General features: G+C 48.0%; 53 protein-coding genes (2 of these 53 cut by a window edge). 13 read left to right on the forward strand and 40 right to left on the reverse strand.

The features are described 5' to 3' along the window. The 5 genes in view from GUA87_RS00275 to atzF are tightly spaced (at most 33 nt apart) and all read right to left on the reverse strand, a layout consistent with a single transcriptional unit that may run on beyond the window. Positions 1 to 267, reverse strand: the beginning of a protein-coding gene (locus GUA87_RS00275) for a dipeptide ABC transporter ATP-binding protein (RefSeq protein WP_193714534.1). It extends 1,392 nt beyond the left edge of the window; 267 of the gene's 1,659 nt are visible here — the first part of the coding sequence; it begins with the start codon at positions 265 to 267; its stop codon lies beyond the left edge, outside the window. Between the two features lie 3 nt (positions 268 to 270). Then, positions 271 to 1,116, reverse strand: coding sequence for an ABC transporter permease (locus GUA87_RS00280; protein WP_193714535.1), 846 nt, complete (start codon positions 1,114 to 1,116; stop codon positions 271 to 273). Positions 1,117 to 1,118: 2 nt separating this feature from the next. Next, positions 1,119 to 2,141, reverse strand: coding sequence for an ABC transporter permease (locus tag GUA87_RS00285; protein WP_193714536.1), 1,023 nt, complete (start codon positions 2,139 to 2,141; stop codon positions 1,119 to 1,121). Positions 2,142 to 2,153: 12 nt separating this feature from the next. Continuing rightward, a complete protein-coding gene (locus tag GUA87_RS00290) occupies positions 2,154 to 3,770 on the reverse strand; it encodes an ABC transporter substrate-binding protein (protein ID WP_193714537.1) in 1,617 nt (538 codons plus the stop codon). A gap of 33 nt (positions 3,771 to 3,803) precedes the next feature. Further along, a complete protein-coding gene (atzF, locus tag GUA87_RS00295) occupies positions 3,804 to 5,594 on the reverse strand; it encodes an allophanate hydrolase (protein WP_193714538.1) in 1,791 nt (596 codons plus the stop codon). A 110-nt stretch (positions 5,595 to 5,704) separates the two neighbouring features. Between atzF and GUA87_RS00300 the strand changes: the two genes are divergently transcribed. Then, entirely contained in the window at positions 5,705 to 6,613 is a 909-nt protein-coding gene (locus GUA87_RS00300) for a LysR family transcriptional regulator (protein ID WP_193714539.1), read from the forward strand. Here the strand turns inward: GUA87_RS00300 and GUA87_RS00305 are convergent. The 18 genes from GUA87_RS00305 to GUA87_RS00390 all read right to left on the reverse strand — a co-directional run bounded on the left by GUA87_RS00305 (position 6,610) and on the right by GUA87_RS00390 (position 27,962). Beyond that, on the reverse strand, positions 6,610 to 6,960 hold the full coding sequence (locus tag GUA87_RS00305; RefSeq protein ID WP_193714540.1) for a cupin domain-containing protein: 351 nt from the start codon (positions 6,958 to 6,960) through the stop codon (positions 6,610 to 6,612). The genes GUA87_RS00300 and GUA87_RS00305 overlap by 4 nt on opposite strands. Further along, positions 6,953 to 7,630, reverse strand: coding sequence for a cysteine hydrolase family protein (locus GUA87_RS00310; RefSeq protein ID WP_193714541.1), 678 nt, complete (start codon positions 7,628 to 7,630; stop codon positions 6,953 to 6,955). The genes GUA87_RS00305 and GUA87_RS00310 overlap by 8 nt, the downstream gene beginning before the upstream one ends. A gap of 11 nt (positions 7,631 to 7,641) precedes the next feature. After that, positions 7,642 to 9,186: an ABC transporter ATP-binding protein gene (locus GUA87_RS00315; protein ID WP_193714542.1), complete on the reverse strand. Its 1,545-nt coding sequence runs from the start codon at positions 9,184 to 9,186 to the stop codon at positions 7,642 to 7,644. Next, positions 9,183 to 9,863 carry a cysteine hydrolase family protein gene (locus GUA87_RS00320; RefSeq protein ID WP_193714543.1) on the reverse strand — a complete coding sequence of 227 codons (681 nt, stop codon included), beginning with the start codon at positions 9,861 to 9,863 and terminating at the stop codon, positions 9,183 to 9,185. Before GUA87_RS00320 ends, GUA87_RS00315 begins: the two co-directional genes overlap by 4 nt. Then, entirely contained in the window at positions 9,856 to 10,860 is a 1,005-nt protein-coding gene (locus GUA87_RS00325) for a formamidase (protein WP_193714544.1), read from the reverse strand. The genes GUA87_RS00320 and GUA87_RS00325 overlap by 8 nt, the downstream gene beginning before the upstream one ends. Positions 10,861 to 10,882: 22 nt before the next feature. Then, positions 10,883 to 11,809, reverse strand: coding sequence for an ABC transporter permease (locus tag GUA87_RS00330; RefSeq protein WP_193714545.1), 927 nt, complete (start codon positions 11,807 to 11,809; stop codon positions 10,883 to 10,885). Continuing rightward, on the reverse strand, positions 11,796 to 12,872 hold the full coding sequence (locus GUA87_RS00335; protein ID WP_193714546.1) for an ABC transporter permease: 1,077 nt from the start codon (positions 12,870 to 12,872) through the stop codon (positions 11,796 to 11,798). The genes GUA87_RS00330 and GUA87_RS00335 overlap by 14 nt, the downstream gene beginning before the upstream one ends. Positions 12,873 to 12,875: 3 nt before the next feature. Beyond that, positions 12,876 to 13,997: a BMP family ABC transporter substrate-binding protein gene (locus tag GUA87_RS00340; RefSeq protein ID WP_193714547.1), complete on the reverse strand. Its 1,122-nt coding sequence runs from the start codon at positions 13,995 to 13,997 to the stop codon at positions 12,876 to 12,878. Between the two features lie 889 nt (positions 13,998 to 14,886). Beyond that, positions 14,887 to 15,702 (reverse strand): alpha/beta hydrolase, encoded by an 816-nt coding sequence (locus GUA87_RS00345; RefSeq protein WP_193714548.1) that lies wholly within the window; start codon positions 15,700 to 15,702, stop codon positions 14,887 to 14,889. A 129-nt stretch (positions 15,703 to 15,831) separates the two neighbouring features. Continuing rightward, the gene (locus tag GUA87_RS00350; RefSeq protein ID WP_193714549.1) at positions 15,832 to 16,614 is read right to left on the reverse strand and encodes an enoyl-CoA hydratase-related protein; all 783 of its coding nucleotides are present in this window, start codon (positions 16,612 to 16,614) and stop codon (positions 15,832 to 15,834) included. Positions 16,615 to 16,945: 331 nt separating this feature from the next. Continuing rightward, the gene (locus GUA87_RS00355) at positions 16,946 to 18,667 is read right to left on the reverse strand and encodes an AMP-binding protein (RefSeq protein WP_415774782.1); all 1,722 of its coding nucleotides are present in this window, start codon (positions 18,665 to 18,667) and stop codon (positions 16,946 to 16,948) included. 35 nt (positions 18,668 to 18,702) lie between these two features. Further along, positions 18,703 to 21,090: an amidase gene (locus GUA87_RS00360; protein ID WP_193714551.1), complete on the reverse strand. Its 2,388-nt coding sequence runs from the start codon at positions 21,088 to 21,090 to the stop codon at positions 18,703 to 18,705. After that, a complete protein-coding gene (locus GUA87_RS00365) occupies positions 21,087 to 21,806 on the reverse strand; it encodes an ABC transporter ATP-binding protein (RefSeq protein ID WP_193714552.1) in 720 nt (239 codons plus the stop codon). Before GUA87_RS00365 ends, GUA87_RS00360 begins: the two co-directional genes overlap by 4 nt. Further along, on the reverse strand, positions 21,799 to 22,836 hold the full coding sequence (locus GUA87_RS00370) for a branched-chain amino acid ABC transporter permease (protein ID WP_193714553.1): 1,038 nt from the start codon (positions 22,834 to 22,836) through the stop codon (positions 21,799 to 21,801). The genes GUA87_RS00365 and GUA87_RS00370 overlap by 8 nt, the downstream gene beginning before the upstream one ends. Further along, positions 22,836 to 23,702, reverse strand: coding sequence for an ABC transporter permease subunit (locus GUA87_RS00375; protein WP_193714554.1), 867 nt, complete (start codon positions 23,700 to 23,702; stop codon positions 22,836 to 22,838). The genes GUA87_RS00370 and GUA87_RS00375 overlap by 1 nt, the downstream gene beginning before the upstream one ends. A 101-nt stretch (positions 23,703 to 23,803) precedes the next feature. Beyond that, complete coding sequence (locus GUA87_RS00380) at positions 23,804 to 25,027, reverse strand: ABC transporter substrate-binding protein (RefSeq protein ID WP_193714555.1); 1,224 nt, start codon at positions 25,025 to 25,027, stop codon at positions 23,804 to 23,806. Between the two features lie 45 nt (positions 25,028 to 25,072). Beyond that, on the reverse strand, positions 25,073 to 26,668 hold the full coding sequence (locus GUA87_RS00385; protein WP_193714556.1) for a flotillin family protein: 1,596 nt from the start codon (positions 26,666 to 26,668) through the stop codon (positions 25,073 to 25,075). 139 nt (positions 26,669 to 26,807) lie between these two features. Continuing rightward, complete coding sequence (locus GUA87_RS00390) at positions 26,808 to 27,962, reverse strand: substrate-binding domain-containing protein (protein WP_227711632.1); 1,155 nt, start codon at positions 27,960 to 27,962, stop codon at positions 26,808 to 26,810. Between the two features lie 75 nt (positions 27,963 to 28,037). Here GUA87_RS00390 and GUA87_RS00395 point away from each other — a divergent pair, with 75 nt between their 5' ends. The 4 genes from GUA87_RS00395 (at position 28,038) to GUA87_RS00410 (ending at position 33,621) form a co-directional block, all read left to right on the forward strand. After that, positions 28,038 to 28,472 carry a MarR family winged helix-turn-helix transcriptional regulator gene (locus GUA87_RS00395; protein WP_193714557.1) on the forward strand — a complete coding sequence of 145 codons (435 nt, stop codon included), beginning with the start codon at positions 28,038 to 28,040 and terminating at the stop codon, positions 28,470 to 28,472. A gap of 142 nt (positions 28,473 to 28,614) precedes the next feature. Next, complete coding sequence (locus GUA87_RS00400; RefSeq protein ID WP_193714558.1) at positions 28,615 to 29,841, forward strand: MFS transporter; 1,227 nt, start codon at positions 28,615 to 28,617, stop codon at positions 29,839 to 29,841. A gap of 26 nt (positions 29,842 to 29,867) precedes the next feature. Then, positions 29,868 to 30,527, forward strand: coding sequence for an NAD(P)H-binding protein (locus GUA87_RS00405; RefSeq protein ID WP_193714559.1), 660 nt, complete (start codon positions 29,868 to 29,870; stop codon positions 30,525 to 30,527). A 91-nt stretch (positions 30,528 to 30,618) separates the two neighbouring features. Further along, entirely contained in the window at positions 30,619 to 33,621 is a 3,003-nt protein-coding gene (locus GUA87_RS00410) for an aminotransferase class III-fold pyridoxal phosphate-dependent enzyme (protein ID WP_193715765.1), read from the forward strand. A 73-nt stretch (positions 33,622 to 33,694) separates the two neighbouring features. On the opposite strand, the gene GUA87_RS00415 is transcribed toward GUA87_RS00410, so the two are convergent. From GUA87_RS00415 to GUA87_RS00435, 5 genes are all read right to left on the reverse strand, one after another. After that, positions 33,695 to 34,777: a DUF2855 family protein gene (locus GUA87_RS00415; RefSeq protein WP_193714560.1), complete on the reverse strand. Its 1,083-nt coding sequence runs from the start codon at positions 34,775 to 34,777 to the stop codon at positions 33,695 to 33,697. Between the two features lie 41 nt (positions 34,778 to 34,818). Continuing rightward, entirely contained in the window at positions 34,819 to 35,787 is a 969-nt protein-coding gene (locus tag GUA87_RS00420; RefSeq protein WP_193714561.1) for a fumarylacetoacetate hydrolase family protein, read from the reverse strand. 12 nt (positions 35,788 to 35,799) lie between these two features. Further along, positions 35,800 to 37,035 carry a CaiB/BaiF CoA transferase family protein gene (locus tag GUA87_RS00425; protein WP_193714562.1) on the reverse strand — a complete coding sequence of 412 codons (1,236 nt, stop codon included), beginning with the start codon at positions 37,033 to 37,035 and terminating at the stop codon, positions 35,800 to 35,802. A gap of 1 nt (position 37,036) precedes the next feature. After that, on the reverse strand, positions 37,037 to 37,825 hold the full coding sequence (locus GUA87_RS00430; RefSeq protein ID WP_193714563.1) for an enoyl-CoA hydratase/isomerase family protein: 789 nt from the start codon (positions 37,823 to 37,825) through the stop codon (positions 37,037 to 37,039). A 195-nt stretch (positions 37,826 to 38,020) separates the two neighbouring features. Continuing rightward, a complete protein-coding gene (locus GUA87_RS00435) occupies positions 38,021 to 38,695 on the reverse strand; it encodes a nitroreductase (protein WP_193714564.1) in 675 nt (224 codons plus the stop codon). A gap of 198 nt (positions 38,696 to 38,893) precedes the next feature. On the opposite strand from GUA87_RS00435, the gene GUA87_RS00440 reads away from it, so the two are divergent. Further along, on the forward strand, positions 38,894 to 41,782 hold the full coding sequence (locus tag GUA87_RS00440; RefSeq protein WP_193714565.1) for an ATP-binding protein: 2,889 nt from the start codon (positions 38,894 to 38,896) through the stop codon (positions 41,780 to 41,782). Positions 41,783 to 41,800: 18 nt separating this feature from the next. On the opposite strand, the gene GUA87_RS00445 is transcribed toward GUA87_RS00440, so the two are convergent. Beyond that, entirely contained in the window at positions 41,801 to 42,214 is a 414-nt protein-coding gene (locus GUA87_RS00445; protein WP_193714566.1) for a DUF4345 family protein, read from the reverse strand. Between the two features lie 134 nt (positions 42,215 to 42,348). Here GUA87_RS00445 and GUA87_RS00450 point away from each other — a divergent pair, with 134 nt between their 5' ends. Continuing rightward, a complete protein-coding gene (locus tag GUA87_RS00450; RefSeq protein WP_193714567.1) occupies positions 42,349 to 42,939 on the forward strand; it encodes a TetR/AcrR family transcriptional regulator in 591 nt (196 codons plus the stop codon). 92 nt (positions 42,940 to 43,031) lie between these two features. Beyond that, a complete protein-coding gene (locus GUA87_RS00455; protein WP_193714568.1) occupies positions 43,032 to 43,904 on the forward strand; it encodes a DUF2189 domain-containing protein in 873 nt (290 codons plus the stop codon). Positions 43,905 to 43,945: 41 nt separating this feature from the next. Here the strand turns inward: GUA87_RS00455 and GUA87_RS00460 are convergent, their stop codons facing one another. After that, on the reverse strand, positions 43,946 to 44,806 hold the full coding sequence (locus GUA87_RS00460; RefSeq protein WP_193714569.1) for an alpha/beta fold hydrolase: 861 nt from the start codon (positions 44,804 to 44,806) through the stop codon (positions 43,946 to 43,948). 90 nt (positions 44,807 to 44,896) lie between these two features. Between GUA87_RS00460 and GUA87_RS00465 the strand changes: the two genes are divergently transcribed. Together GUA87_RS00465 and GUA87_RS00470 are read left to right on the forward strand one after the other, a co-directional pair. Further along, a complete protein-coding gene (locus GUA87_RS00465) occupies positions 44,897 to 45,520 on the forward strand; it encodes a hypothetical protein (RefSeq protein ID WP_193714570.1) in 624 nt (207 codons plus the stop codon). 8 nt (positions 45,521 to 45,528) lie between these two features. Beyond that, positions 45,529 to 46,059, forward strand: coding sequence for a DUF4269 domain-containing protein (locus tag GUA87_RS00470; RefSeq protein ID WP_193714571.1), 531 nt, complete (start codon positions 45,529 to 45,531; stop codon positions 46,057 to 46,059). 5 nt (positions 46,060 to 46,064) lie between these two features. Here the strand turns inward: GUA87_RS00470 and GUA87_RS00475 are convergent, their stop codons facing one another. Continuing rightward, on the reverse strand, positions 46,065 to 46,577 hold the full coding sequence (locus GUA87_RS00475) for a hypothetical protein (protein ID WP_193714572.1): 513 nt from the start codon (positions 46,575 to 46,577) through the stop codon (positions 46,065 to 46,067). A gap of 94 nt (positions 46,578 to 46,671) precedes the next feature. Further along, on the reverse strand, positions 46,672 to 47,262 hold the full coding sequence (locus GUA87_RS00480; RefSeq protein WP_193714573.1) for a hypothetical protein: 591 nt from the start codon (positions 47,260 to 47,262) through the stop codon (positions 46,672 to 46,674). 188 nt (positions 47,263 to 47,450) lie between these two features. On the opposite strand from GUA87_RS00480, the gene GUA87_RS00485 reads away from it, so the two are divergent. Further along, complete coding sequence (locus tag GUA87_RS00485) at positions 47,451 to 47,843, forward strand: GFA family protein (protein ID WP_193714574.1); 393 nt, start codon at positions 47,451 to 47,453, stop codon at positions 47,841 to 47,843. A gap of 1 nt (position 47,844) precedes the next feature. Here the strand turns inward: GUA87_RS00485 and GUA87_RS00490 are convergent, their stop codons facing one another. Further along, positions 47,845 to 48,717: an acyl-CoA thioesterase gene (locus GUA87_RS00490; protein WP_193714575.1), complete on the reverse strand. Its 873-nt coding sequence runs from the start codon at positions 48,715 to 48,717 to the stop codon at positions 47,845 to 47,847. 84 nt (positions 48,718 to 48,801) lie between these two features. Then, on the reverse strand, positions 48,802 to 49,611 hold the full coding sequence (locus tag GUA87_RS00495) for a helix-turn-helix domain-containing protein (protein ID WP_193714576.1): 810 nt from the start codon (positions 49,609 to 49,611) through the stop codon (positions 48,802 to 48,804). A 121-nt stretch (positions 49,612 to 49,732) separates the two neighbouring features. Between GUA87_RS00495 and GUA87_RS00500 the strand changes: the two genes are divergently transcribed. Next, positions 49,733 to 50,062: a hypothetical protein gene (locus GUA87_RS00500; protein WP_193714577.1), complete on the forward strand. Its 330-nt coding sequence runs from the start codon at positions 49,733 to 49,735 to the stop codon at positions 50,060 to 50,062. 36 nt (positions 50,063 to 50,098) lie between these two features. On the opposite strand, the gene GUA87_RS00505 is transcribed toward GUA87_RS00500, so the two are convergent. The 5 genes from GUA87_RS00505 to GUA87_RS00525 form a co-directional block, all read right to left on the reverse strand. Next, complete coding sequence (locus GUA87_RS00505) at positions 50,099 to 52,138, reverse strand: TRAP transporter permease (protein ID WP_193714578.1); 2,040 nt, start codon at positions 52,136 to 52,138, stop codon at positions 50,099 to 50,101. 83 nt (positions 52,139 to 52,221) lie between these two features. Further along, positions 52,222 to 53,232, reverse strand: coding sequence for a TAXI family TRAP transporter solute-binding subunit (locus GUA87_RS00510; RefSeq protein ID WP_193714579.1), 1,011 nt, complete (start codon positions 53,230 to 53,232; stop codon positions 52,222 to 52,224). Positions 53,233 to 53,444: 212 nt separating this feature from the next. Continuing rightward, entirely contained in the window at positions 53,445 to 54,335 is an 891-nt protein-coding gene (locus tag GUA87_RS00515) for a hypothetical protein (protein WP_193714580.1), read from the reverse strand. Positions 54,336 to 54,344: 9 nt separating this feature from the next. Continuing rightward, positions 54,345 to 54,845, reverse strand: a complete 501-nt coding sequence (gene def / locus GUA87_RS00520) for a peptide deformylase (RefSeq protein ID WP_193714581.1) — start codon at positions 54,843 to 54,845, stop codon at positions 54,345 to 54,347. Between the two features lie 66 nt (positions 54,846 to 54,911). Next, positions 54,912 to 55,616, reverse strand: a complete 705-nt coding sequence (locus GUA87_RS00525; RefSeq protein ID WP_193714582.1) for an SDR family oxidoreductase — start codon at positions 55,614 to 55,616, stop codon at positions 54,912 to 54,914. 104 nt (positions 55,617 to 55,720) lie between these two features. Here GUA87_RS00525 and GUA87_RS00530 point away from each other — a divergent pair, with 104 nt between their 5' ends. Then, a complete protein-coding gene (locus tag GUA87_RS00530; protein WP_193714583.1) occupies positions 55,721 to 56,581 on the forward strand; it encodes a LysR substrate-binding domain-containing protein in 861 nt (286 codons plus the stop codon). 8 nt (positions 56,582 to 56,589) lie between these two features. Here the strand turns inward: GUA87_RS00530 and GUA87_RS00535 are convergent, their stop codons facing one another. Further along, positions 56,590 to 57,671, reverse strand: partial view of an acyl-CoA dehydrogenase family protein gene (locus GUA87_RS00535; protein WP_193714584.1) — the 3' portion only. The gene runs 85 nt beyond the window's last position; 1,082 of the gene's 1,167 nt are visible here — the last part of the coding sequence; its start codon lies off the right edge, out of view; it ends in the stop codon at positions 56,590 to 56,592.

The raw sequence follows: 57,671 nt of genomic DNA on the forward strand, positions 1-57,671 counted from the left end.
CCGTCCCCGTAAGTCGCGTAAATCTCGTTCTTTCGCATCAATCAAAGGCATGCCATCGAATACAGCTGCCCCTTGCGTAACCTCACCGGCAGAGTCAAGAAGCCCCATAACCGTATAGGCTGTAACCGATTTACCGGATCCACTTTCTCCAACAATACCTAGAACCTCTCCCTTTTGTAAGTCGAGAGAGATATTATTGAGCGCATCAACCACACCATTTCGGGTTTTAAACGCCACTGAGAGATTTTGAACAGACAGGAAAGACATGGCTCAGGTCCTTTTTTGTGGGTCAACAAGGTCTCTCAACCCATCCCCCATCAAGTTGAAACAAAAGACCGCCAGCATAAGTGCTGCACCTGGAAACAAAGCCAGCCACCATTCACCGGAAACAATATATGTGGCCCCTTCGGCTACCATAATGCCCCATTCAGCGTCTGGAGGCCGTACTCCCAGGCCAATAAAGGAAAGTCCAGCGGCATTCAGAATGGCCCACCCCATGTTCAACGACACTTGAACCATCATAGGAGGAAGGATATTTGGAAATAATTGCGTTGTAAGAATGCTCAAATCTGAGCTGCCGCACAGTCTGGCGGCTGCTACATAGCCGGCGTTTCGGCGCACGCTGATTTCGGCGCGGGCAACACGTGCGTAAAACGGCAGGTTAATGATTGCCGTAGCATAGATAATATTCTCAACTGAATTCCCCATGGCTGCTACGATACCCATGGCCAACACGAATAATGGAAAAGCCATAATTGTATCTGTCAGACGCCCAATAATTCGATCTGTCCATCCCCCCCAGAAACCCGCAGCACACCCCATAGCACTGCCGGCAAAGAAAGACAGGAATACCGCTGAAAGGGCGATCCCCAAATCCAATCGCGTTGCCACGATCACACGGCTCAGAACATCACGGCCCAAATGATCGGTACCAAACGGATGGGCCCAACTGGGTGGCTGAAGCGTGTTCGATGCATTTGTTGCCAAAGCGTCATAAGGCGCAATCAGACTGCCGAAAATTGCCATTAAAACCATCAACAAAAACAGGGAAAAGGATACAACCGTTACCGGGTTTTCCCCCATCACATACCGGAAATGGCCAAAGAAACGTTGCATGGTCATTCTCCTGTTCCAACACGTGGGTCAATGAGCGTGAGAAAAAGATCTATGATCAAATTGACCGCCACAAATAGCAGGGCCATAGACAAGACAAACCCCTGAACAGCGGCATAATCTGACGCCACTAACGCCTCTACAGCGAAAGATCCGATACCCGGCCAGGAGAACACTTTTTCCACCAGGACATTTGCGCCCAGCAAAAAGGAAAACACCATGCCAAGGGTCGTCAGAACGGGAAGAGACGCATTCTTAAAAGCATAGGCAAACAACACTGTTGAACGACGCAACCCATTGGCACGGGCCGTGCGGACATAATCGCTGGCCAAAGCCCCCAGCATGGCAGCTCGGGTCATTCGGGCGATGGGAGCGAGCGCAAAAAGGCAAAGTGTAAAGGCGGGTAAGATCAATTGTTTTATGGACGCAATAAAAACTTCCATATCACCATCAATCAACGCATCGACTGTATAAAAACCGGTGATATGTGGTGGCGATAGATAAAGAATATCAAGACGGCCGAGCGGAGAGGGTGACCAGCCGAGTAAGTAATAAAAAATATAAATCAAAAACAAGCCAGTAAAGAAAGTCGGCAAAGACACCCCAGCCGTTACCAAAACCCGGCATAAATGATCAATCCAGCTTCCTAGCCGCGTTGCAGCAAGAACGCCAAGTGGAACAGCAATCGCAATAGCAAGTCCCAAACCTATCAAGGTAAGTTCTAAAGAGGCCGGCAGTCTTTTCATCAACTCTTCAGCAACTGGAACACCAGTGCTAAGTGACATGCCCATCTCACCTTGCAAAAGGTTACCAACATAAATGAAGAATTGTTCTATCCAACTGCGATCCAGGCCCAAGGCAACACGCACCTGCTCAATGGATTCCTCATCCGCCATGGCGCCGGCGAAATACACTGCCGGATCACCCGGCAAGGCGCGTGTTAAAACAAAAGAAATGACAATCACTCCAAAAACGGATGGCAGGGCTTGTAAGACCCGCCATCCGACCATTTTTACTTTACTATTCATCAAAGCTCACAATCAGGATTTCTTGATCGCACGGACATCAAGCTGACGATGGAACCAGGACGCATATCCATCCACATTCTTCTGCATGGCTGAATCCAGGTACGGCTGATACAGTGGAATACGCGGCACATCCTCAAACGCAATACCGATGAGTTTTTTAACATTAACGGCATATTGCGGATCATTGGTTTCCATGTGCATTGTTGCATCCACAAGGCTTTCAACTTCAGGGTTTTTATAGTTGGAAGAATTAAACAGATGCCCATATTTGTAGGCCCAGAAGAAATAGTAATCCGGGTAGTTCAACCAACCGCCGAAATTCTCTAGATGCATTGGCAACTTCTTATCAACCAATGCGGCAGTCCGCCAGTTAGCACCGGGGATCTTGTCCAGCTTGACCTTGATGCCGATCTTGCCAAGAGATTCCTGAATCAACAGAGCCGTTGGTTCCTGCCAATGAGCAAGCCCCAGATTGAAGGACAAAGTCGTTTCGAAACCATCCGGCATGCCTGCTTCAGCAAGCAGTGCCTTGGCTTTTTCCAGGTTCGTGTCATATGGGAAAGGCTGTGGCCAGGTCGTATCGGCGGGTGTTTTGTTTTCGCCACCAAACATTGGCTTACCGCGCCCATAGGCAGCGGCTGAAACGATGTCCTTATATGGCAATGCATACGCAATGGCCTGACGAACCTTCACATTGTCAAAAGGCTTGTATTTCAGGTTCAACGCAAGGACATGCAAGCAGTTGTCAATCGGTGCGCCCGAAACTTTGACCTTGTCACCATCCATGAATTCCTTTGCGTCTTTCGCAGGAACTGTCATGTAAAGGTCCGCATCGCCTCTCTCAATCAATGCACGGCGTGTCGAAGCCGATGGCACTTCACGAACAATGACGCGTTTGACACCTGGTTTTTCACCAAGCGCCCAATCCTCGTTGCGCTCATAGACGAATTGCTGCCCTGGATCCCAACGCGCAATCTTATAGGCTCCGGAACCCGCCGGATTCTTATGCAGATATTCTGTTGCCCACGGATCTTTCTCTGTCGCTTTCGATTTCGCCAGTTTTGAGTTGATGATGAACGGAATTGGAACCGCAAGATCTGGAAGCGTCAATTTTGAAGGAAGCGGAATGGTGATTTGGAAGGTCATGTCATCCAGTGCCTTGAACTGCTCAGGCTTGGTCATGGACCCGGCCTTCATTTGGACGGCAGGAAAGCCACCAAGGCTGACGGCGCGATCAAAAGACCATTTGACATCATGCGCCGTAACCGGGGAACCATCCCAGAATTTGGCTTTGGGATTGATCTTGAAAGTAAGAGTTTTACCGTCTTCTGAAACAGTCCAGGATTCAGCCACTTCTGGTTCGATTTTGGTAGAGTCGTAAGCAAGGGAGCCATCTGCCAATGTCTTAACACCAAAGCGCACCAGACGATCATAAATGTTGACCGTCACCTGGTAGCTTGGTCGGTTCGTACCCTTGCGGTGCAAATCCAGACTGTTGATGCTGTTTCCGGCTACAACCACAAGCGTATCACTGCGCCCAGCTGCATCAGCTGGAAGAAATCTCAGGAATGGGATAACCGACGCGCCGAGCGCAGCCCCTGAGGTTTTAAGAAATTTACGTCTATCCATGATCTGAATCCTTTCGCATTGGCACTATTTGTTTCATTGAGAGTTGAGGAAGGCCCGCCATCCTCCAAATTTTGTAATATCTTCGGCACCGACTTTGCCTTTCGACTCGCAGATAAATCCTTTGACCTCTTCACCATTCGCGAGGGTCACAGTTCCGATACCAAGAGGGGATGGAATGTTATCTATGAAAGCACCGAAGTTGGATTTCGGAAGCGCCCAGATTTCCAACTCAATCGAAGCTCCTCCCTCCTCTTGAATGAGGCCAGGACGGAAGGGCGGTCCACCCGCCAATTTGTAGAGTTTGTAATCTGGCGACGTTTTTGAGCTATAGAGAAAACGTGCACCCAGTTTGGTCAGCTCGCCGTTAAGTGGCAGCCCGGACATATGAGCACCAACAGCGGCGATGACTATTTCGCTTGGACCAGCCGCGGGCTTTTCATATGAAACTTCAGGCAACATCCAATCTGTCGCCCCCAAGGTTGGTGCAGAATTCTGATGCAACTTGCTGGCAAGCGACGCGGTGACCACGTCCTGTCCAGCCGGAGCCAGTAAGGTGACACTACCGGGACGCCCATCACTACGGGTTTTCACCGGCACAGCAATCCCGCACATATCCATAAGATTCACAAAGTTGGTATAGGTGCCATATCTGGAGTTTGGACCCACCGGATCTTCTTCCAGATCTTTGATCGAATAAAATGTCGGTATGGAGGGCACACAAAGCATATCCACACTGTCAATAAGTGGCTGCGCCTTGGATTTATAGTCCTGCAATCGATAGAAGCCGCGGAAGGTATCGGCTGACGTAAAGTTTTCCGCAGATTGAATAATTCCCCGGGTCACTGGGTGAATGGCTTCGGGGTCACTTTTTAACAAATCTTCAATGACAGTGTAGCGCTCCGCCGTCCACGCACCTTCATACAGCATTTTAGCGACTTCATAGAAAGGCGTGAAATCCATCTCAACGATTTCAGCGCCGAAGGACGCAAGCTGATCTACGCTATCAAGGAAAGAGGCTTGTTGAACCGTGTCGCCAAAAAACTCTCGTGTAGAGGCATTTGGTATCCCAATCTTGAAAGAAGGCGCGGGCGCGGCAAGCGGTGGTGTCTGCACGACGCGTGCATATGAATCTTCTGGATCAAACTTGGCTGCTACCGAATATGCTTGATAAGCATCCTCCACCGTTAGGGCAAAGATAGAAACGGTATCCAGCGTACGACAGGCTGGCACGACACCTGTATTAGAAAGCGCCCCTAATGTGGGCTTCAGTCCGATAATGTTGTTAAGCGCCGCAGGAACGCGGCCTGAACCTGCAGTATCTGTACCAAGCGAAAAGGTGACGAGACCGTGCCCAACCGCTACACCGGAGCCCCCGCTTGAGCCACCCGGCACAATTTCCGGATCCATTGAGTTTTTTGGTGGTGTAAAAGGAGAGCGAACACCAACCAGGCCAGTGGCAAACTGATCCAAATTAGTTTTACCGATAAGAATGGCCCCAGCATCCAGCAACGCCTGAACAACAAAGGCATTTTCTTTGGCTTCATACGCAAAAGCAGGACACCCGGCAGTGGTCGGATGATCAACCGCATCTATATTGTCCTTTATGACAAAGGGAATGCCCCATAACGATTTCGAAGGATCAAAGTCCCCAAGCGCATTCGCGGCTGCGATCACTTCCTGTTTTTCAAACAGATGGATGAAAATTCCAGGATCATTCACCGTATCAATACGCCGAAAGACTTCTTCTACAATGTCTTGGGCTTTGACATCTCCTTGGTAGGCGTTGTGCAAACTTTCAATTGTGAAAGGAAGGGTCTGAAGCATGTTTTTATTCACTCTAAAAATATCGTGAGATCACTAGAGCAGTTGTGAATGCTTCTGAATACTGCTAATAATTTCCAGTTCCGGTGCAAAAAATGCAGCAGTAATAAAAAATGAAACACCTGTTACCACTCAAATATATTGATGCGGTCGCTAAATCCGGCTCTATCCGACAAGCGGCTGAGACTCTGGCAATTACCTCAACCGCGCTTAACCGCCGCATTCTTGCTATGGAGGAAGAGTTAGGCGTACCGATTTTTGAGCGCCTTTCAAGGGGGGTGCGCTTATCCACTGCCGGCGAGATTTTTGTGCATCATGCACGCTCTCAACTCAGTGATATGGAACGTGTTAAAAGCCAGATTGCGGATCTTTCCGGTGAACGGCGCGGTCATGTTTCCATTGCCTGTAGTCAGGCCTTACTACCCTATTTCCTTCCCGACCAGATCTCGCAATACCGTGCGGAACATGCGGCTGTGACATTCGAGGTTCTGCTAAGAGACCGAACCGCAGCTGAACAGGCACTGGTGGATTTAAGCGCTGATCTTGCGTTGGTGTTCGAGCCTGTACGCCTCAATGAATTCCACAATCTTTTGACGGTTCGACAGCCTGTCCATGTGGTCATGCCCGCCGATCATCCGCTGGCAAAAGACGACATCGTCCGATTGAGAGATTGCTTACAGTTTCCCATAGCCCTGCCCGCAACCTCTTATGGCGTTCGACATCTTATGGAAACGGCTTTAAAATCCTCTTCTCAAGAACTACGGCCCATCGTGGAATCCGATAGCTTCGAATTCCTTCGCTATTACGCCTTGGCAGAAAACGTGCTTTCCTTCCAGATCCCTATCGGCTTGCCTAGCGCCAAACAACGCCCTGATATGATCTCCCGCCCCATTGATGAGCGCGATGTGCCCATGGGATCCTTGTATTTTGGGCAATTGAGAGGACGCACCTTGCCCGTTGCGGCGGCACGGTTTGCACAGCAAATGTTGGATACTTTCTATACGCGGTTTGACTGCGACTAAAGGAAGGCGACCGGTTTTTCCCAAATCGCCAGAACAAGACATCCTTCGGGGCTGCTTACTGAATGAACGGTATTAGTTGGATTCACTACAATGGACCCCGCGGGAAAACTCCCGTTTTCATCCTGTTGCGCCCCTTCCAGCACCAGAATATGCTCCATGCCCGGATGACTGTGCGTGGGAACTTCCGCCCCGGGCTGATATTTTAGAAATGCGGCACTGGCAGGGTTTTCATCTGTTCCCTTGTAAAGCCAGCTAACTTCAATTCCTTCCCGAAAATACTCCCACTGCAAGGTTTCGCGGGCCGCTTTATCCAGTAAGACATCTGGAACAGAGAAGGCTTTAACCATTTTCTTTCTCCAATGCGCGTTTCACTTCCTCCAATTCGGCCGTCCAGCCGATAATGCCTCCCTGGGCCCGGATCATGTCCAGTGTCGCGGTTTTAAACTCAGGGAAATAGCTGCCTGTACATTCTTCCACCAACAAACAATCAAATCCCCTGTCATTGGCTTCGCGCATGGTGGTTTGTACGCAAACCTCGGTGGTAACCCCGGCAAACAACAAATGCGTAACGCCCCAATTTCCAAGAATTTGCACCAAATCCGTGCCATAGAATGCACCTTTGCCCGGTTTATCGATCACCGTTTCTCCAGACACAGGGGCAAGTTCCGGTACAATATCTGCACCAGGCTCACCCGAAATAAGAATACGTCCCATCGGTCCTTCATCACCAATTTTCAGATCTGGTGCTCCTCTGTCCAACTTGGATGTTGGACAGTCAGAAAGGTCAGCTTTATGTGCCTCTCGTGTATGAAGAACCCGCATGCTTACCCCACGTGCGGCTTTCAATAAAGCAGCTGTTGCGGGAATAACCGGCGCTAGTAGTGAGACATCATTTCCAAGTGTTTCTCCAAAGCCCCCTGGCTCAAGAAAATCCCGCTGCATATCAATCACAATCAATGCAGTTTTTTCGATTTCAAACGGAAAAGCGAAAGGAAGTGCTGTATTGATGATCGGCATAAGATCGTTCCTTAGTTTCCGGCCATGTGGCGGCCAATAACGGTTAAATCGGCCTCATCGGCCGGCGTTTCATAAACCAACTCGCCATGAAACATCACAGCAATCCGATCTGAAAGCTCAAGAATTTCATCGAGATCCTCACTGACCAGAAGAATCGCAACACCACGATTGCGCGCCTCCATAATTTGAGCGTGGATATCCGCAACCGCAGCAAAATCAAGCCCGAACACCGGGTTGGCCACAATCAACACATCCACATCACCTGAAAGCTCTCTTGCAAGGACAGTTCGTTGTACATTGCCGCCAGAAAGGGTGCCGATCGGCACATCGGGGGAAGAGGTTTTCACGTTGTATTTCGCGATCAGATCTTTGGCTTGCAGTCTAAATGCCAATTTGTTGAGCCACCAGCTTCCTTTCGCCAACGGTGACTGGTCAAATGTGCGAAAAGCCAAGTTATCACTGACACTCATATTGGCGACACAGGCATTTTTAAGTGGCTCTTCGGGAAGGCAATATACCTTGTGGCGCCGCATCTCTTGCCGCGTTGCCAGATAGTTTTCACCATGCATCTGCATGGCACCGCTTATTGGCGATCGCTGCCCGGCCAGCACCTCAACAAGTTCTTTCTGTCCATTGCCTGATACACCTGCAATGCCCAGTATCTCGCCACTTTTCACCTTAAAGCTCAAATCCCGCACCACTGTGTGCCCAGTATCATCCATCGCTGAGATTTTATCGGCAGCAAGACGAACATCGCTCTGGAGGTTGGTTTTGCGTGTTGTGTTCTTGGCGCTGATATCAGAGCCAACCATCATTTGCGCCATATCGTCCGTTGTAAGGTCGCTTGTCTTGCCACCGCCAGCATAAACGCCGCGCCGAAGGACGGAAACTTCATCGGCAAAAGCCAGAACCTCACGAAACTTATGGGTAATCATCAGAACAGTCAGACCTTCCTCAGCGGTCATATCGCGAATTAAGCCCAGCACTTCATCTGCCTCACCGGGGGTCAGAACAGAGGTTGGTTCATCCAGAATAAGAAAACCGCTGCCAAGATAAAGTTGCTTCAGGATTTCAACCTTCTGTTTTTCACCTGCAGATAAATCTTGTGCTTTGGTATCAAGCTGAATTTGGAATGGCATCTTCTGAATAAAAGTGGCCAGTTTTTCGCGCTCCAGCGACCAATTGATAAAGTTTGGTAGATCGGGCTGAGAAAGAACCAGATTTTCAAGAACCGTCATATGCGGAACAAGTGTGAAATGCTGATACACCATCCCCAAACCCAGCATATGCGCTGCTTGCGGGTTCGCGATGTCATATTCCTTGTCATTCACCAGGATGCTGCCTTCTGAAGGCGGGTGAAACCCCATAACGCATTTGACCAATGTGCTTTTTCCCGCACCATTTTCGCCAAGCAGTGCGTGAAAGCTTCCCGGCTTCACTTTCAGTGAGACATTGTCTAACGCAGTGAAGTTACCAAATTTTTTGCTAAGGTTGATGATTTCAAGACCAATGGATTGACGGCTTCTACCAATGGCCTCTGTAGAAAATATATTCATGGCAGGCCCGCAATCAGTTCCTGAGAACTGGACACCGCACCAAAGACCCCGCCCTGCATCTTTACCATCTTGATGGCATGATCATGATTGTCTTTATCTGTCGCCCCGCAGCAATCTTCCAGCAGGACACATTCATATCCTCGATCATTGGCTTCTCGCATAGTGGTATGCACGCAAACATCCGTGGTAATGCCGGTAAGAATAAGATTTTCGATACCTCTTGTACGCAGGATCAATTCAAGATCAGTGGCGCAGAATGACCCCTTACCCGGCTTATCGATAATAGGCTCACCATCTATAGGATATAGCTCTGGAATAATGTCCCAGCCCGGCTCTCCACGGACAAGGATCTTGCCGCATGGCCCCGGATCTCCGATTCCAGCGCCGATCTGCTGTGAACGCCAACGTTTGTTTGCAGGTAAATCAGAAAGATCAGGGCGATGACCTTCACGGGTGTGAATAATGTGATACCCTTTTTCGCGCATGGCCAAAAGGACCGCCTTGATCGGTTCCATCGGTGCGCGCGTCAAAGATAGGTCATAGCCCATCTGGTCCACATACCCGCCAGGTCCACAGAAATCCGTCTGCATATCAATAATGATCAACGCGGTATTTTCTGGGCGCAAGTTACCATTGTAGGGCCATTTATAAGGCGTGGAATTGATATGATCAGCCATCTGGATTTCCTTTAAATGTTCTAACTGGGGCTTCAAACCCACAAGACGTCCCGTCTGTCACCTTGACATCCTCTTCCCAGGGAAGACGGTATTTGCCAGCTGCAAGGTCATGCATATAGGTATAAGGGCAATCCTGTGCCCCGCCTTTTACGGCCACATAGGCGCGATGTCCGAACTGGTAAATGTTATTTTCAACACCCCATTCAATACGCGCTTCGCGCACAAGATCAGGGCGCACTTCTGCAGTAATAATTTCATCAGGACGGGCTCCACCATGGGCGAGGATCGTTCCATCGAAATTGACGATCATACCCTCTCCCATGGAATCAAATGTACCGTCGGAACCACACATGCAGACATTGGCAGTTACCATCAGATTACAAAATGAGTTGGATTGATTGGTGAATTTCCACGCCTCACGCATCGGAGCCGTATAGCCTGCGGTGCGGATCATGATCTCAGCACCCTTATAGGCTGCTTCGCGCGCCATTTCAGGGAACATGCCATCATGGCAGATTATGAGTGAAAGCTTGGAGCCATTGGGTCCATCGCAGACCGGAATACCCATATCACCCGGCTCCCAGGGTTCTACTGGCACCCACGGATGCATTTTGCGATAGTAAAGTTGGGTTTCGCCTTTGTTATCGATAATGAGTCCCGAATTATACGGATTGCCATCCGGATTAAATTCCATAATAGAAAAACAGCCCCAGATATCATTGTCGATGCAAGCTTGTCTTAGGGCGGCGACTTCCGGACCGTCCAACGAGCACATAATGTCCGGATTTGTATCCATAGATAGGCCATGCAAGGCATATTCAGGAAACACCACCAGATCCATCGTTCTCGAATTGCGGCGCGCCTTGCCGACCATGGCAACAACTTTTTGGGTCTGAGCTGTCAACTGTTCTTTGGTTTCAACAACGGGAAGCTGCAGTTGCACCAAGCCAATCACTACACCATTGGGCGATTTGTTCAATCCACCTAAGCCGCTCATCAAATCTACTCCTTGTCTGTTGTCATCGGGTGACGCTCAGTTCTCCCGGCGCACCGGAGAATTTGCCACTTGAAGAAGAGGTCGCAATCATGATTGCAAGGGTAAGAAAGTAAGGGGCCGCATTGAAAAGATAATATCCTTGCGTAAAGCCCACAGCCTGCAAAGCGGGCCCCAATGCGCCTGCCCCACCAAAAAGCAAGGACGCATAAAAACAATAAAGTGGGTTCCATCTGGCAAAGATCACCAATGCAACGGCGGTGATACCTTGTCCACTGGACAATCCTTCGTTCCAGCTACCAGGATAGTAAAGCGACAGAAATGACCCGCCGATACCCGCCAGAAAACCACCTGCCATAGTCGCGAGAATACGCACACGATTGATTGAGATCCCGGCGGCGTGTGCGGCATCCTCACTATCGCCCACAGTGCGTAACATTAGTCCCCAACGTGTACGGTTCAGGAAAAACAGCAATAAGGGGGTCAGAAGAACGCCCAGTACAAAAAGAACATTGATTTCAAGGGCTGCACGGATTTGCGGGATATCGCTCCACCATCCTAAAGGAATTGCTGGCAGATTTGGCGCCTTGGGTTGGATAAACCCTTTCCCTAAGAAAAAGGCCAGACCAGTCCCGAACAACATCAAAGCAATGCCAAGGGCAATGTCGTTGACCCGCGGCATATTACAAATAATCCCGTGAGCAAGGCCAAAGCCACTCCCTACAACACCGGCAACCAACACCCCCAGCCAGGGTGAGCCTGTTAGATAGGAAATGGCATAGCCTGACATGGCCCCCATCACCAGAGTGCCTTCGAGACCAAGGTTAATCCTGCCGGATCTTTCCGTTAGGCACTCTCCCAAACTAACCAAAAGAAAGGGTGTTGAAACCCGGATGGCACCGGCAAAAACGGCCAATGGAACTGTCCAGAACCCAAGATCAACGACTTCCATCACTGGCCTCCCTAGGTGTGAATATCTTAAATCGCCCAAACAGGGTTTCGCTGGTTAGAATGACAACGAAGATGATCCCTTGCAGCACCAATACACTTGCATCCGGAAGATCCAGTCGACGCTGTAGAAGACCTCCGCTAGCATCAATACCTCCAAGCAAAATGGCCACGGGTATGATTGCCATTGGATTTTGTCGCGCCAGAAAAGCAACAAGAATACCGGTATATCCGTACCCCGCCGCCAAAGGCTCATTCGCCGCACCATGAACCGCGGCAATTTCAACCATGCCCGCCAATCCAGCAGCAGCGCCTCCGATCAAACAGGTGATGATGAGCAATTGCCCGACGGGAAGGCCTGAAATTGCCGCCGCTTTGGCATTTCCGCCGACAATTCTTGCCGCAAAGCCGAACGTGGTTCGGCTCATCAGGATGTAGGTAATGATACAAAAAACAATACCAAAGATCAGACCCCAATGGACGTCCATCCCCGGAATGGTCCCAATCATATTCGCATCCCCAATAGGTGGACTGGATGGCTTATTAAGACTGGCTGGGTCGCGCATCGGACCACCGACCATATGATTAAGAATGGCAATAGCGATATAGGTAAGCAGTAAGCTTGAGATGGTTTCATTAACACCGCGATAATGACGCAAGGCACCACAGAGACCGATCCAGGCTCCCCCCATAATCATCCCTCCCAATGCCATCATAATTTGAACGGTCAAAGGCGAAGAAGAATCCGGGAGCGCCAGTGCGACCGCCGCTGCGGCTAAGCCCCCCATCACTAGCGCCCCTTCTCCCCCGATGATCACCATACCAAGCTGGGCCGGCAAAGCAGTGCACAACGCCGCCAGAATAAGCGGGGCTGCCCTCTGCAAAGTATTTTCAATGGAAAAAGCGGATCCAAATGCTCCTTTATACATTAAGGCCATAGCTTCAAAGGGATCGACCCCAGCAGCTGTCACGAATAATCCAAAGAGGATGAGTGACACCGCCAGGGACACCACTGGAAGGGCAATCGCTTCCGAAGCGACGACCAATCGATTCGAAAGGAATTTCATAGATTAAACGCTACCAATGACACCTTTAACCAGCCAATCCATGGATTCAAGCCAGGTATCTGTTTGGCTATGGGATTTACCAGCGGAAATAATAGTCTTGCCGTCATTGGTTTCAATTGGACCTTTGTAGATCACCATGTCGCCGGACATAAATTTGGCTTTCGCGGCATCGGCTTTTGCCCGGGCTTCTGCTGAAACAGCCGGACCATAAGCAGATGTCTTAACAATGCCTTCTTTCAAGCCTCCGCGGACAAGATTTGGAATGGTCTTTTTACCCACAAACATGTCAGCGTAATCAGCATACACTTTAGACCAGTTCCATTCCGCTCCTGTTAGGTAACCCTTAGGTGCCAATGGAGCTTGGGAAGCGTGATAGCCACAGCTGTACATACCACGTTTTTCAGCAGTCTCGACGACCACCTTTGGACCATCCACGTGACATGTGACAACATCCACGCCTTGATCAGCCAAGCTATTTGTCGCTTCGGCTTCCTTAACCGGCATGGACCACTCTCCGGTGAAAATCACTTGTGTGGTGATCGTCGGATCAATGGATTGCGCACCCAAGGTAAATGAGTTGATGTTGCGCAACACCTGTGGGATTGGCTTGGCTGCAACAAAACCCAATTTTTTGGATTTCGTCGCATAAGCTGCGACAATACCGGACAGATATTGAGCCTCATCAATGTAACCAAAATAGCTTCCAGTATTCGATGGGTGCTTGTCACCGTTCCAAAGGCCGCCGCAATGAAGGAAAGTCAGATCCGAATACTTGCTGGCCATTTTTAGCATATGCGGATCAAAATAACCGAATGACGTTGGGAATAACAAGGAAGCGCCATCCAGATTGATCATACTTTCCATTGTTTTCTGAACAGCAACTGTTTCTGGAACGCTTTCTTCTTCAACAACCTTAATACCAGGAATTTTCTTCAAGGCCGCGGCACCTTCAGCATGCGCCTGATTATAACCATAGTCATCCCGCGCACCGACATATATGAAACCAATTGTCGTGGTTGCTGCCAAAGCCTGGCGTAGAGGGGAAGCAGAAATAGCACCGACCGCACCAGCAGCTGCCATCCCGCGCATTATGGATCGGCGATCAATTATAGTTTTAGCTGACATTCAAACGCTCCTTTTTAAAAGACTGGCTCGGCACGTACGAATATTCCCACCGAGAATGCTTTTCACTAGAGCAAGGAAAAGTGCGTATGAATACTGCTAATTTTTTCCTTAACTGATGCAAAAAATGCATCGCTAAATACTAACTTTTTTGTCTATGAGTTTCTTTTAATCAAAACGGCAAGTCTTATAGTCCATAGGCCGTAACATTGAACCCGCACATTCGGACACAATTCTCAAACAGAAAGCGAACATTAAATAGCGTTAAACTCTATTTAATGATTTCAAATGGTTAGCTAGAAAATGTTTTCTAATTAAAGAAACATAACTTTATGCAGCTTCTTCATTAATGCGAGAAAGATAAATACCTTCCTAACAAGCAATTAGGAGGTTTAAATCATAAGAGTATGGGAATTTATGACCGAAGCTGAACGTCAACCGGAATTGACGTTACGACAAATTCACTCAGCGAAAAAAGAAACGAGACACCAGAAAATGACCAGACCGGATCGACCAAAAATACGCACTCATGTATGTTACAATCGATCCTCCGAGTGAATGTCAGCAACCACCCTACGATCTGGGTAACTCGCGCATCCCTTTTAAGTCCTTTATCAAGGATTTATATTCTGACCAAACCGATTTATGCAGTTTTTATGCACTATTTTCACACCCTCTCAAAACCCATATAATTCAATTACTTAGGAATCTAGATGGCGCATTGAAAATCCGCGTGTCGGTGGTTCGAATCCGCCTCCGGGCACCACTTACTTCCTAAATCAAAGAATAGACGTCACGGTGAACCAGAGGGTTTCAGTTGCCATGAAATGATCAGACTATTGCTTTGAGGAAGCATGGTCGAGAAATCAATTTGGCATGCCGTGTTCCAGTTTCAATCGTCCGATACTGACTTCACTGAATCAATTAAGGCTGTGGTGAAATCTAAAGCGGTGTAAATGTCATTATGACCGACATTTTTAATCGTGAAATCCGCGCGCAAATCTCTTGCCGCCTCTCGTACAGGCGATGAACGCGCCGCAGGAATAACTTTGTCATTGTCAGCTGTTATCACTGCAACCGGCAGGTTCAGGCGACGTAAGCTATCCGCAGTTTCCATACGATGACGCAATAATAACCTGACTGGCAGCCAAGGATAGTGGGTAGCTGCAAGTTCCTTCAATGAATCAAAGGGAGTGACCAGAACTATTCCTTGCAAAGAGCGCGAGCCAGCAAGATCAACGGCAACCGAAGACCCTAAGCTAAATCCGATAGCAACAACACCATCTGCATGTTCTTCAATCAGGTAATCATGAGCTAGCCGAGCATCCTCAAAAAGTGCCATCGCCGAAGGGCGACCACTGCTTGGGCCATATCCACGGTAGTGCAGGGCGGCAATCTCATGTTCCGGAAAAATTTGATGCAGCAGGATTGCCATAATATCGGCATTCCACGCATTACCCCCAAAGCCAAACAAAAGCGGTCGCGGCTCAGCCGAGGGGCGGCTTGGCTTAATCCGCACAACAACGACGTTTTCACCATCCTCTGTTGTCAGTTCACTGTAGCTCGCTCCGGCTGGAAGATTAGAGCTGCCGCCCGCAAGACCAGAAGGAAAAATCAGCCACGTCTGAAGGAAATATGCTGTGCCAACAATGCCTGCGTATAATGCTATTAGAATGAATGTCAGTTTCAGAAACCACATACCAAACATTATCAACCAATTCCGGTCCCAAAGAAAGGCTCACGTCGCCTTTAGGTTCTGCCGTCAAGTATGAGAGAGGATTTCGATATTAAGACTAAGTCAATTTCACACGTTTGAGCCAAGACGATTAAGTGCTCTCTACTTCCCTTTAAAATTAGCGGCGCGTTTTTCTTGGAATGCTTTTACGCCTTCCAGGAAATCTTCTGTGCGAAATGCTTGTCCCTGACATGCCGCTTCAAATCTTACGGCATCTGAGATAGAGCCATTTTGGGCATGCGCAATTTGTCGTTTAATCAAACCAAGCGCCGTTGTTGGGCCATTTGCCAATCGGTGTGCCAAAGCAAGAGATGTGGCCTCTAAGTCTTCATCTTCCACAACATCCCAGATCAAACCCCACTCTTTTGCAGTATCTGCGCTGATTTTATGATCCCCCAGCATAGCCATTGCTGTCGCCCGTGCTGGTCCAATTTTATGGGTAAGTGACCAGGACATTCCGCCATCCAGAACAGCCCCGATGCGAGAAAAGGCAGTCAACAGCTTTGCTGACCGACCCGCAATTGTAATATCCCCAGAAAGCGCCAGACCACACCCCGCTCCGGCGGCGGCACCGTTCACGGCAATAATAACAGGTACAGGCACTTCCCTGATGGCGGTGATCAGGCGATTAACACCAGCCATCATCTGACCTTCGACCTTTTCGCGTCTGTTCGCCAGTTTATCCCCTTGTAAATCCGCACCAGCACAAAACCCGCGCCCCGCCCCCGTAATCAATATTGCTCTAGCCGAGCTGTTTTCTGTCACGCCAACCACCGCTTCTGTTAAGCCGGATATCAACTCTTTAGACAGGGCATTCAATTGCTCAGGTCTATTCAAGGTCAGTTTCAGCAGGTTTGCCTCCTGCTCTACAATCAAATCACTCATTTGGTTTTCCTTATTATTCGTTTTCACCAACTGGATTTTTTTGGGAGAGCTTATTGTTTTTGCTCTAATAAACACTCACACGCCGCTTCGTTCAGCAAGCTTTAGGCTAAACAGTGTCAGACAGCCACAGTTATGAGATTACATCCAAAAGAATGATCTGCAAATAGGATGAATATGAGCGCGATTGATTGGGATATGTAATGGGAAACCACATGTCGACAAGATGAAACCGTCACACCGCGTCATTCTTTCAGAATATCTGAGCGACACCAATTTGTCTTCGAGACATTCTTTTCTTATGCGGTCAGCGTGATTATCTGTGCCAACTGATCTAACGCCCCAAATACTCAACCATTTGATCGCGCATCACAAATTTCTGTGGCTTGCCTGTAATGGTCATGGGAATTTTATCCACCACACGGACGAATTTCGGGATTTTATAGTGGGCGATTTGTCCTTGGCAGAAATTCTGGACATTGCCCGCATCTAGATCCGCGCCGTCATTTGAAACAATCCAGACACATACTTCTTCCCCCAGACGTTCATCCGGGATGCCGAAAACCTGAACTTCAATAATGTCTGGATGACGCATGAGAAACTCTTCGATCTCACGGGGGTAGATATTCTCGCCGCCGCGAATGATCATATCTTTCTTCCGCCCGACAATGGAACAGAACCCCTCTTCATCCAATACGGCCAGGTCCCCTGTGTGCATCCAGCCATCAATGATCGCTTCATCGGTGCGCTCGGCATCTTCCCAATAGCCTTTCATCACTGAATATCCGCGGGTACAAAGCTCTCCTTGTGCGCCAACAGGGACAATTTGCCCCTCATCATCGACAATCTTAACCTCCAGATGGGGATGGATTCTCCCCACTGTTGCGCATCTTTTTTCAATCGGGTCGTCGACAAAACTTTGGAAGGAGACAGGTGATGTTTCTGTCATGCCATAACATATGGTCACTTCTTTCATATGCATTTGGCTGCCGACTTTTTCCATTATCTCAATGGGGCAAGGCGCACCTGCCATGATACCGGTTCTTAAAGATCCAAGATTGTAAGTCTGCTTCTCCATCTCTTGCAGCATCGCAACAAACATGGTCGGCACACCATAAACCGCCGTGCATCGTTCAGAAGACAACGCCTGTAAGGTTGCTTCTGGCTCAAACGCTTCCCCCGGGAAAATCATTGTTGCGCCTTTACTGATCGCCCCTAACACCCCCATCACCATACCAAAACAATGGTAAAGCGGCACAGGGATGCAAAGACGGTCTGCTTCGGTAAGTTCGATCCTATCCGTTACAAAGCGCGCGTTATTGACGATGTTATAGTGAGACAGTGTTGCGCCTTTCGGGGCGCCGGTTGTACCAGATGTAAACTGAACATTGATAGGATCATCTGGCGTGAGTGTTTTTTCGATTTTGGAGAGACGCAATTGCTGGGCTGGGCCGCCCAACGTCTTCACCTGCTCGAAACTAAACAGGCCGTCAGAAACATCTGCATCCATGACAACCACACTTCGAAGATGCGGCAGCCTTGCCGCACGAAGCTGCCCCGGTTCACAAGACTTCAGTTCGGGGGCGAGCCCTTTAATCATCTCCAGATATTCTGAGGTCTTAAAAGATTTCGCCAAGATAAGGGCCTTGCAGCCAACTTTATTGAGGGCATATTCCAGCTCTGCAACCCGGTAAGCCGGATTGATATTGACCATCACCACGCCAATGCGCGCGGTTGCAAACTGGGTCAATACCCACTCAAATCGATTGGGGGACCAAATGCCGAGGGTATCCCCTTTTTCCAATCCCATGGCGAGGAGGCCAGACGCAAGCGCGTCAATTTCCCGATCAAAATCGTAATAGCTAAAGCGCTCTCCGGTCTCTTTAAAAACCAATGCCTCGCGTGGGCCAAAGCGGGATACTGCTTCACGGAACATTTCTGGAATTGTCATGTAACGTAGTTCACTATCCGACCGCCCCTGAACATAGGACAGTCCCTTTTGCGGCTCTCCCCCCTTCAAGTCATGTTGGGATCCGACAGATTTGATTTTCGTCATCAAACTTTCAGTCAATATTGACATCTTCCGCGCCCTCACATTGCCTGCCAGTCACCGCTTTGCTCAAAAGCGTGAGCTGCCTGATAGATTTTCATTTCCCCGTAATTTGGACCAACCAGCATCATTCCAATCGGCAATCCTTCGAGGAGGCCACACGGGATGCTCATTGCAGGAAGGCCACCGTTGAACGGCGCCGTATTGGCGATCATTTCAAATGCCCGTTGGACATATAGGCTGATAGAACAGTCTGCAGGTGGGATCTGCTGCGGTTTCATAGGGACCGTTGGCATCAACAGAAGGTCATATTGTTTCAGTGCTGTTTTGTAGTGATCATTGACTTTACGCATGAGGTTCTGCGCTTTGCCATAGAAACGTCCCCGATACTGCTCCTGAAAGAATTCTCCAATGAACATGCAGGTTTTCAGCGAATGACTAAGCTCATCCGGGCGGTTACGCCACTGGGCCATATGATCCATCATGGACGGGACGAACAGCCCGCGGTAGTTGGTACCACCGGAATTGCCACGCATCATGTGATCCTGCAAACCTTCCAATGTAATTGCCGTCCAACAATCCACTGCCATATGATGTTCGGGGATGGATACTTCTTCCACGCGCGCGCCCATCTCACGGAACCGCTCCGCCGCTGCCAGTACCTTTTGATCAACATCTGCTTCGGCAGTTTCCCCGCCAAAACCTTCCTTCAGAATACCAATTCGCATTCCATGAACACCCCGCCCCAAGGCTTCCGTATACCGATAGGTTTTTGGCTTATACTGGCGCGGATCTAACCCGTCCTCACCGGCGAGCACTTCAAGCAGTAACGCGTTGTCAGCAACGGTTCTTGTGACAGGCCCCACATGGTCAATTGTTTGTTCAATTGGCATCACACCAGAATAAGGGACAAGGCCGTGAGTTGGTTTCATACCATAAACACCGCAATTCGAAGCAGGAATACGGATGGAGCCTCCCTGATCACCTGCAATCGCCATATCTACTTCGCCCGCTGCGACCAATGCTGCAGAACCACCTGATGATCCGCCCGCCATATATCCCCGTTTCCACGGGTTGTGGATCGGTCCTTTGGCATTGGTATGGGATCCGCCAGACAGACAGAAATTCTCACAATGGGCTTTCCCCGCAATCGTTCCCCCGGCATCCAACATTCTGGTCACAATTGTCGCGTCGATTTCCGGGATATACCCTTCCATAATGGAAGATCCATTCATCATCGGTACACCTGCCAGACACACAGTATCTTTCAAGGCGATACGTTTTCCGCGAAGTGGGCCATCCATGGCCCCCTTAACATCCGTCTTCACATACCAGGCGTTTAGCGGGTTTTCCGTCAGGCTAGGGAAATGGCCGGGGGATCTTGGATAGCGCACCTCTGGCAAATTATCAGGCATCGCGTCCAACCTGTCATAGGACTGGATGTAAGGCTCCATAATTTCGCTATACTCTTTCAACTCCTCATCGGAGAGGCTCATACCAAACCGCTGTGCCATTTCACGCATCTGAGAAAGTGTTGGTCTTTTAATCGTCATGTTGGTCACCACTGGTTTCTGGCTTGAAAAAGCCGTATCCGTGTCAGTTCGTTTCGGCATTGGGGCCGGAGATATGTCAGAAGAGGTTTTATTTTCGGCAGCGGCTGGGCGGCTCACTTGCCCCCCACTTGCCCGGGTTGATCTGGCCGCGCCAAAGCCAAGGAATTGATCAACTTTCGCCTGATCTGTTAAATCCGAACGGGAAAGTTCCCCTGTAATACGTCCCCGCTCCAGCACCAGAACCCGATCAGAGAGGTCGGAAATAAAGTCAAAGTTCTGTTCCACCAGTAGGATGGATAGTCCTCTGTCTTCTCGAAGTTTGAGAAGGGTTTCTGACATTTCTTCAATGATGGAGGGTTGAATACCTTCAGTTGGCTCATCAAGGAGGAGAAATTCAGGATCTCCCATCAAACAGCGGGCGAGCGCGAGCAGTTGCTGCTCTCCCCCTGAAAGGGCGCCTCCTTCCCGATCCAGCAAAGGAATAAGGCGTGGGAAGTCTTTCAGGATCTGGTCAATAACTTCTTCTTCGCTTCCGTTCGAATAATCATGCCAGGCAAATCGCAGATTATCCCGAACCGTCAGTTGCGGAAAAATACCCCGTCCCTGCGGCACATATCCGATCCCAAGACCTGCCCGTTCATTTGGGGGCAGGCTAGTGATTTCAGTTCCATGGAAACGAACAGTGCCGGAGGTCGCCGGGAGGAAACCCATCGCCGTCTTCAACAACGTCGACTTACCCATACCGTTATGGCCAAGGATACCCACGACTTCATTTTCGAAAACGGCAAAATCAATACCGTGGAGAACAGGAACTTTCCCATATCCCCCGGATAGGCTTTTAACTTCCAAAAGCGTTACTTGATCTTCGTGTGTCATCCCGCTTTCTTCCCTAGATATACATTTCTGACCACAGGATCTGACATGACCTTGTCCACATGATCTTCCATAAGCACTGCGCCCTGATGGAATACCGTGACTGTGGAAGCGATTGACTTGATAAACTGCATGTCATGTTCGACAATCACCACGGCGGCTGTTTTGGTCATTTCGTGAATAATTTCACTCATGCGATCCACATCTTCCGCTGTCATGCCTGCAGCGGGCTCATCAAGAAGAACCAGCCAAGGATCTGCGACGGCAACCAGACCAAGCTCAACCCGTTGTCTTTCCCCATGGGCCAATCTTCCAAGGTCTGCCTTTGCAATAGATCCCAATGCAAGACGGTCAATAATCTCTTCCGTTTTGCGAACCGCCTCTTTAGGGGACATGAACCTGCGGGCTGCGATCCAGATATTTTCATAGACGGATAGGCCATCCATTACGTTCGGCACCTGTGTTTTGATCCCAACACCAAGGGACGCAATTTCATGTGGATGCCAGCCCGTGGTTTCCTGCCCCCGCATGAACACTTGGCCTTCGGAAGGTGTCAGCAATCCCGTAACACATTTAAAGAAAGTGGATTTGCCCGCACCATTTGGTCCGATAAGGCATCTAAGCTCCCGCGCCTGCAATTTGAAATTCACATTGTCGGAAGCGACCACTCCGCCAAATCGCATTGTCAGGCCTGATGTTTCAAGAACAGTTTCAGCCATTTGCGTTCCCCACATTACGATTTGTTCGGCGATTTCTGTGTTTTCGCCCACCACGACGGGCAAAACTGATTTGCCAAAGTGTAGAGACGGCTGGAACGATGCCCTTAGGCAGGAACAAAACAAACAGAACAAGAATGAGCCCGGTAATCAGGGTGTTATCAATCATCGTTTGCTGCCCCAAAAGAAATTTTAAATAAGCAAGCCCAGCCGCCCCAATGATGGGCCCAAAACGTGTCCCAAGACCGCCCACAATGCACCAGATGATAATCTCGGCTGACTGCCCAAGGCTGAACAATCTAGGGGTTACAATTTCACCCCAGTTTGCGAAAAAGCCGCCGGCAAGCCCGGCGATCGCCGCGCCGATAGTAAATAGGATCGTCTTACGCGCCCGCACGTCATACCCCATGAGGGAGATACGCGTTTCATTCTCCCTGATGCCAATGGCAACGCGTCCAAATGAGGTGCGGAGCAACCAGGTCACAAAGAAATACACAACGAGTAACGCGACAGCACAAACATAGAAAAGCGCATCCCCCCAGATATATTCTTCAGGCATGCCTGGAATATTGAGCGTGGGGAAACCCGGGATGCCATTGAAGCCTCCCAAACGCGCCTCGCCGATCACATATTGCGGACCAGCCGTTGAGTTCACGAATTTGAACAGGATAAGCGTCACAACCAGCGTGATCACACCAAGATAGACATCGGTCAGTCGCCCATAAAACATCATCGCGCCCATCAAAGCCGCGAATAGTGACGGAACAGCAATGGCTAAAAGCATCGGAAATGTACTTTCACCGATATTGATCGCCGCCACCGCATAGGTGTAAGCGCCAAGTCCAAAAAACGCGGCTTGGCCAAAACAGAGGATGCCGCCAAAGCCCCAGATGAGACCCAGACTAAGTCCCAGCATGGCGTAAACCACCAAAATTGTCAGGGTATGGGTGCCAATGATTTGTGGCAGGATCCACATCAATAGTAAGCCCACTACGAGGGCAATAAAGTCCTGTTTCTTCCACATGAGGGGCATCACATTTTCCCCTTAAAGAATTTGCCGGTTACCCCTTGCGGTAAAAGGCGCAAAAGAATGACAGCCGCGACAAGAAGGGCAACCTCCCCAAAGACAGGGGAAATACTGAAAGTGAAAATCTGATTCACTAATCCAAAGAGGCTGGAGCTGCTGATCAGGCCTGCGATAAGTGACGGGCCGCCCGCGATGACGGTAATAAAGGCCTTGGCGATATAAGCGCCCCCTGACGTTGGCACCAATCCAACCAGAGGCGCAAGGATGGCCCCTGCGAAACCGGACAAAGCGGAGCCACAAAAGAAGGTCGCCATATAGATCCGATCTGGACTGTACCCCAGCGCCGCTGCAATATCAGATTGTTGCATTGTGCCCCGGGCAATTAGTCCAAGCCGTGTTGCCTTCAACAGGGCATACATACCGATCAGCAAAATGATGGAGACAAAGATGATGAAAAAATTATAGCCATTGATCTGATAGTCACCAACGGCGAAGCCCGTAATGGGCGTCGTGATACTTGTGGTCGTGTTACCGAAAATCATGGTAGCAACACCAATGAAGAACAGGCTAAGCCCCCATGTAGCAAGCATGGTATCCACAAGACGGCCATAGAGATGGCGAATGATCAATCTTTCAACAACCAGCCCAATCAGCCCGACAACCAGCGGGGCAATAATCAACATGGCCACAAATACATTTACACCTAAATTCACCGAGACAATGGTAGCGTACCCACCCATCATCATAAATTCACCATGGGCAAGATTAATAACTTTCATCATCCCGAACACGACCGCCAGCCCGGCACTTACCAGTGCCAGTGACGCGATGGCGTAAAGAACTTCAACAAGTATGACAAACAACAGGTCCATGTGGCCTCTCGAAAATTGACACGCGGGTATCCTTCCCCAACAAAAGGTTGGGGCTAGAGGGCAGCTCGAAACTGCCCTCAGTTCTCAAGTTCCGGCGAATGCTAGATCTTGATCTCGTACTGCTTGTTATCTTTTGGATTAGCTTCCAGATCGCAAACAGCCTGAGTATCAATTGGCTGTAACTGCGGAAGGGTTTTAATGACTTTCATCTTCTGGTCCTGAATTTCCATCAGATGCACATCCAGAACCGCATGGTGCGTTTTCGGATCAACGGTCACCTTACCGCCAGGTCCCATGATGGAAATACCGGTCTCCAGCGCTTTTACAACGTCGTCACGCTGGAACGACCCTGCTTTGCGAACACCTTCTGCCCATGTCAAAATGCCATGATAATTGGAGACGGCAATTTCATGCATACTCTGATCGCCGTTATAAGCATCTGCCCATGCTTTCTTGAAGCTGTCATTCTCGGAAGAGGCAATTTCCTGGCTATAGTTATAGGCAACCATAATGCCGTTACCCTCTTCCGGAGTTAGAACTTTATGTTCATTACCCACACCCAAAGTTGGGGATGCCAAAGGAATTTTATCCTTCATTCCGGCTGCTGCCCACTGACGGAAGAAGGAAAGATGCGCTCCGCCAACAAGTGGCGCAACAATAAGATCAGGTCCCACGGTTTGGATTTTTGCAATGGTTGATCCAAAATCTGAAACGTCCAGAGGGAAGAAGTCCACTTCAACTGTTTCACCGCCATTATCGGCCACAATTTTCTGGATCCATTTTGCCATGATCTGACCGTAGTTATAGTCAGCAGCCAGCACATAGACTTTCTTGCCAGATTTGCCCATGGCATATGGGATCAAGGCTTCTACCTGTTGGGCAGGTGTTACGCCGTTGATGAAGATATTGCGGTCACAAACACCGCCTTCATAAAGCACATTGTAGAAATACAGTGTTTTTGATTTGCGCATGGTCTGGCGAATGGCTTCGCGTGATGCCGACAGAATGCCACCATGCACCACATCTACTTTATCCTGGCGGGTCAGTTGTTGACCATATTGTGTATATAGCGCCATGTCAGACTGTGTATCGTAGGAGACAACCTCAACCTTTTTGCCCAAAAGACCACCGTCTGCATTGATTTTTGAGACAGCCAAACGAAGCGCCATATCCATCGGCTTACCATAGGCGTCGAAAGGTCCGGATTGATCAAGGATTGAACCCAGTTTGATCGTATCGGCTGATACTGCCCAGTTTGGGAGCATCATTGCCCCGCCTAAAGCCGCCCCGGCGGCCATGAAATTACGTCTGTTGATATTTGTCATTATTTGTCCTCTCTGTTAGTCATCGAAGGCACGCGATCGCTACCCCTATTTCTCATCTTTCGACTTGATGCGATTTGCGTAATCTGCTGTTCGGCCGGCAAGGTTGGCGTCAAAATCCAATCCAATCTCCTCGCCCATCTGTTTCATTGCTGGAAGGCGAACGGCCATCCCCAGGATCTGATCCATGGCGGATCCAAAAGCGCTTTCAGAGCCATTTTCACCTGAGGCACTCCCTTGCCCCCCAATTCCACCGATATGGTTTATTTTAATGGAGTCGATTTTTTCGACAGGTTTCATCATCTGGGTCATGATCTCTGGCAAACGATCCAGTTTCCGCTCTTCCAGTCGCATTCCAATGAGCTCTCTGCTCATGGAATTTTCAGCGTTAATAAGTGCAACTTTACCCTTGGCCTCAGCTTCCGCTTTGGCAAACTCTGCAGCCGCAAGCACTTTGGCAGCATCCGCTTCGGCTTTAGTTTTCGTGGCAAGAGTTTCCGCATCGCTTTTCGCCTGAGAGGCGCTAAGCTCAATTTCTTTTCGCAACTTCAGGTCAGCGATTTCATGCTCGCGCTTGGCAACGGCACGCTCTTTCTGCGCCTGAACTTCCTCCGCAGCCAACAATACCTGCGCCCGTGCCGCTTCTTCTAATGCTTGCGTTTCAAACTCAGCGGCTCTCAATTTGGCTAGCTGCGTTTCATTTTCGATTTTGGTTTCTTCAAGGCTTAGAATGGCTGCCATCTCAGACCGGCGAAGCGTTTCATCATTTGCCACTTTGCTCGCTTGTATTTTCTGTTCCGCTTCAATGCGAGCCGTCTGAACCTTCAAATCGGATTCTGCCTTCGCCGCCTCGGTTTTCGCACGTGCCTCCGCCTCCAGCTTATCCAGCATTTCCTTTTGTGCGATGGCCGCTTCGCGTTCTGTTTTCTCGATCTCCAGATGACGCTGGTGCTTTTTCAACTGACTTTCACGAATGGCAAGATCAGTTTCAGTCTCGATGCGCGCCCGTTCACGGCGTTGCTCCGCAATCAATTCAGCATGACGGCGGCGACCTTGCGCAACGAAAGAGTTGTTTTCATCAAACTGCGCCAGATCGCCTTCATCGACTTTAAGCAATGATGCGGAAATAAGGAGAAGCCCGAACTGTTCCGCTTTTTTGGCAACAGCCGCCTCTACCTCTTTGGTATAATCGCTTCGCTCACTGTGGATTTCATCCAAGGTACGGCGCGCCGCGGCAGCCTGCATGGCGTCAACCAGCGGGCCCCTTAGAACAAAATCAATCGCCTCACCCCCGCGCTCAATTTTTGCCCCCAAAGACTGAGCTGCCGCAGCGACCCCCCCTGTGGTCGGCATGACTTTGAACTCAAACTCCATCGCGACGTTCGCGCGAAGTTGATCTGACGTCAGAAGGGCTTCTCGATCCGTACGGGATACCGAGAAAGACACAGCATCCATCGCGACGCGTTTCGTCTGATGCAGGATCGGAAGGGACAAACAACCGCCATCCAGAACAATACGGCGCCCTCTAAAACCTGTCCGGACGATCGCGGAATTTAGTGTTGCTTTAACGTAGAATTTCTGGAGAAACCAAATCCCCAGCAACAGAACCACAGCCAAAATGACGATTGAAACAGCCCAAACCAAGGCAACTCTCCCAACTTATTTGATTGCGAAGCACAGCCCCTTTGCACGGCTTCGACTATTCATCTAAGCTTGAGAGAATTTAATTTCTTTTTCAAGTATTTTATTTTCCAAATCAAATAAAATTATAACTTATTATTTTTTATAAGGTTTTCACGATTTGAAAAGTCACCCCATCTGCTTTTGCGAGATACATTGGTCGTTTTTTTGAAAGATCACCCGCTCTACTCGCTTCACGAACGCTGGAAAATTCGATACTGTCCAGACAGCTACTGTCCTTTTCCTTCCAATCATTTTCATGATGCTTCATAAGGCCTGCTAGAAACTGCATTCCTTCATATGTTGACTGGCCCAACGCGTTTAGCACCGGTGCATTCTCACCGTGCAATTGATAGTATTTTTCCCTGAAGCTAGCGTTGGCAGGTGTGCTTATCGCGCCGAAATATGATGATGCGGAATACAGCTCATGCAGATTGTCTTCGCCGCATGCAAGCAGGCCATTTTCCTCTATGGCACAGGAAAATCTGATCATTTTCTCATGCATTTTAGCTTCGCCAAAAGCACGGTTAAATGTAATTGCGTCCTGCCCTACAACAGAAATCAGCACGGCATCTGCCTCGGCACTTTCAAGGTCAACGAGGATACTTTCCATGTCAGCCACGCCAAAAGGCAGATACTTTTCATATGCTATCGTAACACCGCATTCCTGCAGTTTCTCCTTGGCATAGGAATTTGACGCCCTAGGCCAGACATAATCATTCCCAATGAGCGCCCACCGCTTGGTATTCTGGCTCTTACTTAAATGTTCTAGCGCTGGGCCAAGCTGTTTTTCAGGGGTATCCCCGATCGCAAAGATACCTTTGGTGTTCTCTCCCCCCTCATAAAGCGGCGTATAGACATATGGGATTCGTTGGTTGACAATTTTGCTTAAATTCTGGCGAACAGCGCTGATATGCATCCCAACGATTGCATCAATTCTGTTGGTTTCAATCAGATTATTTACCACTTCATCCACCGGGTCCGTCGCTTCAAGCGCTGAGTCGATGGCAACCAGTTCTATGGCTTTCCCACAGATCCCACCGGCATTGTTAAGTTGCGAAACAGCAACCTGGGCACTTGAAATACAGGAAGGCGCCCAAAGCCCCGCAGAGCCACACATGGGTATCAGCAAACCTACCCGAAACACCGAGTCATAGGGTCTCGCCAAGCGGTCATCCAGGTCGCGCAACTCGGCAGGCATAAAATCTGAAACCAGTAATCGCGCCCCCTCTAATGGGGCATCGTGCGTATTAGGCATAATTTATAAATTGCATTGAAAATACTTTCCAAGTCAACTAAATTCCAAATACCTTAACCTTGCAAGCGGGAAACAATGCAAAACAAATACTCGGTCCAGTCTTACATTTCATATTCTCTGGCCACAGCGCACCGCAAAATTCATAACTCTCTCAAGAAGCGTTTGAAAGAGTATGGCGTGCAGGTTGAAGCATGGCGCGTGATGGAGATTTTGGAATCCGAAGCCAAACTTACCATGGGTGATTTGGCTGAAGTTGTCTTAATGAATCCGCCGACCCTGACAAAACTTGTCGACCGCATGGTATCTGATGGCATTGTTCATCGCCGCGTCGGCAATGAGGATCAGCGGCAAGTAAACCTTGTCCTGACTGAGCTTGGCCACAAACGTATTGCCCAGATCAGAAAAGAAGTCCAAAGCGAAGACGATCTGATTTTTGAGAAAATTGGCCACGAAAAAGCGGAGCTTTTAAAATCACTTCTGTCGGAACTAAGCGACGCGACGCCAAACTGATCTCCTGCAATAGTTAAGGCACGCAATCAAGGCAGATGCCTTATCTAAAATTCTTTAAAACTACGTTGTGACTGATCCTTCATTTGCCAATTAATACGCTTGCGTATTATATTGAAAGAAAAATAATAATAGGAACTTCTCAATGTCCACTTTTCGGGCCTTAAGGCCTGTGATGCCAATTCTCATTGGCGCCTCCATCATGCTCACCCTGAGCTTTGGCCTGCGGCAAAGTCTCGGACTTTTCATGCCGGCTGTAACACAGGATATTGCGGTTACCGTCACTGACTTTACCATTGCTATCGCGTTGCAAAATCTGATTTGGGGTTTCACGCAGCCATTTGCTGGGATCGCTGCAGACAGATGGGGGTTCAGGCCGGTGATGATATTTGGGGGGGTATCCTATCTTATTGGTATGTTGACACTCGCCAATGCCAACAGTGTCACTACCATCCTGATCGGTGCAGGGGTATGTGTCGGTGTGGCAATGTCTTGCGCGTCTTTTGCCATGACCATGTCGGTTACATCCAGATTGGTACCTCCAGCTGTTCGAAGCACAGCCCTTGGTATGACGTCAGCGGCGGGATCCATTGGTGCCATCCTGATTGCCCCTTATGGTCAGATGTTGGAGATTTCTTTCGATTGGCGTGTCGCGGCTTATGGCTTCGCAGTCTTGGCTTTTTTGATCATTCCCGCCGCTTGGATCGCAGGCCGAGTGGATAAAGAAGCGCCCCTCACCCCCGCTGCAAATTCAACTGACTCTCTATCCGCAAGCGGGGCACTTCTTACTGCGCTTCGAAACCCTGCTTTTGTGGTTATGACATCCGCCTATTTTGTCTGCGGAATGCAGGTTGTTTTTCTTGCTACTCATTTGCCCTCATACCTTAACCTGTGTGGGATGGATCCAATGCTTGGCGCCACCGCCATCGGCCTTATTGGTGGTTTTAATATTCTAGGTAGCCTTTTTTTTGGCTGGGCTGGTGGTAGATGGTCAAAACAAGCCCTTCTGGGCGGCATCTATTGCAGCCGATCCATCGTGATCGCCATTTACTTTCTTGTGCCGCCAACACCAACAAGCACTGTCCTTTTTGCAGGACTCATGGGTTTCTTATGGCTTGGCGTCTCTCCGCTCGTCTCCGGTTCCGTGATTGAGATGTTTGGGCTGCGCTGGCAACCCATGCTCCAAGGGTTTGCTTTCTTCAATCACCAGTTCGGCAGCTTTCTTGGCGCGTTTGGGGGTGGCTGGTTGTTCGATCAGTTCGGCTCCTACACTCTCGCCTTGCAAATCGGTGTCACAACAGGTCTAGTGGCAGGGGTTATACAGATTGCGTTCGCACTTTATAAACCGCCTAAAATACCTCAACCCGTGTAATAACACGAAGATCTGGATACCTAAAAATGCCAAATAAAGTTCTTATTACCGGCGCGACAGGAATGATCGGCGGGCTGGTATTGGATCTGTGCCTTGAAACTTCTGAAATCAAAGAAGTGATTTCGCTCGTTCGAAGACCGAGTGGCATTTCTCACCCCAAATTACATGAGATTGTCGTGAAGGACTTCTTGGATTTGGCATCTCATCTGGAAAACCTCAAAAATGTTGATCTGGTTTTTTACTGCCTTGGTGCCTATACAGGAAGCGGCACATCTGAGGAACTTCGCCGTATCACAGTGGACATGCCTGCTCACTTGGCAGAAACTCTCATTCTGGTAAACGCCCATCCAACCTTTTGCCTGTTAAGCGGAGCTGGTGCCGACCGAACCGAGAAAAGCCGAATGGCATTTGCGAGAGATAAAGGCGCTATTGAGAATATCCTATCCAACAGCGACCTTGCTGCATTTTATAGTCTCAGACCGTCCTATATCTATCCGGTAACTCCAAGGACAGAGCCCAATTTCTCCTACCGCCTAACACGCAGCCTCTACCCGCTAATCCGATTATTAGGAAACAAACATAGCATCCCATCAACCGACTTGGCCGCGGCGATGGTCAAAGTTGGATTGCACGGACACGACACAGAAATTCTGGAAAATAAAGATATTCTGGCCTGCCTAAATTAAAAAACCTATCCACAATCAAAAACCATATCATTCACAGAGACTTTTTCTTAACATGCCCCGTTGAATTATTTAAGTATGCGAGAGGGAGAGTATCGTGCTTCAACATTGGCAGGCTGCGTTAAATGAACTTTGGGGAATAGAGGCTTCGCTAACGAGGTTGGATGGGGAATATGATCTCAATTTCCTGGCCTCAAGCGACAGCGACTATGTCTTAAAAGTCATGCGGAGCGGGTGCGATACCGACTTCATCGACATGCAATGCCGTGCTTTTGCACACTTAAGGGAAGCTTCCGCCGCCCTGCCAATTCCCAAAGTGATTCCAACAATAAACGGGGACCTGTTTACTTCTTTCAAGGATGAAGAGGGGCAGGATCGCCTTCTGTGGGTTTTGGAAAGAATGCATGGCAAAACCTACGCCGATTTCAAACCGAAAACCGACGCCCTTGTTCATGAGTTAGGGACAATCATTGGCGAGATAGACAAGAACCTAGCCGATTTTACACATTCCGCACTGGATCGGGACTTCAAATGGAATTTGATGCAAGGTGCCTGGATTGAAAAGGACCTTGATGTGATCACCGATCCAGACCGAAAGAAGATAATCAGCAGTGTCCTTTCTGAATTTCACGAGATTGAAAGCAAATTGCTCGCGATGGACAAGGTCGCCATTCATAACGATGTGAATGACTACAATATTCTGGTTCAAGGAACACTGACCGAGGCCCCGTCTATTTCCGGCATTATTGACCTTGGGGATATGTGCTACGCCCCGCGCATCTGTGATTTGGCGGTCACTGCTGCTTATATGGTGCTGGAGACAGAGAACGCCGTTGGAACTTTAGCAGCGCTCGTCAGTGGTTATCATGACGCCCACCCACTTTCCGCAGAAGAAATTGATATGGTGTGGCCGCTCCTTCGGCTGCGACTTGCGGTAAGTGTTGTAAACTCCACAATGATGGCGAAGGAAAACCCGGATGACCCTTATGTGGTTATTTCTCAGAAACCGGCGTGGGATTTCCTTGAAAACAACAACATTAATCCAAGGCTTATCAATAAACAGCTTCGTGCCGCATGTGGTCTACCCATCACAGATAGAGCGGAGGAGATTACCAGTTGGCTGGAGAAGGAGCGGGGCAATTTCGCGGATGTTCTCGGTGTACCTTTAAAAGATGCGGAAACGGCCCCGCTGTCGGTTGAAGTAAGCACCTTCCCGCAAAACCCGTTTGAAATGACAGATGAGGAGGCAGCAGATCTTGATGTAAAAGAAGGCATTTATATTGGCTTTTATAACGAGCCACGCCTCGTCTATACGGACAATGCTTTCTACAACGGTCCTTTCAAAGGCAGCAACCGAAGAACGGTCCATCTTGGTGTGGATCTGTTTGAAGCCGCAGGCAAACCTGTTTATGCGCCAATGGATGCCACCGTTGAAGAACTGGATAACCGCACGGGTCACCTTGATTATGGTGGACTGATTGTCTTGCGTCATGAAACGGATGAAGGGACCCCATTTTATACTCTCTACGGTCATCTCAATCCTGCAAGTATTGAACATCTGGCTGTTGGTCAGGCAGTGAAGAAAGGTGACGTGATCGCGGCCCTCGGAGATGAAAGTCACAATGGGGGATGGGCCCCTCACCTTCATTTTCAGGTGAGCCCTACGATGGACGGCATGGGGGCGGACTGGCCGGGTGCAGCTGATCCAGATGAAATGTATTTCTGGTCAAAGATGTATCCAAATCCGGCAGCACTTCTTAATGTTCCAGATGAAAAAACAAGGTACGAGCCACCGGCAAAAGCCAATTTTCTCGAAAAACGTCGGGAGAATTTTGGGCATAATCTGAAACTTACCTATAGCGATCCTGTTATGTTTTTGCGTGGCTGGAAACATCATTTGTTTGATGAATGGGGACGGCCTTATCTGGACAGCTATAACAACGTTCCTCATGTGGGTCATGGGCATCCCCGCATTCAAGCCGTTGCGGCCGACCAGTTAAAACGGATGAACTCCAACACCCGCTATTTACATCCAGCGCAAACGGCTTTTGCCGATACGATCCTGAAGCACATGCCAGACTATCTATCCGTCTGTTTCTTCGTAAATTCCGGCACAGAAGCCAACGAACTTGCGTTGCGCCTCGCCCGTGCACATAGCGGCGGCAAGGATATGATCACCCCCGACCACGGATACCATGGAAATACAACCGGCTGCATCGACATCTCTGCTTATAAATTCAACGCACCCGGCGGCATCGGCCAATCCGATTGGGTTCATTTGGTTGAAGTCGCTGATGATTACCGAGGCTCCTTCAGGAGAGGTGAAGATGATGTGGCCGAAAAATATGCCGCACTTGTTGATGATGCACTAAAAGCAATTGAAACACGTGGCGGCAAGCTTGCCGGCTTTATCGCCGAAACTTTCCCAAGCGTCGGCGGGCAAATCATCCCTCCAAAGGGGTATTTGGCGAAGGTGTATGAGCGCATTCGCGCGGCAGGCGGCGTTTGTATCGCTGATGAGGTGCAAACTGCTTTGGGGCGCCTTGGTGATTATTTCTTCGCGTTCGAACAGCAGGAAGCCTTGCCTGATATTGTCGTCATGGGCAAACCGATCGGCAATGGGCATCCACTGGGTGTCGTTGTCACCACCCGCGCGATTGCTGATAGCTTTGCAAAAGGACCGGAGTTTTTCTCTACCTTTGGCGGATCCAACCTCTCCTGTCGTATGGGTAAAGAGGTTCTGGATATTGTGGAAGATGAAGGCTTGCAGCAGAACGCAAAAGCGATGGGAGAAAAACTTCTCTCGGGACTCCGCAAGCTGCAAGACAAATATGAAATCGTTGGTGATGTGCGCGGCATCGGCCTCTTTATTGGCCTTGATCTTGTGACGGATCGCGAAACGCGTGCGCCGGGAACGGAGATTGCATCTTACGTCAAAAACCGCATGCGCGAAAACCGGATCCTGATGGGAAGCGAAGGGCCGGCAGACAATATCTTAAAAATCCGTCCGCCCATAACGATCCAGTCCGATGATGTGGATATGATTTTGGACGTTATGGATACAGTGTTGGATGAAGCCCAGTCCTTAGTATCCTAAGGCGCTACATGTTCGATAATGATTTATGGAGAGCAGGCTTTCGCTCTCTCCATAAACCATTACATTCATTCGCTTAGAAGGATAGAACATACCCCTCAGTTGGATCAATCTGGTTATTCAGCATCTTGACGTAAACTTCCTGAATGTTCTCTGGTCCAGACAGTTGTTTAATCTGGATCCATTTGATCACTTCTGGAAGCAACGACATCCAAGCACCTGCCATGCGTTTCTGAAACTCAACTGGCCCCCAGTCTTTTGTTCTTTGATTGATATGGATGGGGGCGAAGAAGAAATCCATATCCTCATCAGGAAGGTTACGATCATTTTCAGAGGCTTGCCAATCAGCGGCTCCAATTCCAATCGCCTTGATGAAATTCTCTGTCAAATTCGCTTTCAGTTTTTCAATTAATTCTGGATCTCCAGCAAAATCAACAATTACGGCTGGACCTTTGCCCGCAACAGCGGACAAATCATCATATGTCACCGCATCATCATAAGATCCCAAATTTGCAACAAAGGACTTATTCTTTGGCGAGGTCAAACCAACGACTTCAACATCCACGCCCAGATCTTTCAGATAATGTGACAAGCAAATCGCTGTCTTGCTGGATGCACTGGTCATCACAATCTGCTTTGCTCCAAAGCACTTGTTGTCTTGTAAATGTAACGCAAGCAAGTAAGCCGTAATAAACAGCGGTCGGAATATGATCGTTGCATTTTCAGCATTTTCTGGCATTTGCCCTTTGTCTTCCGGGATCAGGGTATACCGGTTATAGACAGGAGAAACCGTGGATCTGTGCTCCGAATTTTCCAGCATAAATCCTGGAACGAGCTCCATTAGATTAAGCATCGCTTCTGTCGCCATTGGGAAAACACCAAAGAGGCGTTGACCAACTTTAATATCATCTCGATTACTCTTGATAACAGTGGCATTTCCCCACACCGGAATATTCCCCCAGTCCTCATCACGTGGGAAAATATCCCAATATGACATGGACCGGCCAAACGCTGCATAGGTAATATTATTTGCGCTGAACGCGAACTTCTCTGTTTTGACCCAGACGGAGTTATCCGTTTCGTTTTCTGAGTTTGCCTCTGAAGTCGTCATTCTGCTTTGTGTTAGATCGTCTTTTTGTACGTCAAATGTAAATGACATTATCTACTCCTGCTTTTATTGGGTGCTTTGACCCTGCACCTCTATTTTTTTATTCGATTTCTCAACGTGCCAATCTTCTCAATTTCCAGCTCAACAACATCACCATCTTGCAAGAAATTCAAAAGCTCCAGCCCACAACCATTACCAATTGTGCCAGATCCCAATATCTCGCCTGGATACAATGTTTCATCTCGACTGACATATTCAATCATTTCTTCGAATGTCCAATGAATGGAACCTGAGTTTCCACGAGATCTTTCTTCACCATTGATCCTGGCAACCATTTGAAGATCATATGGATCTTCAATTTCATCCAACGTCACCAAGCACGGCCCCATGGGACTGGCATCGTCAAAATCTTTCGATTTCGCGGGACCAAATCGTCCACCCATTTCTTTGCCCTGTACATCTCGCGCCGACAGATCATTGAAAATTGTGAATCCAAAAATATGGTCACGTGCATTTTCTTTTGAGATGTTCTTGCCCTTTTTTCCAATGACACAGGCAAGCTCCAACTCATAGTCCATCACTTTAGAATAAGAGGGCCAAGTAATTTCCTTTTCCGGATCAGTGATGGCGAACCGATTGCCCTTGTAATATATGGGCTTCTCGTACCAGACCGGCGGTACTTTAAAATCTTCCAAATTTTGGTGATCTTTGATGTATTGTGCAGGATCTTCACTTGCCGCGCTTCTGATCTTCAATGCAGAAAGCAGGGATTTCACCGCATGTTTTTCAAAGGCCATAAAATCCCTGATCTGTGGCGGCCTTGGAATTGGAGCCCTCAATCTGACATTCTGTAATAACATAGCGTCACCATGATCAGCTTCCCGTAATAGCTTGCGAGCAAAATCCAGAGCTTCCTGCCCGCCTTCAATCAAAGAGAGCATACTGTCAAATACTGAATGGCGATCACCTGCAACGGCTTTCAGATCCAGTATTTTGTCATTAGAAAGAAGGGCACCAAGACGGTCCCCTCCTCCCTGAAAGGAATAGGTTACAAATTTCATTACAGGTATCCGTTATTCCGCTGCGGCTTTAAAAGGCGCGACCGAATAGATAACTCCTTTTTGCTGAAGGTCCGAGAACTGCTCAGCACTTACTCCAGCGTCAGACAGAACCGACCAGTTATCTTCACCAACTGAGGAAGCAATCAATTGGTATTGACGGGTGCTTTCGGAGAACTGCCATGGCTGGCCCGGCAACTTTACAGTTGCGCCGTGATCATCAACGACCTCAACAACCGCGCCCCATTCTTCCGCCCATTGGCTCTTGCCAAATTCGGCACTTGTTCTCACCTCCCCGACAGCAAGTCCGGCTTCTGTCAAATGGACTTCAAGTTCTTCAATTGACTGAAAACTGTATACCCAGCTTTGCACAATATCGAGCAGAGCCTTCAAGTTGAGACGTCTCAGCTCAGCCGTTTTGAAGCGTGGATCATTGCGTAAATCATTGCGCCGCATCATCGCGCAGTATCGGACAAAAATCGGCGAGAAAATTGGGCTAGCGGATATGACGATCCATTGTCCTTCCCGAAACTTCAACGTCGGAGATTCAGTGGCTCCAAGTGCAGGTGGCTCACTGTCCATTTCAGTTTCCGTGAGATCCGCATGAGCCCGTTCATTGACATACATCATTGTTGCGGCCATCGCCACATCCACATGCTGCCCCTTTCCGGTTCTGTGACGTTGTTCCAGCGCGGCAAGTGTCGCAATAACGGCCTCCATACCGGTATAGACATCCGCGTGAGAAAATACGTCACTGGAAGGTTCGCCAAGGTTATCTCCATAGTGATTGATCAATGTATCAACCAATCCGACTTCAGCGTGAACGGTTGGGGCAAATGCCCCTCGGTGGCTCATGCTATTTTTTTGGCCATAGCCACTGATAGAAACGTATATGATCTGCGGATTGATCTCAGCCACCTCTTCATAGGACAGCCCAAAATGATCCAAAGTTCCGGGTCTGAAATTCTCTATCACGACATCGGCTGTTTTAAGAAGGTGGCGTATTATGTCCTGCCCTTCAGGAAAATTCAGATCAACGCTAATGCATTTCTTACCTGCATTCTGTTGATAGAAATAATGTGACTTTCCCGGCTGCCCTGGTGCCGCATAGCGGGAAATATCGCCAAGGCCTGGCGGCTCAACCTTCGTTACATCTGCCCCTAAATCCAGTAGTGTCTTTGCACAATGCGGCCCTGCAAGTACCCTTGTAAAGTCCAGTATTTTCAACCCGTGCAATGGAAGTTCACCCATTTTAGTTCCCTCCAAATACCGCTGTACCGGGACCGGACTTTTGAAACTCCTTGATCCCCATTTTCACGTCATTGCTCAGGAGAACGGGCTTCATGATGCCCTCCATTTCCTGATCCGCAGTTTCAAGACCTTTTTCCGCCATGAGATTGGCGATCTTTTTAATGGCACCTAGCGCTACAGTAGGACCGGTCGCCAGTTGTTGTGCATAATTGAGGCTCACTTCATCAAGATCGTCATCAGCAACAGCCAGATTGATAAGACCAATGCGCTCCATAGTTTCAGCATCATGACGACGGCCCAACATGGCAAATTCCTTGGCACGTGCGAGGCCGATCCTTTGGACCATTCGCTGAACACCGCCCATAACGGGTGCCAATCCCAAAGTGGTTTCCACAGCACCAATCCGTGCAGAGCGGGCCGCAATGATGAAATCACAGGCAAGTGCAACTTCCAGCCCGCCCCCTAAAACAGCGCCGCGAACTGACGCCACGACTGGCAACGGGTAACTTCCCATATAATCTAGAAACGCCTTAGGGCTCGTCGGATTTTTGACCTTTTTCCCGCCTTTACCCTCTGATACGGCAAACACCTCCAAATCCGCGCCAGCACTGAAATGCTTCAGGTCAGATTTAAGAAGAATTGCCCGCGCCCCAGTATCGAGCGCCTCCTGCATAGCTGTCATAATACCCCCAACCAGCAGAGGACCCAACAGATTGTAGGGGGGATAGTTCATAGAGAGAATGCAAAGATCCCCTTCTCTTTCACTTTTCACTACAGCTTCTTCAGTCATTTGTTTCCTCCATTGGCCTTGTTGCATGATTCATTCCATATAGTGTATATACACATTATGAATTTCATGTAAAGCCATAAAGTGCATCTACACTATACAATATAACCAGTCTCTCACTTGCTTAGGGAAGCTCAAGCAACAGGCGTAAACCCCGCTTGAACCCTCCCTAATCTATCTCTGGAAACCGTAACTTATTTAATCGTCGAACCCAACAAAAGTGGCAACTTCATCCACCGGCCGTCGCGTTGAAACGACGGCGTTTGCAGGGAAATCAAAATCTGGATATCCCATAGCAACTGACGTTTGTATCACATGATTATCCGGAATATTGGCATGTTCACGCACAACAGGGGACTGCATAATCCCCTGACTATTAATCACCGAGCCAATCCCCCGGCTCCAAGCAGCCAGCGCCAAACCATATGTTACTGCCCCTAGATCGAAGTGTCGGATATCACCTTCGAGTTCCTTATCATAAGCAACGATAACTGAGACCGGTGCATCAAACTGGCGAAAGCCTCTTAGCACCCAGTCCTGCCGTTTTTGTTTATCATGACGTTCAATTCCCATTGCTTCGAACAGCTGAATAGCGACTTTAACCTGGCGTTCTCGATGGACACCTTCATAACCTTTTTCAACCCGGAACTCGCGTGATGACGGGATACCCGCAAGATTTCTCTCTGTGTTGCCTTTTCGAATACGGTCAAGTGGCTCTCCGCTAATAACGTGCAGATGCCAGGGCTGTGTGTTCATTGAAGAAGGCGCACGCGTCGCAACTTCAATAATCTCCTTCAGCACTTCTTTGGGAATGGGGTCGGGTTTATACCCGCGAATGGAACGTCTTCCATGAACGACTGAATCAAAATCCATTGTTTTCTCTTATTATTTTTTTGTTTCAAGGGAGAGAAGTCTCCGTAGCGTAGTGTAACCAAGACACTCTGCTTTGCAACAGTTTGAACAGTCATTCTGAAATCCAAAAAATCCGATAAATAACTTTTCTCGTTATTAACCATTTCATTATGAGAGTTCTGCTAATCTGAAAAAGTTCTATCAGTACAGAAGTCGGTGATGCATTTGAATAGAGACAAATACGTTAAGGGCGGGAGCCTTGTAAAATGGAACAAAGGGAAACTTCTCAAGGTCTTTTCCTTGCCCCTTTTTGTCATTTACTTCCTCATTTCTGCAATAACTGCCCCGTTTGCAAATGCAGAAACAAAACCTGTCTTGTTCATCAGTTCCTACCATCCGGGTTTTCACTCTTTCTTCGACCAGATTGAAGGGCTTAAGGAAGGTCTTTCTGCGGCGTCTCAAGGAGCTTTTGACGTAGATCTTAGCATCGAGTTTATGGATACAAAACGCTTTCCGGACCAAACTAACATACGATCATTCAAAGCGCGCTTATCGTCTAAACTCGAAAAATTAAAGGCCGGCAAAAAGCCTGAACTTATCGTGGTGGGAGATGACAATGCCTTGGATTTTGCACTGAAAGAACAAGAGGGCCTGTTTGAGGGCTTGCCGATTGTTTTCCTGGGTGTCAACAATGTTAAAAAAGCGATAGCCCAAGATGAAAATCCAAGCATTACGGGCGTTGTTGAGCATCCATCCATTGGAAAAACACTTGATTTTGCCGAGAACCTTCTTTCAAAAAAAGGTTCAATTTATGTCATTACTGATGATACCCGGTCCGGGCATATCAACTTTGACCTCCTTCAAGCTGCGCTTGCCACCAGAGATCTTGGAAACCGCATAGAGAATATCTCTTTAAAAGATCACACCATCACAGGAATGCTGGATAAGGTCTCCAAAATCAAATCTGGTTCCGTTATATTGTTCCTAAACGCCCACCGGGATTTGGAAGGCAACACCCAAACCACTGCCGAGGCGGCCAAGAAGCTGGCGCAATATTCAAAGGTTCCCTACCTCCACCCGTGGAAACCATCCTTAGGCTTGGGATCTCTTGGCGGTGTCATTGTCTCCCATCATGAGCAAGGCCGCGTTGCGGGTGAACTTGCCGCACGTATTCTTCTAGCAGGCAGTGCCTCAGGTTTTGAAGTAGTCAGCGAAAGCCCTAATCCATTAATTCTCGACTACAATATTCTTTCCAAATTTGGAATTAGCAGAGGACTGATCCCCAAAAACGCAGTCCTGATAAACCGGCCCGAGGGCCTTTATGCAACCCACAAAGAATGGATTATCGGCGGCGTTATCTTCATATTGTTTCAGACATTCGCCATCGCAGTACTTTCGACAATTAATAGAAAGCGCAAAAAAGCGGAGGCCGCACTTCGATCCAGCGAACACAGGTTCAGAGACTATGCCGAGATCGCCTCAGATTGGTATTGGGAGCAGGACGAGAATTTAAGATTCACCTATCTTTCCAAACGTCATCATGAGGTAACCGGCATGGCTCCTGATGCTTTCATTGGGAATACCCGAGAAGAAATGATACGGAAAACAGGGGTTGAGCTCACTGAGGAGTTCAAAGCCCATCTTGAACAGATCAAAAGTCACAAATCCTATAAAAACTTTGAATACAGATTTGTGCGCCCTGATGGAGAAGCGCGCTTTATCAATAATTCAGGAAAAGCCATTTTCGATTCTGACAGCAATTTTACTGGGTATCGGGGCATAGGACGCGATGTAACCGAGGGTGTGCAGGCCAAAATTGATCTGCAAATCAGCAGAGATGAGCTTCAGAACCAGTATGAACAAACACTCGAAGCGCAAAAGCGGGTAGAAGCACAATCCCGTGAGCTAGCAAAGTTGGCGCAGCGAGAGACTGAATTGCGCGAAAAAGCGGAAGTTGCTGAAAAATCAAAAAGTGAATTTCTTGCCTCCATGAGTCATGAGATCCGAACCCCAATGACAGGTGTGGTTGGTTTTGCGGACATGCTGCTTGAAGATAAATTGGCGCCTGAAAGTGTTGAAAAGGTCACTCGGATCAAGGATGCAGCCAACGCCCTTCTAACCATCATCAACGACATTCTGGATATTTCGAAACTGGATGCAAATAAGCTTCTCATCGAAGATATCGATTTCAACTTGGAAGAATTGATGCAGGATGTGGTCACCTTGTTCTCGCAAACACTTCCGATTGGCAAGCAAGGCAAACTATCCATTTCCTATGAACTAGACAGTGATTTACCAGCCCGCATTAACATGGATCCAATGCGTCTGCGGCAAATCTTGATCAATCTTGTTGGAAACGCCGTGAAATTTACGGAAAGCGGAGAAGTCATCCTCTCCTGCAAGATTGATCAAAAGAACGGGAGACTACGTTTCGAAATCAACGATACTGGTATTGGAATTAATGAAGAAGCCCTTCCAAACCTGTTTAACGAATTTACACAGGCAGACCCTTCCATCAGCCGCCGCTACCACGGTACGGGCTTGGGTCTTTCTATCTGCAAACGGTTAGTGAATTTAATGAACGGAGACATCGGCGCACGAAGCATAGTTGGAAAAGGAAGCTGCTTCTGGTTTTCGCTCCCTTACAAGGAGGCAAAGGAAATTGATGAAAAAGGCCAAGACAAAAGCACTAAAAAACCAACGAAATTGAGTTTCGATTATCCTATTTCTGTTCTTGTTGCAGAAGACAACAATATCAATCAGCTGATTATCAAAGGCCTGTTGAAAACCTTCAGCATTGTGCCCGATATTGTGGCGAACGGCGCGGAAGCAATTTCTGCGGTAGAGAAAAAAGAATACGACATCATTTTGATGGACATCAGAATGCCGGTCATGAGTGGAGTTGAGGCGACACAATCTATTCGCAGCATGATTTCCCCCAAGAGAGATATTCCGATTATCGCACTTACTGCGGATGTCATAGAAGATCATAAATCTTCATACTTAGACGCAGGAATTAATGAAGTCATCGCAAAGCCAATTGACCAAGCTAAACTTTTTGAAGTTTTATCCAGCTTTACTGACAAAAATGCTACCGTAGCAAGCTAAATAAAACTGAAAACTAAGCTACTCGGCTTTTGTTTTTTTGGCCCAAAATGCCAGTACGGGAAAAAACGCTATTTCCAAAATGAAAGAGGCGAGTATTCCATCTTTTAATAAAATACCCAAATCCAAGACACTCAACCGGAACATCCCCCCGAACGCGACAGCTAAACTAATGATAACAATAGTTTGTTGTAGTTTTCCAAACCAAACAGAGCTCAGCAGATAAACCCCGCCAATTGAGAACCACACACCCCCAAGAAACCGAAAGTGATTATCTTGGATCTCATACAACCCTTCATCGAGAACAGCCACGAAGCCGGTGGATATTTGCCACCCCAGGGTTTGCATCCCCCCTAAACCGATATTTAACCCCAAAATCATAACAGCTAGCCCGGTCAAACCCAAAATCACTCGCAAAATTACAATTGACTGCACCTGAACCTCCTTAATTTTCACCTTCAGATTTAAATTAGTACGCGTTCTAATTTAAAAAAAGAAGCTGGTCAATTGTTTTTTAGAACGCGTTCTTTTATATAGAAATAGGATAATTCTAAAATCAGGATGCAACATTGGGACGACGCCCAAAAAGTGACAGGCAATTTGAAGAGCTGAGGGCAAAAATCATTCTCTGTGCCCTAAGTCTCTTTCAAGAAGAAGGATATGCTGCGATTTCAATGCGCCGCCTAGCCAAAGAAGTTGGCTGCGCTCCCATGACAATCTACGCACATTTTGATGGAAAAATAGATATTTTACAGCACCTTTGGGCTGACATACTGGGCGAACTTTTTGATCACATCCGACATAAGCTGACCCCTGATCTTGACGATGAAGAGCGCCTTTCTTTGGCTTCCAAAATTTTTGTCCAGTTTTGGATTGATCACCCAGACCACTTCAGATTGGTGTTCATGTCTGCAGAAATCACACGAGCTGATGTTGGCAGTTTTCTTAATAAGAGCAACACTTTAACCCATTTCCATTTTTATACTGAATTGGTGGAACCAGTCTGTGTAAATAAAGCTCGCGTAAAACTTGTCACCGACACTCTTTTGAACATGTTAATTGGCATTGCATTTTGCGCAAACACCATTAAGGACTATCCTTGGTCAACCGCAGAAAACATGGTCGACGTGGTTTTAGAATCCGCCCTAAACAAGAACTAGCCTTACTCTAATCTACCACATCACAAAACTTTACTAATTTATGGATTGCTTTTAAGATTCCCCAAAAAGCATGTGTACTTTGGGAGGGAAACATGACCACTGATAACAACACGCCCCCCAAAAATGGGGCAGGAGAAGACGGACCAAAGAACGTTATTTCATTGATTGATGAAATGGCATACGTGACCGAGGTCGGAACAGACGATGTGTGGAAATGGCTGGCAGCTGGCTGGGCAGACCTGAAAGCGAATATCATGGTGAGTGTCAGTTACGCGGCGCTTTTTATCATCATAGGCGTTGCCATTTCTTTCGGCTTTTATTTTATGGGGTGGCCTTACCTGATATTGCCGGGTCTGACCGGGTTTTTATTGGTAGGCCCCGCGGTTGGCATTGGCTTTTACGAAATCAGCCGACGATCAGCGGCTGGTGAAAAAGTAAGCCTTTGGAGCGCGGTTACAGCTGCACGCTATAACAAACTTGGGATTTTCGGTTTTGGCGTTGCCCTTGCCTTTGTGTTTCAGGTTTGGATCCGGCTATCTTTTACCGTTTTCGCACTTAATTTCCCTGGTGTGATGCCGGACTGGCAGAAAATTCTTCTTCGTGCTTTGAGCATTGAAGGTGTCTATTTCGGGATTTCAATCGGCATCGTTGGCGCTGTTTTTGCAACCTGTATTTTCTTTATAGGCGCATTTTCCATGCCCATGATGATGGATCGGAAATCCGTTCTTTTGCCATCGCTGATCACCAGCGCCTACGCCGTTTATCATAATCGAAGCGCTATGATCCTGTGGGCCGCTGTTATTGTGACCTTTACCGGGATCGGGTTGATCACAGGCGGTATCGGCCTGATTGTGACCTTGCCTCTTATCGGCCATGCAACATGGCACGCCTATAAACACGTGATGTCGGGTGATTTGCCTGAGGGGCAATCTCATCCAACCGGGACAATTACTGCAGCAGGCTAATTTTTGGCGCCACCGTATATGCTACGGTGGCGTTCCGCTCTTTAGAGAAACTCTTTCAGGTCAGCCAGAAACTCTTCAAACTGGTCATGATGCAACCAATGGCCGGCATTTTTATAATTCTTCACCTTTGCAGTGTTGAAGTACTTAATACGCCCGTCTTCTTCGGGATTTGACGCCCAACTATCCTCTCCATAACAAAGTAATGTTGGGCAGGTTATTTCCCCCCAGAGTTTTTGCACCTCTTCATGAGGCAAATCGAAAGGTCCCCAAACCCGCATATGCGGGTCAAACTTCCAGCTAAAGGTCCCGTCTTCATTTTGGTTTACCGCATGAATGGTGAGGTGCAATGCCTGTTCATCTGAAAGATGCTTATTCTCCCCTTTCATTCGGGCAAGAGCATCCTCAAAAGTCTCGTATTTACGATGGGTTCGTGCACTGGCGGCACGTTTTTCATCAATCCATTTTCTCCACCGTTCCGCCATTGAGGTTTGTTGCATTTCCTCAATCATTTTTGGAGATGGTCCAAGTCCTTCAATAGCGACAAGTTTGCGCACCTTTTCTGGATATAATCCCGTGTAGCGAAGCGCGATATTCCCACCCATGGAATGGGAAACGATAGTAACCGGGCTCAACTCTTTCTGATGAACAAGTTGCGCAATATCATATATGTAATTCTGCACACTATAATTACCATCAGTAGACCATTCACTATCCCCGTGGCCACGCATATCTGGGGCAATGATATGCCAATCGTGTCGCAGCTCTTCCGCAATCCAGTCCCAGTTCCGACAATGATCCCGCCCACCATGGATAAGAAGCAGAGGCGGCGCTTCTGGATTCCCCCAATCGACATAATGAAGTTTGGTTCGCTGCGAAATAAAGCTGTGTGACGTTGGGCCCATATGACCGCTCCTTAACGATAGTCTTGTTCTTTTCCTTTATTATATGTCTAATTATCTACCTAGGTCCATCCTGAGGCGGGAATAAGAAGCATGAAGCTCTTAACACAAAGGAATATCCTCGCATCTATTGTGGCGGTGGCGGCGGTGATTTCACCAAGTCTGCTCAGCGCCAAATGCCCGACAAAAGATGATCTTAAATCAGGTGTTACTTTCACCCGCGCCAGCCCGTTTCTCTCGGAACTTGTTATTCAAATTGGAAATGGCATTAAAGCCCACAGGATCATGACCAGCAAAGGTGAGCGAGTAGAGATAATCTCCTCTTACACCCATCCACTTGCGGTAGAAGAGCGAAGATCATCAACGGAAGTTCTTTCTATCAGCTATGATAAGGATCCAAATGAACTTACAAACCTGAAGAGTTCAGAAAACTGGAGTAGCAACATCAAGTTTTACCGGAACTCGGAACTTTTCTCAGAGGGGGAATTTGAAGTAGAGCTCACAGGGACATCTTCGGTTAGCGTTAAAGACTGCACCTATAAAACGTTGATGGTGGAAACAACCTTGACCTTTGATAAAGGAGGAGCTCCCATCAGATACAGAAAAGAGTATGCTCCTAAGCTGAACTGGGTCTTAAAAGATATTCGCCTTGCCCGGAGTGGCATCCCGATTTCGCAAACGTCCTATGACAAGATCACCGTTGGCAAACTGAGATAGCTCCTTTAATGAAACCGCACTACAAAGACGTGCTCGAAGATTTGCAAGCACTGGAAAAACTATCTCAATATCAACCCGTCATCATCGGAACACCTCCGCTTGGGATCCAGATTGAAACGAGTGACATTGACATCGCTTGCAGCAGCATAAACCTGGAGGATTTTGAACGTGCAACGGTCAAGATCTTCGGTGATTTCAATGGTTTCTCAACCCGCACCCGCTTTGTGCAACACCGCCCCACTGTTATTGTCAATTTTAAGCATATGGGATGGGAAATCGAAATATTCTGCCAAACAATCCCGACAATAGATCAGTGGGGTGTTCGGCACTATTTCGTAGAAAAAAGGCTTCTAGACCTCGCTCCTGATCTGGCCTCACAAATTAGAGCACTCAAACAACAAGGCCTCAAAACCGAACCCGCCTTCGCGAAAACCCTCGGCCTTACAGGAGATCCCTATGAAGTCATTCTTGAATTGGAGAATAGATCTGATTATGAGTTATTGAATTTGCTTTCAGAATGCGTCCTCGGGAAGAATTAGTACTTTTATTTTTTCTGTAAGATGGGCATATGCACATCTTCGTCTATACCTCTATCCGCACAAACCTTAAGATTTCCGGTTACATAACCAACGAGCTTCGCTTGATACACCGGTGCTGAAATATTTGGCCACTGTTTCAGAATACCCGCCAGTTCTTTGGCAGGTAAATCATCACCTTTCGAGAGCTTACCTGACCTTACCTCGTTTACTCTACCTTCCCTGAGATCAAAAACCTCACTCACCTTACCGTGGCATTTGTGATTAGTATATCGAACGATACCTACATCACTACTTGAAACGACTTTATTCAGAAAGTAGGTACCTGCGGGAACCTCTTTAACAAAGAATGCTGGGGTTTTTGCATCCCTTTTCATATCTACAAGAAACCAATTCCCAGTTAATCGTTCAGTCTTTACGTCGATTTCTAGAAATTGTGCACGTGCGTTCACCCGCATGTCGCTATTCAAAAGAGCAATCACAGCTGTATCAGAGCTTTCTGAGAACTTTATATCTGTCATGTTTATAAAGCCTAGGCACCCTGTCAGAGTGAACGACAAGGACGAAAAGACCATAATTTTTAGGAAGCGCAACAACGGGTGAAACATATTTAGTTTAACCTGCTGAATCTGTTGTTTCTTTCAGTTGCACATCAAGGACAAGTTGACTTGATTTGTCATACTCAACTACTAGTTCCTTTACCTTTGTGGTAAACTTTAACCCAAACGCGCGTGTTGCAACGTAATAGTATACGATTGCTTCAGCTTTACCATTTGTCATTGGCTCACTGCGCTTACCTGTTTCTTTTCCCAACAAAGCTCTCACTTCACTAACAGTGGATTTGTTTTTCTGGATCTTACCGACCAGAGATGTATCAAAATCTGTCGCATCACTTTTAAAAGAGCTGGTAAAAACCTGTCCCACTAGTACGTCATTGCTAAAGTAAAATGATTGTGTTCGCGCTGCGACAACATCTTTCTCTAAAGGGTCGCCCTTCGTATCTGCAAAAGAATATGACAAAACATCCAATGTAGCGCCATTTTTTACCTCTTTCCCTGAAGCATATGGCGCACCCAGTTTTTGTTGAATTTCTACTATTGTTGTTTTTCCAAGTGCAACGGATTTATTTTCAACTCGGTTAAAATCTGCCCCGGCTGAACACGCCCCTAGCACCAGTAAAGACAACACTACGATAATCTTTTTCATTTATTCCCCCCACACAATGTTCTCATATTGATTGCATCTCATAATACAACCTAAGAAGTGATTTTCTAGTATCTTTTCTCATTTTCATTCAAGTTTAATACTGGTTCAGAGGATCCTCACTTTAAAGAAATTGTTCGACACGATCTTTGGATTTCAAATAGGATGCTTGCTAACGATAGGAGAAACATATGTCGAGATCTGGAAGTTGTTTGTGCGGGAAAGTGACCTTTACAGCCGATCCGTTAGAAATATTACAGGCATGCCATTGTGATATGTGCCGAACTTGGGGTGGTGGTCCCTATATGGCGGTCCCTTCCAACAACGCCAAGTTCAAAGGGCCAATTTCCACATACTCTTCGTCCGAATATGCAGATCGCGGTTTTTGTTCCAATTGTGGAACACATTTGTTTTTCTACGCAAAGAAGCAGGATATGCATGGCATCCCGATCGGCCTTTTTGACGACCAATCGGGATTACCGTTCACAGCCGAAATCTACACAGATGAAAAGCCGGATTACTATGAGTTCGCCAATAAAACGGCCCATATAACCTCCGACCAATATGTGAAAAAATTCCGATAATTTATGAACGCCGGGTCATTGAAGACTCTTGAGCGATAACGGCGACTACCTGACCATTCTCATCAAATAATGTGCCTTTGGATAAGCCGCGATTATCTGAGGCTATTGGGCTCTCAATATCCAGGAGCATCCAGTTTGCCGGATCGGTTGTTCCATGAAACCAAATTGAATGGTCCAGACTTGTTGGATTGTGGCTCATCACATTCCCATGGGGCCGAAGCGCGGCGAACAAAGTAGTGCTGTCAGACAGATACGCAATAACACATTGTTGATGCTGAGCATCCGCATGAAGTGCGACGCACCCTCGCATCCATTGCAACAGATGCGGATCCTTATGATCCTCTTTTATGGGCGACCAATCATCTAAAGGTTCAATATCCACACCATGACCGGTGAGAGGAAGAAGCAAAGGCTGCCGCCCCTCCTCTTTTCGCAATTCCCTTAACTGCTCCGCTGTTTTGATTTCAGGAGCCATCACCTGATGCTCGTCCCCGACTTCCGGTTTTTTGAAAGTAGCGGTTGCCGAAATGATAAGGACATCGTTTTGGTAAGCTCTTATACAACGTGTTTTAAAACGCTTCCCATCCCTCAGGCGCTCAACTCTATAGGTGATCGACTGTTTCGTTTTTGGCGCGTTCAAAAAGTTCAAATGGAATGACGTTGCCAAAACGTTCTCATCCACTGTTTTAAACGCAGATTTCAAGGACTGCCCTATAAGATGGCCGCCGTAAACGTTGAGGACCGGATAATCGCCACCTGCACCGATAAAACTATCTGTTGCACCTTCCTCTGGGGTGACATCCAGCAAGTTATCAATCAACCCTTTTTCCAAGGCTTCCTGAAGCATTAATTTTTGCCCGTCTTCAGCGTTCATTATTCTTATTTCCTGCGGTTTACTGATACCCTAGTAATGCCGCACAGCAGATAATGAGGCAACTGAATTTAGAAACAAAACTGCTCACTGGCCGAAGAAGGCTTCCGTTTGGTCATTGGTCGGATAGAAAGCCTCAATCCGGAGTTCATCGGTTGTGATGTCTTGTGGTGTACCGAACGTAGAAATCACAGAAAAGACACTTAAGTCAAAGCCAGCAAGCGTAAACTCAAGCGGGATGAACGGCAGAAGATCTTCTTGCGGTGCACCCACTCTTTCATCAAGATCTGCCGCTTCAATAAGCATGTCGTAGAAGGGAGCCGATGGACTATTTCCGAGTGCAGCCTTGTCTCGTTTCAAACGATGGACAAACTGAGGGCCTGATACCTCCCAGTTTTTTATGAGGGAACGAAAGGCTTTGGGGTGAACGGTCAGAAACGCAATATTTCCAAGATAATTGAGCTCTTCAGAAGAGAAATCAGCAGGATTGAGCTGACTTTTGGCAGCCTCCAACATCCTGTCAGCCGCACTGTTGGTTTGTACAATATTCCAAAGCCGGTCAACCGCCATCGCGGGGTATGGAGTATGATGATCCAGAATACGGGCCACGGCCTCACGAATAGGTTTCATTTTTGGTGCTTCCAATTCGGTCTCTGTGTATTCAGCGGAAAAACCAGCCGCTTTCAAAAGCGTATTCCGCTCTCGCAATGGGATTTCCAGCACTTCAGATAAATGAAGGATCATGTCTCGGCTTGGTCGGCTACGACCTGTTTCAAGGTAACTGATATGGCGCTGTGAAATATCGGCCTCCAAAGCGAGGTCTAATTGGGAGAAATGCCGGCTGTTTCTCCACTGACGAAAAAGGGTCTGAAAACTATCATTAAGCGGTTTATTCATGGCCACCTCCATTTGCAAAGAGCTTACGAACAGATGAGACGTAATTCAATTACCTCTGAGGTAATTGCACAGAACCAATTTAAAGCTCACCCTTGCCTCACTCTTATGAAGGAGCAAGATCATGCTGAACAGAAGAACTATTGGTATCACCCTGCTTATCCCCTTTGGAGCCTTAACGATTTATGCGCTCCTACAACATGGATATATAGGCCTAATTGAGTTTCAGTTAAGTACACCAGCCGGTTGGCAAGTCTTTGCCGATTTGGTGATTTCATTGTTATTGGTAATGGGATGGTTACTAAAGGACGCCAGGGATCGGGGCTTGGCATTTTGGCCGTGGTTTGTTGGCACCCTTTTCTTAGGGGCGATTGTGCCACTGATTTATCTGATCGTCTCGCATAATCGTGCCCCGGTGGATCAAGAAACTTTCCGCGAAAGAGCTATTCTCTAGCCATAAAAAAACCCGGCCAAAAGGCCGGGTTTTTATTTATGTTTTTCGTCGTGCAATCGCCAGTTGCCGCCCGATAATGGGAACCATCAACAAGAAGCCAATTCCCATTGTCACCAAACCTGGCGCCACAAACAGCAAAGAGACCAAGCCCACATACCATTTTTCAAAATGATTTAAAGGCGCCAACATATATCCTGTGAAGGCAACACCTAAGAAGCTGATCCCCGCCATGACACCGGTTAGCGTGATGATAAATTCAGACCATGTAAATCCATCTGTGACCAGCAAAAGAGCTGGCGAGTAGACAAAAACAAATGGCACAAGCGCTTTCGCAATGCCTAACCTGAATGCCGTATTACCGGTGCGGAAAGGGTTGGATCCCGCAATACCCGAAGCTGCATAAGCCGCCAGTGCAACAGGCGGTGTAATATCCGCAAGCACCCCGTAATAGAACACAAAGAAGTGCGCCACCAACGGTTCAACTTGCAAAGTAGCAAGTGCGGGACCGGCGACCGCAACCAGAATAATATAAGTTGCTGTTGTCGGGATCCCCGCCCCCATAAAGATACAGGCGATAGCCACCAGAAGCAGGGAGAAGAACAATGCCCATTGAGGAACTTCGAAGAAGCTGAAAGGCCAGGTCGTTCCAAAAAAGGCGCCGATGTCGCTTGCGGTCTGAACAACAACATAACCAAGACGGAAGCCAACACCGGTCAGGGTCACCACCCCGACAATAATACCAACGCAGGCGGCAGCTGCACCAACCGCAATGGTACTTCTCGCCCCTGCGCCTAGCCCATCCCACAGGTCTTTCAGGGAAAGACGGCTATTAGGCTTCAAGAAACCAACAACCACACAAGCGATAATGCCATAAACCGCCGCAAAGTCAGGAGTTCGACCCGAGAGGATGAAATAGACGAGCACAATGAGCGGTGCAAGCGCGAGCCAGTGTTCCTTCAAAACCAAAAACAGTTTTGGAAGTTCTGCTGAGGACAACCCACGGAGACCCAATTTACGGGCCTCCAGATGCACCATGATAAAGATACCGAAATAATGAAGAAGCGCCGGGAACAATGCCGCCGCGAGAATATCCCGAAGCGGGATTTCTAGATACTCCACCATAATGAAGGCCGCAGCCCCCATGATGGGCGGTGTAATCTGACCACCTGTTGACGCTGTCGCTTCTACCGCCGCAGAAAAACGCGCGGGATAACCAATCCGTTTCATCGCAGGAATAGTCAGCGCACCTGTTGTCACCGTATTGGCAATCGAGGAGCCAGAAATACTTCCCATAAAGGCGGACGCGAAGATCGCAACTTTCGCAGGACCACCAGAAAAACGCCCTGCGATGACCATCGCCAAATCAATAAAGAGTTGGCCCAACCCAATTTTTGTGGCCAGCACGCCAAAAAGAATAAACAGAAACACATACTGCGCCATAACCCCGATGGCGATGCCGTATATCCCCTGGTTCGTCATATAAATGTGATTGATCAATCCTGTCCAAGACGCGCCGCCATGCTTTAATGCACCAGGTGCATAAGGTCCAAACAAGGCAAACGCAATAAAGATACAGGCAATCAAGGGTAAGGTTGGCCCAACGGATCTGCGGGTTGCTTCCAATGTCAAAAGGAGTAGCGCGGATCCCATAATCACATCACTTTGTGACGGGTTACCTACTCGTTCGGCGACAAGTTCAGGCGGCAACAGTGGTAAATAAAGCGCCGCGCCCACCGCCAGAAAACCCAGAGCTATGTCTTGAATACCAACTCCGCCAATACGATGCCAGCCACCTAATGGCGCACCCGCATCACGACCCTTAAAGGCCGAATAAAGGAAAAACACCAGCCCGAGCACAAAGGACAGATGAATACCACGATGAAGCAATTCACGGATCAGGCCAAACCCTGATGCATAAAAATGATACACCGACATGGCCACCAAAATTGCGGACAGAAACAACGCCATTTTTGTTCCGGTACTTCGAAAATTACTTTCCGGATCGTAGCGTTTTTCAAGCTCCAACAGTTCCTCTGGGGTGAGCGTGGAATCTTCCTGTGGGGTTTGACCAGTCATCAATCGCAGTCCCTAAAATACATGACTTGGAATAAAAAAAGCCCCAGATGGGTGTTCATCTGGGGCCTCGGAAGTTTATTTGATTACTTAATCAAACCTGCTTCTTTGTAGAATTTTTCAGCGCCTGGGTGCAATGGAACACCAACACCTGAGAGTGCTGTTTCAATAGTAATGGTCTTGCCTTTTGCATGGCCAACATCCAGCAGTTTGCGGGATTCTTTGTTCCACAGAGCTTTTGTGATCTTGTAGATCAACTCTTCACTTTCTTTGGCATTTGTGTACCACTGCGCACCTACGGCAACAGTGTTTGTACCTTCTACGCCTTCATAAGTGCCTGCAGGGATTTCACTCTGCGCAAAGAAGCCATACTTGTCGGTTAGTGCTTTTGCACCATCACCGTCAATTGGAACCAGTTTGATTTTCTCAGCTGATGCCAGTTCAACAATGGAGCCAGTTGGATAACCGGCAACCACAAAGTAAGCGTCGATCTTACCGTTGCGAAGCGCTTCTGACGCCGCGTTGCCTTTCAAGGCTTCAGCCGTCACATCCTTAACACCCATGCCATTGGCTTCCAGGATCAGTTTTGCATCCACGTATGTGCCTGAACCTGGCTCATCCAGAGAAACAACTTTTCCTTTCAGATCCGCAACACTGTTGATGCCGCTATCAGCGCGGGCAATGAGGTGGATATGCTCTTGGAACAAAGCTGCAATTGTACGAAGGTCCTTGGCTGGTGGCTTACCTTCCATAGTCCCTGTGCCTGTGTACGCCCAGTAAGCGACGTCAGATTGCGCGAAACCTGAATTACGCAGGCCAGAAATAATTGCGTTCACATTGTCAACAGAACCACGTGAGGACACGGCAGAGGCGATCAGGCCATCAACGCCACAGCTACCGCCTTTGCCACATTCACGAGACCCCGGAGGCTTTGAAATCGCATTCGCAATCACGCCACCAACTGGATAGTATGTGTAGGCTGTACCACCGGTACCAATTGTGAAAAACTTGATATCCTGTGCAGATGCCATTGACGCCAGACCAACAACAGAAGCAGCCAGCGCAGCACCTGCAATAATCTTCTTCAACGCTTTCATTGAATTCCCTTTCATGTACACCCGAACAGGTGAACAGATTGTTTGTATTGTTACAATCTTATAACAAAACAAATTGACAGGAATTGCAAAGGGAAATTTTCAAATTAGGGAAAAGCTATATTGCAACTATTTAATTTTGAAGGGACTTATCATTCTGTTTTGTTTCCCAACAATCAAAAAACTGTATCAGAAAATCAAATTCTATCGTCGCACTATTCTCGGTTTTGAATGAGTTGCACCTCATGGCTTTTCAGGTCCCAGCGAAAGCGGGCCCATTCCCCATACCAATCACAGGAAATACAAAAATCTGCTTCTAGCGTATCCCCAAGCAAGTCGCCTTCCTGAGGCGGGAAATTAAGTGCTTTGCTGCACCCAGACTCTACCCTATAGATGGAAAGCACACGGTTACTCTCTTTATTTTCTGCAAATACAAGGCCCGACGCTTTGCAGGTTTGCATGCCTGTGATCAAGTGAATTTTCCATTCCTGATTTTCGGAAACCACGTCTCTTTGAATGAGATCCGGCCCATACCTATCTACTTTTTTAAGCAACATATTGAACTCTATGAGAGAGATTTCCTTCGGCTGAGTTTTGGCAATTTTTTGATCATTTAGATCAAAGGTTGCGTCCTCTTTCTGCCCCGACAAAGGCGCCCAGTTCGCAACCATTTTCTCAATGAAATCAAGCGCTTTCAATCCGCTACGCCACGTACATTCTTGTCCTTCGTTTGGGGTATAATCACCTTCGAAAAGAGTATCCCGCCCAACTGTAAGGAAAGGACTACCCTCACGTGACGTGATAATCTGCTCAACACAGACAGGCCCGTTGCCAAAATCACAATGAAAAATCAAAAGGTCATGGCGTTCTGTTAGCGGATCTCGGCAAGTACCGATTGCTTGAACGCTCCCCCATAGCTCGAATTGGGCTTTCCAACCTGAGCTGTGTGTAGCAGTCACGCTTTCTTCGCGAATATGTTGGACTTGGAACTCACTCACCTGATCATTGGAAAGGAACTTACCTGATACGGTTTCTGTTTCACTGCTTGCAATACCTGCCGTAAATACAAGGAAACAAATCAAACCCAAACAAGCTGTGAAACGCACTCCATCCCCCTACTTCCGCATCTTTTTGTATTTTCTTAAGAGACTGTCTCTTTTTACTCGGGAAAGATGGTCAAAATAAAGGCGCCCGTCCAGATAATCTATTTCATGCTGGATCGTTGTTGATAAAAACCCATCTGCCTGCAAAATCACTTCGTCACCACTCTGATCCAGATATTTGACTGTAATCTTAGCGGGCCTTTCAATTTTCGCAGACGCCCCCGGAAAACTGAGAGAGGCTTCTTCGAACACATGTGTTTCCTCTGATTGGTCGACGATTTCAGGATTAAACATCGTCAAGGGCATCTCGGTTTCAGTGCCTGGAAGATCAAGCACAATGATCCTTTGCAATAAGCCCACCATATTTGCGCCAATACCGACCCCTTTTTCCTCTCGGAGAATTTCAAGCATTCGATTGGCATTCTTTCTCGCCCGATCATCAACAGTCAATAAAGCAACGGCTTTTTGTCTAAAAATCGGATCGGGTCCGATCACAAGGTTTAATTCACTCATTTCACGTCCAATGATCTTTTAACGTGACTGAGTTTTACCCTCGCAACCGAACCCGGCAAAGGAATTTTATAGGGCGCGGGTCAGCCCGCCATCAATGCGTATATTTTGTCCCGTTACATAAGCCGCTGCATCTGAGGCCAAATATCCGATAAGTGCGGACACCTCATCCGTATGACCATAGCGGCCCATTGGAATACGATTTTTGCGATCTTCTGTCTCTGGCAAGCTGTCAATAAAACCGGGCAACACGTTATTTACCCGAATATTATCTTTGGCATACTTGTCCGAGACGAGTTTGGAGAAGGACGCAAGTCCTGCCCTGAACACACCCGATGTCGGAAAAAGAGGGTCTGGCTCAAACACCGCAAATGTTGAGATATTGATAATCGTCCCACCGCCATTTTTCAGCATTTGAGGAACCACAAGACGCGTTGGGCGGATCACATTCATCAGGTAATATTCCATACCCAGATGCCAGTCATCATCGCTGATTTCCAGAATGTCGCCTTTAGGACCGTGACCCGCAGAATTCACTAGCACGTCGATCCGGCCATACATGTTAATCACTTTATCAGTAAAGGCTTGCAAGTCATCTGCGGAGAGGTTCGATCCGGTATATCCGACACCTCCAAATTCCTCGGCCAGGGCTTCCCCCTTTCCGGAAGACGATAATATAGCAACCTTAAAACCGTCTTCCGCCAGCTTTCTTGCAGCCCCAGCACCCATGCCACTGCCACCAGCGGTGATCATTGCAACTTTTTGCGTCATCATTTTCTCCTAAAGATCCTTTTCATGAATATGCTAAGGACCAGCAGAATTGACCAGTCATGATTAATCGTGCGAGACTGTAGAAAATCTACTGTCAGGGAAACCATTTGTTCAAAGCCAATCTAAATAGCCTGAGGGTATTCGAGGCCGCAGCACGCCATGGGAATTTCAGAAAAGCATCTGAAGAATTGAATCTGACGCAAGGTGCCGTGGCACAACGCGTTCGAAAACTTGAGCAAGATCTGGGTGTCGGCTTATTTTCAAGACATGCCCGTGGCCTTCAATTAACGGACAAAGGCAAAGAATATTTGGCCGCCGTTCGAACAGGACTAACGACAATTGATCTGGCAACAACCGCACTCCTTGAAACACCGCATAAATTACGCATCAGCCTGCCACCTTCTTTTGCGACGAAGTGGTTTGTGCCTAGGCTCGCGGAAATGGCTACTGAATTTCCCGACATCAGCTTCCAGACCATCGCCTCAGAAACTCTGGCAGATTTTGAAAAGGATGAGATTGATATCGCCATCAGAATTGGCAGAAAGCCAGACGTGACCAATCTTAACGCAGTAAAACTCTCTGACTTAAATTTACGTGCGGCGGCGACGCCTAGTTACATTGCAGCCTCAAAAACTGAGACATTAGAAGAAATCAGCCACTTGAACCTGTTGCAAGACAGTCATCGTTACTGGGAACATGTTTTTGAGGAAGATAAAATCGATCCAACAGGACGAGTTTTTGACTTTAACCAAACGGCTCTTGCCATTGATGCTGCGGTAAATGGGCAAGGTGTTGTGCTCGCGCCAGATCTTCTCATATCAAATGACCTCGCAGAAGGTCGACTGATAGAGGTTTGCGATATTCCTCATAAGGTCTCGCAGAAATACTACATTTTGTGGCCCATGAACCACCCCAATGCAAATCTCGTCAAACGATTTGTGGAGTGGATCATGGAGAAAACAAAGTAAACCAGTTTTTAGTATGATTTTGGCAAACCCAATGCATTTTCAGCAAGGTAGCTAAGGATTAATTGCGGGCTAATGGGGGCTAGCCTGTGGATCAAGCTCTCCCTCAAATACCGCTCGACATGAAACTCTTTGGCATATCCCATGCCGCCGTGGGTCATCACGGCATTTGTACAGGATTTAAACGTTGCCTCTGCCGCGAGGTATTTTGCAGCATTTGCCTGAAGGCCACATTCTTCGCCATTGTCATACATTTGGGCCGCTCTGAAGGCCATTAGGTTTGCCGCTTCCAGCTCAGCCCAGGATTCTGCAAGTGGATGTTGAATGGATTGATTTTGCCCGATCGGGCGCCCGAACACCTCTCGCTCCCGCGCGTAAGTGGCCGCTTTATTCAAAGCAGCACGGCCAAGCCCGACCATGGATGCAGAAATCAAAATCCGTTCTGCGTTTAGCCCGTGAAGCAGATAACGAAAACCTTTGCCCTCTTCACCGATCAAATGTTCTTTTGGAACAGGCAAATCATCAATGAACATTTCATTGGAATCTACGCATTTGCGACCCATCTTGTCGATGGCACGAATATCCACATAGTCGCGGTCCAAATCAGTATAAAAAAGCGACAAACCATCAATTGGGCGCTTTGTCTCTTCTTCACTTTTTGTCCGGGCAATCAGAAGCATCTTGTTGGCGCGCTGGGCTGTTGATGTCCAGATTTTGCGACCATTGACAACATACTTGTCTCCGTCCCAAACGGCGCGCGTTTTAAGGCGTGTCGTATCAAGCCCCGTATTTGGCTCTGTCACAGCAAAACAAGCGACATCTTCGCGCTTGATAATTGGCGGAAGCCATTTGTTTTTCTGCTCGTCCGATCCAAAAACGACAACTGGGTTCAAACCAAAAATTCCAATAATCAAGGCCGCGAAGCCAGCGTTGCCTGCACCGGATTCAGTAATTGCCTGCGCCATAACAGCCGCATCAGCAATGCCAAGGCCACTTCCGCCATATTTCTCAGGCATGGCGATACCCATATAACCTTCTTTTACAATGGCCTGACAAAACTCCTCCGGGAACTTGCCGTCCGTATCGCGCTCAA

Origin of the sequence: Sneathiella sp. P13V-1 (assembly GCF_015143595.1) — a bacterium.
GTDB lineage: Bacteria > Pseudomonadota > Alphaproteobacteria > Sneathiellales > Sneathiellaceae > Sneathiella.

Bases quoted from the DNA above. Each gene is read 5' to 3' on its own strand.
- GUA87_RS00485 (WP_193714574.1), top strand. From the start codon at position 47,451: ATGTCGAGATCTGGAAGTTGTTTGTGCGGGAAAGTGACCTTTACAGCC.
- GUA87_RS00335 (WP_193714546.1), bottom strand. From the start codon at position 12,872: ATGAAATTCCTTTCGAATCGATTGGTCGTCGCTTCGGAAGCGATTGCC.
- GUA87_RS00310 (WP_193714541.1), bottom strand. From the start codon at position 7,630: ATGCCGATCATCAATACAGCACTTCCTTTCGCTTTTCCGTTTGAAATC.
- GUA87_RS00425 (WP_193714562.1), bottom strand. From the start codon at position 37,035: ATGGGTGAACTTCCATTGCACGGGTTGAAAATACTGGACTTTACAAGG.
- atzF (WP_193714538.1), bottom strand. From the start codon at position 5,594: ATGCTTCAGACCCTTCCTTTCACAATTGAAAGTTTGCACAACGCCTAC.
- GUA87_RS00280 (WP_193714535.1), bottom strand. From the start codon at position 1,116: ATGCAACGTTTCTTTGGCCATTTCCGGTATGTGATGGGGGAAAACCCG.
- GUA87_RS00320 (WP_193714543.1), bottom strand. From the start codon at position 9,863: ATGGCTGATCATATCAATTCCACGCCTTATAAATGGCCCTACAATGGT.
- GUA87_RS00360 (WP_193714551.1), bottom strand. From the start codon at position 21,090: ATGACACACGAAGATCAAGTAACGCTTTTGGAAGTTAAAAGCCTATCC.
- GUA87_RS00480 (WP_193714573.1), bottom strand. From the start codon at position 47,262: ATGAAAAAGATTATCGTAGTGTTGTCTTTACTGGTGCTAGGGGCGTGT.
- GUA87_RS00370 (WP_193714553.1), bottom strand. From the start codon at position 22,836: ATGCCCCTCATGTGGAAGAAACAGGACTTTATTGCCCTCGTAGTGGGC.
- GUA87_RS00415 (WP_193714560.1), bottom strand. From the start codon at position 34,777: ATGTCATTTACATTTGACGTACAAAAAGACGATCTAACACAAAGCAGA.
- GUA87_RS00300 (WP_193714539.1), top strand. From the start codon at position 5,705: ATGAAACACCTGTTACCACTCAAATATATTGATGCGGTCGCTAAATCC.
- GUA87_RS00465 (WP_193714570.1), top strand. From the start codon at position 44,897: ATGAAGCTCTTAACACAAAGGAATATCCTCGCATCTATTGTGGCGGTG.
- GUA87_RS00430 (WP_193714563.1), bottom strand. From the start codon at position 37,825: ATGACTGAAGAAGCTGTAGTGAAAAGTGAAAGAGAAGGGGATCTTTGC.
- def (WP_193714581.1), bottom strand. From the start codon at position 54,845: ATGAGTGAATTAAACCTTGTGATCGGACCCGATCCGATTTTTAGACAA.
- GUA87_RS00355 (WP_415774782.1), bottom strand. From the start codon at position 18,667: ATGACGAAAATCAAATCTGTCGGATCCCAACATGACTTGAAGGGGGGA.
- GUA87_RS00325 (WP_193714544.1), bottom strand. From the start codon at position 10,860: ATGAGCGGCTTAGGTGGATTGAACAAATCGCCCAATGGTGTAGTGATT.
- GUA87_RS00395 (WP_193714557.1), top strand. From the start codon at position 28,038: ATGCAAAACAAATACTCGGTCCAGTCTTACATTTCATATTCTCTGGCC.
- GUA87_RS00375 (WP_193714554.1), bottom strand. From the start codon at position 23,702: ATGGACCTGTTGTTTGTCATACTTGTTGAAGTTCTTTACGCCATCGCG.
- GUA87_RS00435 (WP_193714564.1), bottom strand. From the start codon at position 38,695: ATGGATTTTGATTCAGTCGTTCATGGAAGACGTTCCATTCGCGGGTAT.
- GUA87_RS00390 (WP_227711632.1), bottom strand. From the start codon at position 27,962: ATGCCTAATACGCACGATGCCCCATTAGAGGGGGCGCGATTACTGGTT.
- GUA87_RS00285 (WP_193714536.1), bottom strand. From the start codon at position 2,141: ATGAATAGTAAAGTAAAAATGGTCGGATGGCGGGTCTTACAAGCCCTG.
- GUA87_RS00365 (WP_193714552.1), bottom strand. From the start codon at position 21,806: ATGGCTGAAACTGTTCTTGAAACATCAGGCCTGACAATGCGATTTGGC.
- GUA87_RS00405 (WP_193714559.1), top strand. From the start codon at position 29,868: ATGCCAAATAAAGTTCTTATTACCGGCGCGACAGGAATGATCGGCGGG.
- GUA87_RS00495 (WP_193714576.1), bottom strand. From the start codon at position 49,611: ATGAATAAACCGCTTAATGATAGTTTTCAGACCCTTTTTCGTCAGTGG.
- GUA87_RS00305 (WP_193714540.1), bottom strand. From the start codon at position 6,960: ATGGTTAAAGCCTTCTCTGTTCCAGATGTCTTACTGGATAAAGCGGCC.
- GUA87_RS00460 (WP_193714569.1), bottom strand. From the start codon at position 44,806: ATGGGCCCAACGTCACACAGCTTTATTTCGCAGCGAACCAAACTTCAT.
- GUA87_RS00490 (WP_193714575.1), bottom strand. From the start codon at position 48,717: ATGAACGCTGAAGACGGGCAAAAATTAATGCTTCAGGAAGCCTTGGAA.
- GUA87_RS00380 (WP_193714555.1), bottom strand. From the start codon at position 25,027: ATGACAAATATCAACAGACGTAATTTCATGGCCGCCGGGGCGGCTTTA.
- GUA87_RS00510 (WP_193714579.1), bottom strand. From the start codon at position 53,232: ATGAAAGCGTTGAAGAAGATTATTGCAGGTGCTGCGCTGGCTGCTTCT.
- GUA87_RS00315 (WP_193714542.1), bottom strand. From the start codon at position 9,186: ATGAATATATTTTCTACAGAGGCCATTGGTAGAAGCCGTCAATCCATT.
- GUA87_RS00290 (WP_193714537.1), bottom strand. From the start codon at position 3,770: ATGGATAGACGTAAATTTCTTAAAACCTCAGGGGCTGCGCTCGGCGCG.
- GUA87_RS00475 (WP_193714572.1), bottom strand. From the start codon at position 46,577: ATGACAGATATAAAGTTCTCAGAAAGCTCTGATACAGCTGTGATTGCT.
- GUA87_RS00440 (WP_193714565.1), top strand. From the start codon at position 38,894: ATGCATTTGAATAGAGACAAATACGTTAAGGGCGGGAGCCTTGTAAAA.
- GUA87_RS00420 (WP_193714561.1), bottom strand. From the start codon at position 35,787: ATGAAATTTGTAACCTATTCCTTTCAGGGAGGAGGGGACCGTCTTGGT.
- GUA87_RS00455 (WP_193714568.1), top strand. From the start codon at position 43,032: ATGACCACTGATAACAACACGCCCCCCAAAAATGGGGCAGGAGAAGAC.
- GUA87_RS00350 (WP_193714549.1), bottom strand. From the start codon at position 16,614: ATGAGTGATTTGATTGTAGAGCAGGAGGCAAACCTGCTGAAACTGACC.
- GUA87_RS00345 (WP_193714548.1), bottom strand. From the start codon at position 15,702: ATGTTTGGTATGTGGTTTCTGAAACTGACATTCATTCTAATAGCATTA.
- GUA87_RS00505 (WP_193714578.1), bottom strand. From the start codon at position 52,138: ATGACTGGTCAAACCCCACAGGAAGATTCCACGCTCACCCCAGAGGAA.
- GUA87_RS00500 (WP_193714577.1), top strand. From the start codon at position 49,733: ATGCTGAACAGAAGAACTATTGGTATCACCCTGCTTATCCCCTTTGGA.
- GUA87_RS00340 (WP_193714547.1), bottom strand. From the start codon at position 13,997: ATGTCAGCTAAAACTATAATTGATCGCCGATCCATAATGCGCGGGATG.
- GUA87_RS00525 (WP_193714582.1), bottom strand. From the start codon at position 55,616: ATGATGACGCAAAAAGTTGCAATGATCACCGCTGGTGGCAGTGGCATG.
- GUA87_RS00400 (WP_193714558.1), top strand. From the start codon at position 28,615: ATGTCCACTTTTCGGGCCTTAAGGCCTGTGATGCCAATTCTCATTGGC.
- GUA87_RS00330 (WP_193714545.1), bottom strand. From the start codon at position 11,809: ATGGAAGTCGTTGATCTTGGGTTCTGGACAGTTCCATTGGCCGTTTTT.
- GUA87_RS00470 (WP_193714571.1), top strand. From the start codon at position 45,529: ATGAAACCGCACTACAAAGACGTGCTCGAAGATTTGCAAGCACTGGAA.